Source organism: Gemmatimonas sp., assembly GCF_046594945.1.
Classification (GTDB): Bacteria; Gemmatimonadota; Gemmatimonadetes; order Gemmatimonadales; family Gemmatimonadaceae; genus Gemmatimonas.
In genome coordinates, this window is sequence record NZ_JBKJRB010000123.1 from 1 (window position 1) to 51,862 (window position 51,862).

At 65.5% G+C, this 51,862-nt stretch carries 38 protein-coding genes; 19 read left to right on the plus strand and 19 right to left on the minus strand.

Features of this window, described 5'->3' with window-relative positions:
- Nucleotides 1–156: 156 nt before the first annotated feature.
- The 7 genes from tssF to tssB all read right to left on the minus strand — a co-directional run bounded on the left by tssF (nucleotide 157) and on the right by tssB (nucleotide 7,772).
- Nucleotides 157–2,019 (minus strand): type VI secretion system baseplate subunit TssF, encoded by a 1,863-nt coding sequence (gene tssF, locus ACLL97_RS14715; protein WP_411281228.1) that lies wholly within the window; start codon nucleotides 2,017–2,019, stop codon nucleotides 157–159.
- On the minus strand, nucleotides 2,019–2,510 hold the full coding sequence (gene tssE / locus ACLL97_RS14720; protein ID WP_411281229.1) for a type VI secretion system baseplate subunit TssE: 492 nt from the start codon (nucleotides 2,508–2,510) through the stop codon (nucleotides 2,019–2,021). Before tssE ends, tssF begins: the two co-directional genes overlap by 1 nt.
- A 14-nt stretch (nucleotides 2,511–2,524) precedes the next feature.
- A complete protein-coding gene (tssA, locus tag ACLL97_RS14725; RefSeq protein ID WP_411281230.1) occupies nucleotides 2,525–4,420 on the minus strand; it encodes a type VI secretion system protein TssA in 1,896 nt (631 codons plus the stop codon).
- Nucleotides 4,421–4,496: 76 nt separating this feature from the next.
- Entirely contained in the window at nucleotides 4,497–5,198 is a 702-nt protein-coding gene (locus ACLL97_RS14730) for a type VI secretion system accessory protein TagJ (RefSeq protein WP_411281231.1), read from the minus strand.
- 15 nt (nucleotides 5,199–5,213) lie between these two features.
- The gene (locus ACLL97_RS14735; RefSeq protein ID WP_411281232.1) at nucleotides 5,214–5,705 is read right to left on the minus strand and encodes an Hcp family type VI secretion system effector; all 492 of its coding nucleotides are present in this window, start codon (nucleotides 5,703–5,705) and stop codon (nucleotides 5,214–5,216) included.
- Nucleotides 5,706–5,785: 80 nt separating this feature from the next.
- Nucleotides 5,786–7,264 carry a type VI secretion system contractile sheath large subunit gene (gene tssC, locus ACLL97_RS14740; RefSeq protein ID WP_411281233.1) on the minus strand — a complete coding sequence of 493 codons (1,479 nt, stop codon included), beginning with the start codon at nucleotides 7,262–7,264 and terminating at the stop codon, nucleotides 5,786–5,788.
- A gap of 1 nt (nucleotide 7,265) precedes the next feature.
- Complete coding sequence (gene tssB, locus ACLL97_RS14745; protein ID WP_411281234.1) at nucleotides 7,266–7,772, minus strand: type VI secretion system contractile sheath small subunit; 507 nt, start codon at nucleotides 7,770–7,772, stop codon at nucleotides 7,266–7,268.
- Between the two features lie 209 nt (nucleotides 7,773–7,981).
- Between tssB and tssK (ACLL97_RS14750) the strand changes: the two genes are divergently transcribed.
- Nucleotides 7,982–9,328 (plus strand): type VI secretion system baseplate subunit TssK, encoded by a 1,347-nt coding sequence (tssK, locus tag ACLL97_RS14750; RefSeq protein ID WP_411281235.1) that lies wholly within the window; start codon nucleotides 7,982–7,984, stop codon nucleotides 9,326–9,328.
- A 13-nt stretch (nucleotides 9,329–9,341) separates the two neighbouring features.
- Here the strand turns inward: tssK (ACLL97_RS14750) and ACLL97_RS14755 are convergent, their stop codons facing one another.
- Nucleotides 9,342–10,952 (minus strand): hypothetical protein, encoded by a 1,611-nt coding sequence (locus ACLL97_RS14755; protein ID WP_411281236.1) that lies wholly within the window; start codon nucleotides 10,950–10,952, stop codon nucleotides 9,342–9,344.
- Between the two features lie 259 nt (nucleotides 10,953–11,211).
- Here ACLL97_RS14755 and tssK (ACLL97_RS14760) point away from each other — a divergent pair, with 259 nt between their 5' ends.
- From tssK (ACLL97_RS14760) to ACLL97_RS14770, 3 genes are read left to right on the plus strand one after another with little or no spacing between them, the layout of a single operon-like run.
- Nucleotides 11,212–12,624, plus strand: coding sequence for a type VI secretion system baseplate subunit TssK (gene tssK / locus ACLL97_RS14760; RefSeq protein WP_411281237.1), 1,413 nt, complete (start codon nucleotides 11,212–11,214; stop codon nucleotides 12,622–12,624).
- Between the two features lie 23 nt (nucleotides 12,625–12,647).
- Nucleotides 12,648–13,364 (plus strand): DotU family type IV/VI secretion system protein, encoded by a 717-nt coding sequence (locus tag ACLL97_RS14765; RefSeq protein WP_411281238.1) that lies wholly within the window; start codon nucleotides 12,648–12,650, stop codon nucleotides 13,362–13,364.
- Between the two features lie 14 nt (nucleotides 13,365–13,378).
- On the plus strand, nucleotides 13,379–16,939 hold the full coding sequence (locus ACLL97_RS14770) for an ImcF-related family protein (RefSeq protein ID WP_411281239.1): 3,561 nt from the start codon (nucleotides 13,379–13,381) through the stop codon (nucleotides 16,937–16,939).
- Between the two features lie 52 nt (nucleotides 16,940–16,991).
- On the opposite strand, the gene ACLL97_RS14775 is transcribed toward ACLL97_RS14770, so the two are convergent.
- The gene (locus ACLL97_RS14775) at nucleotides 16,992–18,848 is read right to left on the minus strand and encodes a serine/threonine-protein kinase (protein ID WP_411281240.1); all 1,857 of its coding nucleotides are present in this window, start codon (nucleotides 18,846–18,848) and stop codon (nucleotides 16,992–16,994) included.
- A gap of 67 nt (nucleotides 18,849–18,915) precedes the next feature.
- Between ACLL97_RS14775 and ACLL97_RS14780 the strand changes: the two genes are divergently transcribed.
- On the plus strand, nucleotides 18,916–19,653 hold the full coding sequence (locus ACLL97_RS14780; protein WP_411281241.1) for a CsgG/HfaB family protein: 738 nt from the start codon (nucleotides 18,916–18,918) through the stop codon (nucleotides 19,651–19,653).
- 18 nt (nucleotides 19,654–19,671) lie between these two features.
- Here the strand turns inward: ACLL97_RS14780 and ACLL97_RS14785 are convergent, their stop codons facing one another.
- From ACLL97_RS14785 to ACLL97_RS14795, 3 genes are read right to left on the minus strand one after another with little or no spacing between them, the layout of a single operon-like run.
- The gene (locus ACLL97_RS14785; RefSeq protein ID WP_411281242.1) at nucleotides 19,672–22,119 is read right to left on the minus strand and encodes an InlB B-repeat-containing protein; all 2,448 of its coding nucleotides are present in this window, start codon (nucleotides 22,117–22,119) and stop codon (nucleotides 19,672–19,674) included.
- Between the two features lie 7 nt (nucleotides 22,120–22,126).
- The gene (locus ACLL97_RS14790) at nucleotides 22,127–23,380 is read right to left on the minus strand and encodes a hypothetical protein (RefSeq protein ID WP_411281243.1); all 1,254 of its coding nucleotides are present in this window, start codon (nucleotides 23,378–23,380) and stop codon (nucleotides 22,127–22,129) included.
- Complete coding sequence (locus ACLL97_RS14795; protein WP_411281244.1) at nucleotides 23,377–24,399, minus strand: CsgG/HfaB family protein; 1,023 nt, start codon at nucleotides 24,397–24,399, stop codon at nucleotides 23,377–23,379. The genes ACLL97_RS14790 and ACLL97_RS14795 overlap by 4 nt, the downstream gene beginning before the upstream one ends.
- 169 nt (nucleotides 24,400–24,568) lie before the next feature.
- On the opposite strand from ACLL97_RS14795, the gene ACLL97_RS14800 reads away from it, so the two are divergent.
- A complete protein-coding gene (locus ACLL97_RS14800) occupies nucleotides 24,569–26,005 on the plus strand; it encodes a M48 family metalloprotease (protein WP_411281245.1) in 1,437 nt (478 codons plus the stop codon).
- Nucleotides 26,006–26,211: 206 nt separating this feature from the next.
- Here ACLL97_RS14800 and ACLL97_RS14805 read toward each other — a convergent pair whose 3' ends face one another.
- Nucleotides 26,212–27,375 (minus strand): MFS transporter, encoded by a 1,164-nt coding sequence (locus ACLL97_RS14805; protein WP_411281246.1) that lies wholly within the window; start codon nucleotides 27,373–27,375, stop codon nucleotides 26,212–26,214.
- 48 nt (nucleotides 27,376–27,423) lie between these two features.
- Between ACLL97_RS14805 and ACLL97_RS14810 the strand changes: the two genes are divergently transcribed.
- Genes ACLL97_RS14810 through ACLL97_RS14830 form a run of 5 tightly spaced genes read left to right on the plus strand, consistent with a single transcriptional unit; the run spans nucleotide 27,424 to nucleotide 32,801 of the window.
- Complete coding sequence (locus tag ACLL97_RS14810) at nucleotides 27,424–27,894, plus strand: hypothetical protein (protein ID WP_411281247.1); 471 nt, start codon at nucleotides 27,424–27,426, stop codon at nucleotides 27,892–27,894.
- A 17-nt stretch (nucleotides 27,895–27,911) separates the two neighbouring features.
- Nucleotides 27,912–29,390 (plus strand): class I adenylate-forming enzyme family protein, encoded by a 1,479-nt coding sequence (locus ACLL97_RS14815; RefSeq protein WP_411281248.1) that lies wholly within the window; start codon nucleotides 27,912–27,914, stop codon nucleotides 29,388–29,390.
- Nucleotides 29,387–30,631 carry an SLC13 family permease gene (locus ACLL97_RS14820; protein ID WP_411281249.1) on the plus strand — a complete coding sequence of 415 codons (1,245 nt, stop codon included), beginning with the start codon at nucleotides 29,387–29,389 and terminating at the stop codon, nucleotides 30,629–30,631. The genes ACLL97_RS14815 and ACLL97_RS14820 overlap by 4 nt, the downstream gene beginning before the upstream one ends.
- Before the next feature lie 41 nt (nucleotides 30,632–30,672).
- Nucleotides 30,673–31,800 carry a helix-turn-helix transcriptional regulator gene (locus tag ACLL97_RS14825; RefSeq protein WP_411281250.1) on the plus strand — a complete coding sequence of 376 codons (1,128 nt, stop codon included), beginning with the start codon at nucleotides 30,673–30,675 and terminating at the stop codon, nucleotides 31,798–31,800.
- Entirely contained in the window at nucleotides 31,797–32,801 is a 1,005-nt protein-coding gene (locus ACLL97_RS14830) for a helix-turn-helix transcriptional regulator (RefSeq protein WP_411281251.1), read from the plus strand. The genes ACLL97_RS14825 and ACLL97_RS14830 overlap by 4 nt, the downstream gene beginning before the upstream one ends.
- A 391-nt stretch (nucleotides 32,802–33,192) precedes the next feature.
- On the opposite strand, the gene ACLL97_RS14835 is transcribed toward ACLL97_RS14830, so the two are convergent.
- The gene (locus ACLL97_RS14835; protein ID WP_411281252.1) at nucleotides 33,193–33,564 is read right to left on the minus strand and encodes a phage holin family protein; all 372 of its coding nucleotides are present in this window, start codon (nucleotides 33,562–33,564) and stop codon (nucleotides 33,193–33,195) included.
- Nucleotides 33,565–33,572: 8 nt separating this feature from the next.
- Between ACLL97_RS14835 and ACLL97_RS14840 the strand changes: the two genes are divergently transcribed.
- The 3 genes from ACLL97_RS14840 (at nucleotide 33,573) to ACLL97_RS14850 (ending at nucleotide 37,345) form a co-directional block, all read left to right on the plus strand.
- The gene (locus tag ACLL97_RS14840; protein ID WP_411281253.1) at nucleotides 33,573–34,958 is read left to right on the plus strand and encodes a phospholipase D-like domain-containing protein; all 1,386 of its coding nucleotides are present in this window, start codon (nucleotides 33,573–33,575) and stop codon (nucleotides 34,956–34,958) included.
- Nucleotides 34,959–35,048: 90 nt separating this feature from the next.
- Nucleotides 35,049–35,942: a universal stress protein gene (locus ACLL97_RS14845; RefSeq protein WP_411281254.1), complete on the plus strand. Its 894-nt coding sequence runs from the start codon at nucleotides 35,049–35,051 to the stop codon at nucleotides 35,940–35,942.
- Between the two features lie 974 nt (nucleotides 35,943–36,916).
- A complete protein-coding gene (locus ACLL97_RS14850; protein WP_411281255.1) occupies nucleotides 36,917–37,345 on the plus strand; it encodes a hypothetical protein in 429 nt (142 codons plus the stop codon).
- Between the two features lie 228 nt (nucleotides 37,346–37,573).
- Here the strand turns inward: ACLL97_RS14850 and ACLL97_RS14855 are convergent, their stop codons facing one another.
- Entirely contained in the window at nucleotides 37,574–38,029 is a 456-nt protein-coding gene (locus ACLL97_RS14855) for a hypothetical protein (protein WP_411281256.1), read from the minus strand.
- A gap of 397 nt (nucleotides 38,030–38,426) precedes the next feature.
- Here ACLL97_RS14855 and ACLL97_RS14860 point away from each other — a divergent pair, with 397 nt between their 5' ends.
- On the plus strand, nucleotides 38,427–38,738 hold the full coding sequence (locus ACLL97_RS14860; RefSeq protein ID WP_411281257.1) for a hypothetical protein: 312 nt from the start codon (nucleotides 38,427–38,429) through the stop codon (nucleotides 38,736–38,738).
- 163 nt (nucleotides 38,739–38,901) lie between these two features.
- Here the strand turns inward: ACLL97_RS14860 and ACLL97_RS14865 are convergent, their stop codons facing one another.
- Nucleotides 38,902–40,479 carry an FAD-dependent oxidoreductase gene (locus tag ACLL97_RS14865; protein WP_411281258.1) on the minus strand — a complete coding sequence of 526 codons (1,578 nt, stop codon included), beginning with the start codon at nucleotides 40,477–40,479 and terminating at the stop codon, nucleotides 38,902–38,904.
- Nucleotides 40,480–40,607: 128 nt separating this feature from the next.
- On the minus strand, nucleotides 40,608–42,851 hold the full coding sequence (locus ACLL97_RS14870) for an Ig-like domain-containing protein (RefSeq protein WP_411281259.1): 2,244 nt from the start codon (nucleotides 42,849–42,851) through the stop codon (nucleotides 40,608–40,610).
- 120 nt (nucleotides 42,852–42,971) lie between these two features.
- Here ACLL97_RS14870 and ACLL97_RS14875 point away from each other — a divergent pair, with 120 nt between their 5' ends.
- Entirely contained in the window at nucleotides 42,972–43,841 is an 870-nt protein-coding gene (locus ACLL97_RS14875) for a CPBP family intramembrane glutamic endopeptidase (protein ID WP_411281260.1), read from the plus strand.
- On the opposite strand, the gene ACLL97_RS14880 is transcribed toward ACLL97_RS14875, so the two are convergent.
- On the minus strand, nucleotides 43,779–45,098 hold the full coding sequence (locus ACLL97_RS14880; RefSeq protein ID WP_411281261.1) for a DUF4105 domain-containing protein: 1,320 nt from the start codon (nucleotides 45,096–45,098) through the stop codon (nucleotides 43,779–43,781). The two genes, ACLL97_RS14875 and ACLL97_RS14880, sit on opposite strands and share 63 nt — an antisense overlap.
- A gap of 22 nt (nucleotides 45,099–45,120) precedes the next feature.
- Between ACLL97_RS14880 and lgt the strand changes: the two genes are divergently transcribed.
- From lgt to ACLL97_RS14895, 3 genes are read left to right on the plus strand one after another with little or no spacing between them, the layout of a single operon-like run.
- Entirely contained in the window at nucleotides 45,121–46,077 is a 957-nt protein-coding gene (gene lgt / locus ACLL97_RS14885; RefSeq protein ID WP_411281262.1) for a prolipoprotein diacylglyceryl transferase, read from the plus strand.
- A complete protein-coding gene (locus ACLL97_RS14890) occupies nucleotides 46,074–47,783 on the plus strand; it encodes an activator of (R)-2-hydroxyglutaryl-CoA dehydratase (protein WP_411281263.1) in 1,710 nt (569 codons plus the stop codon). The genes lgt and ACLL97_RS14890 overlap by 4 nt, the downstream gene beginning before the upstream one ends.
- The gene (locus ACLL97_RS14895) at nucleotides 47,780–51,457 is read left to right on the plus strand and encodes a BadF/BadG/BcrA/BcrD ATPase family protein (protein ID WP_411281264.1); all 3,678 of its coding nucleotides are present in this window, start codon (nucleotides 47,780–47,782) and stop codon (nucleotides 51,455–51,457) included. Before ACLL97_RS14890 ends, ACLL97_RS14895 begins: the two co-directional genes overlap by 4 nt.
- A gap of 110 nt (nucleotides 51,458–51,567) precedes the next feature.
- Here ACLL97_RS14895 and ACLL97_RS14900 read toward each other — a convergent pair.
- Nucleotides 51,568–51,862 (minus strand): hypothetical protein (locus ACLL97_RS14900; RefSeq protein ID WP_411281265.1); only part of this gene is annotated, 295 nt, incomplete at its 5' end.

The window sequence follows — 51,862 nt, forward strand, 5'->3', positions numbered from 1 at the left end:
CGCGGTCGGTGGCTGGGACGACCCTGCCACCGACCGCGGCGCGGTCGGGATAGAGCCGCATGAGCAGCCGCATCGCCTGCACGAAATCGTAGCCGCTTCCCGACTCCTCGAGGCTGCGGGCCAACGTCCGCCGATTCCGCGCGTCCTCGGCCGACTTCATAGCAGCGTCCGCACACCGGCGCGGGCCGGCCATTCCGTAACCGATCGCCGACGTTGCCGCGACCGCACCGCCACCTGCGTAAAACTGTTCATCGACGCGTACAGCGCGAAGAACCGCTCCAGCACGGTGGCCATGAGGAACATGCCGCCGCCGGGAAACTGTTGTTCGTCGAACTCGAGCTCGATGCGACGACCACGCGCGAAGGCGATGCCATGCGGGGAGTCGACGCGCGCGAAGGATGGTTCACTCCTGACTTTGACCAGTCCGTCAATCTGTCGTTCGGCCCCGAGGTCGTCGCTCATGTTGTGCAGCCGCAGCAGCTCCTGCAGGGCATCGGGCGTGCCGTCGACGATCGACAGATAGTTCAGTGAGAGCGAGGAGATCATACGCCAGAGCATGGAACTGCCGAGCGCCGGCTGCACCGACTTGGTGGGATTGACTACGCAGTAGATGCGATGAATCGGACCGGCGCCAATCAGTTCGAAATCGCCACGGTTATCGGCGCCGAAGGGCAGCAGACTCGGTAAGTCGCCATTGAAGCAGCTCACGCGCAACGACGCCACGTCGACATCGGGCGCGCGAACGGTGCCGCTCATGTCGCTGAAGGCCAGATGGAGCTCAGTGCCACCATCGGTGCGCCACGGGGCCGGACGTCGTGTGACGTGCCAGAAGACATCGTCGCCAGCACCGCTGATGTTGTGTTTATGCGAATAGAGCGGCGAGATCTCGCGCGCTTCGCGGGCCTCGTGTTCCACCAGCTTCACTTCATCGACCGACCAGACCTCGACCTCGAGTCGCTGCCGCACTTCCGCGACGACCAAATGTTCGAAGCGACGCTCGGACAACAGGATCGGTTCGGCGGACTGCTGGAAGAGATTGACGGCCGGCGTGGCATTGGTGCGAAACGACTTCGCCGACAGCTCCAGTTCAAGCTGCTGCCGACGATCGGCACGTTCGAACGAACTCACCAGAAAGCTCACATCGACCCGATCGACGGCGCCCAGCGTGCGCACGGCGTCACCGAAGCCTTCGAGGTCGACGAAGTGAAATTTCTGCGGAAACGCGAACAGCTCCATGAGGAGACTGTGTCCACCGAACGTACGGTTTGGATACGGCAGCATGCTTTCGTGCTCGCCGAAACCAACCGCCTTGACCGCGCCGGACTTGATCACGATCGGCGGCTGGTGCGGTCGATCGGGATTGCGCACCACGATCTGCATCGTGTTGTTGAGCAGCAACTCGTACAACGTATCGACTACACCGGTGCCACCGGCGAGATGAAGCCGCAGGGCGTCGATGGCAAGGTCGGCGAGCCTGACGCCCTCGAACGCACGGATCTCGAGCCGAATGGCGCCCACGGCATCACGGGCACTGGTGCCGGCGCCCGCGCGGTCGGGTGTGGTCCACTCCGCATTCGCGATCGTCAGCGGCCACAGCATGGTGTCGTACACCGTGCGGAATGTGCAGCGCACGCGATTGACCGGCTGTGTCTGCAGCACACTGCCACGCGGCACGTGATGGCCGTCGGGCAAACGACCCTGCGTCGGATCGAGCGGCATGTCGACGATGCACATCGATGGCACAGGTCGGACGAACTGCGGATGCAGCATCTCCAGTAACGCTTCAGAGATCTCCGGAAAATCGTCGTCGAGGCGCCGGTGCACGCGGGCGGCCAAAAAGGCGAAGCCCTCGAGCAAACGCTCGACGTGTGGGTCTTCCGTCTTGCTGGTCTCGAGCTGCAGCCGCGACGCAATCTTCGGATACCGTTGTGCGAACTCGGCGCCGAGCTTGCGGAGATACGTGAGCTCGAACTCGTAGTAGTCCTTGAGTTCCCGTTGTTCGCGCGCATCCTTGGCCATCAGCCGTTCTCGTCCACGGCGTACGAGCCGCTGGCGATTTCCAGGACGGTGTCAAAAACGATCTGTTCGGGACTCGGGTCCATGCGCAGCGTGGCCTCGATCGCGAAGCGCACCTGTGGTGTCCGCACCTGATCACTGTCGGTGAGACGTACGGTCACGTTCATGAGGCGGGGCTCGAATCGCTGCAGGGCATCCTTGATATCGTCGGTGAGCATCTTGCGCCCGGCGTTGGTGCCGACCGCCAAGCCGGTGGTATCGGGGATGCCGTATTCATGCACCGACCGACGGAGTTCGACGTCGGCCGGGCCGATCTCCACGATGCAGCGCCTCGTGTTGAGCAACGCTTCGACGTCACGTTGCACCGCCTGACGAAACCGACGCACGGATTCCTCGCGGGAGACGGCAACGTCACCGCTGACCTGAGGATTCTCGTCGGTGAGACGATCGAGCAACGAGGGTTGAACCGCGCGATCGAGTTCGGTGCGTGCCATGCCGGGTGCGTTCCTCAGCCCTGCTGCAGGGCGAGTGCCTGCAGCGGATCCAGACGGCAAATACGCAGATACAGCTTGTAGCGTCGGGCCGCATCCTCGTCGGTTCGTGTGAGCACCGTGTGCATCAGGGCGAGCGGCTGCGCGACCAACGCCCCCGCTTCCCAGTCCTCGAGTTTCCGGTCGTCGATGATTTCGAGCAGCCGTTCGAGAATCGGCTCGGCCACCTGATTGAGCCCGGCCTCGACCATGATGTAGGCGATCTGCGTCTGACGGACGAAGCGTCCGCGTTCCGACTGGTCGCGCACGAGTTCCGCCATCAGCCGCTCGATGGCCTTGTTCGGTCGGCCGGCGCTCAGCTCGGCGCGAGCGAGGTCGAACGGATCACGTCCGGTGGCGACGGGTGCGCGGCGCTGACGTGTGGCGCGCAATCCGCCTTGGCTGGCGGTGGCCTCATCGTCGGCCAGCGCCTCGCCCAACAGTTCCGCGCCGTCGCCGATCGCGCTGTCAGCGGCGGAGTCGTCAGCGCTCGCGACTTCGCTGTCCGGCGCCTCTGGTGGAGCGTCGAGTCCCTCGGCGGACAGCCAGGCTTTGGTTTCGTCGTTGGCCGACGGCGTGTCATCCATGAGCGTCATTCCGGGGAGCTGTGGCAGGGCGCGTATCAGCGACTGAAGTTCGCTGCGAATGATGGCCGCCACTGGATCGAATGCGCTGCCCAGATTGGCGCAGGCAGTGAGCGAATAGCGCTGTAGGTCGAGCCAGCCGCGGCCTTGGGCTGTGCCCATGAGCATCTCGCACTGTTCGAGCAGATCGGCCCACCGATTGTCGAGAAGCAATGACTTGAGGCGCGCGCGAAGGGGCGTGGGTGGCGCTTCAAGCAATCGCGGATCGAGATCTGGTGCGTGCCCGCGCAACTCGCCCCAGCGAAAGGCCCGCAGCATGGCATACGGCGCCGGGCTGGTGGCATCCTGTTGCCGTAACCACTTGGCGACGACGATGACGCGTTGCGCGGCATCCTGCTTGTTGACAGGCTCGGGCGTTTGCGGTCCATCATTCGGGGCGTCGGCGGTGCCGGATGCCTCCGCTTCGAAGACTTCTTCGATCGGATCAGGATCGAGCTCGAGCTTCCGGGCGAGCGTGCTGGCCGTAAACCGTCGCAGTTCATCGAGACCGTTGCGCAGGCCGGTGTAGGCGGGCGCCTCGCGGCCGAAGCGTTCGTCGGACATGGCCTCAAGCGCGGCGAGGCCGGCCACGGCCGCATCGATGTCGGAGACGAGCGCTTTGTAAAAGACCTTCCCCGTGTTCTCAATGGCGGCGTCGGCAGCTTCGGGCATGGTCTTGCCCATCGCTTCTGCTTCGCTGCGGGCCGCACTAAGGGCTTTCTGCACGTCGTACGCGGCCGCGCCGATCACGCCTTCCGAAGGAATCGTGCGCGATGCGTTGAAATCGAGCAGCGAGAGGCCGCCGGATGCGATGGTGAGCTGCTGCAGCGGGAGCGTCAGCTTGTTACCGATCCACTCCAGCGGTCCACTGCGGAGTTCGAAGTCGCCGTCTTCGCCTTCGGGATAGCAGGTGTCCCAGAACTGTTCGAGGATGCCACGCAGCAGCTCAATGCCGGTGTGGAGCCCGGACACGCCCTGACGCTGCAGCAACGTCTCGGTCATCCAGGCCGCGAGCTGCAGGTCCTTGGTGGACTTGCTCAGGAGTTCGGTGCCGATCGCGTTGGCGCGATTCCAATCGGGCACCTTCCGGTCGGCCGACATGTTGCCGTCTTTGTCGGGGACCGCGAGCTCTTCTCGCCGCGCTTCCTTGAAGGCGTCGTACTGCGGATCGTAGCGCATATCGCTGCCGGCGGGATTGTCTCCCGGAATCGGCGCGAGCAGCGTCGTGAGAAGCTCGGAGTTTACTGGCATGTCAAGAAGGAGAAACGGAAACGTCGACCGCCGTCACCGCACGACGCGGTGACGGCCCGGTACCGACGGGCGTCGGTCAGGACGCGATGACGAGTTCTCGCACATCGACGAGCGGCACCAGCCGATCATCGACGCGCAGCAACTTCTGGCCAACGGGAGCGAAGTCACCGGACGGGAGATCCTCCCAATCGGTGGCTCGTCCGAGCCGGATTTCGTCTTCGGCGTGGCGCCACGCGCCGACCGAGAGGGCAGGCAGCAGAATTTCGCCGAGCTCCTTGTCGGCCACCGAAGGGCCGGTGCGCAGCTGCGCCGGCACCCAGTGCAGATCGCGCAGGCGCGCCGGGGCAGGCATGGACCACGACGCGAGATGCGCGAAGGGGATCCAGAGATAGCGTCCACCGGCGATCACTTCGAGACGGGCGCCGAGTCGCGGATCGGCGTCTTCGATCGAGGAAAACGGCTCGCCGTTGAGCGTCCCGCTGACCGGTGACGGGGCGGTCGTGGTCGGAAAGTCGCCGGTGTCGAACATGTGTTCACGAACGCGCTCGGCCTCGATGGCCGAGCGATAGAGCATGGTCCCGGCTTCGGCCATGTGGCCGTTCTTGGCGAGCACGTCGAGCTGCTTCAGCGCCCGCGACCAGTCGCCAGCGAAGGTGAGCAGCTCGAACAGAAACGTGCGCCGTTGGGCGTCGGCCGGAAAATTCCGGAGCTCGACGCCCAACGCTTCGATTGCCGCGCCGAGCTGGCCGGCCGCGTAAAGTGCTTGCGAGGAGGCCATGGCGCGGTCCTCGCCTTACGCCTTGACCTTGGTGAGATCCCACGAGGCCTGACCGGCCACTGCGAGCTTGCCCTTGTCATCCTGCGTCTTGTACTCGATCTCGACCTTCGCAAACGCGAGCGAAAGCGACTCGGTGGGCGTGTCGTCGCCGCCGGTCGAACCCGACCACTGAATCGACTCGACCATCACGTCGGTGAACGTGTAGGTGAGGAAGATATCCTGGCCGCCGGTGCCGGTGGCCTTGCGCATCGAGACCGTCGCTTTGTCGAAGTGCTGACCCGTGCAGCACGCCGCGAAGAGCGCGGCCGACGACTTCTCGGTCTTCTTCATGACGTTGAAGCTGGACACCGACACGCGGCCGGCGGAGAGGCCGTCACGGCCCGGTCCAACGGACGTCGGGTTGCTGGCTCCCCAGCTGAACGAGAAGATTTCAATTTTCTTTTCGAAGCCATCCGCGGTGCACTCACCGACGACGCCGGTGATATCGAGATACGTATCGAATGCCATGTGCGTGATACTCCAGAGTAAATGAGGAATGAACGATCGGAAACGTGCGACCTACGGCACTACGATTGTGCGCAACGAGACTACTTCGCGGCGGCGGGGAGCTCGGCCACCAGTCGCATCGACACGGCCAGCTCGTCGAGCTGATAGTGCGGACGCAGGAACGCGACGGCGCGATAGGCTCCCGGCTTGCCCGGAATTTCCACCACATCGACCCGCGCTTCCGACAACGGCTTCTTGGCTTTGATCGAGGCCGTGGCCCCTTCGACGGCGACGTAGTTCTGGATCCAGCGATTCAGGAACGAGTCGACTTCGGCGCGTGACGTGTAGCCGCCGATCTTGTCGCGCATCATCACCTTCAGGTAATGCGCGAAGCGGGACGTGGCGAAGATGTACGGCAGCTGTGCGGACAACCGCGCGGCGGCGGTTGCGCCCGGCGAGTCATACGTTTTGGGCTTCTGGGCCGACTGGACCGAGAAGAAGGCGGCGTTGGCCGTGCCCTTCTGGTGGACGAGCGGAGCGAAGCCGAGGTCAGCGAGTTCTTTTTCGCGACGATCGGTGATCTGCACTTCGGTCGGGCACTTCATGGCGAGCTCGCCCGACTCGGTACGGAAGTTGTGGATGGGGAGACCTTCCACCAGTCCACCGCTTTCGACGCCGCGGATCTGCGCACACCAGCCGTACATGGCGAACGCTTTGTTGACGTTCGCCGCCATGGCGTACGCGGCGTTGCCCCAGCAGTAGTGCTCGTGGTTCGAGCCGTCGACGCGTTCTTCGTAATTGAACGCTTCCACCGGCACGGTGGCGGCGCCGTAGGGCTCACGCATGAGCACGCGCGGCGCGGCGAGCGCGACATAGCGTGCATCTTCGCTCGAGCGGAACGTCTTCCACCGGGCGTACTCGGTGCTGTCAAAGATCTTCGCGAGATCGCGCGGCGTGTCGAGGTCGGTCCAGCTCTGCAGGTTGAGCATGTCGTGCGACGCCGCCGTCATGAACGGCGCGTGCGCGGCCGCGGCCACGTTGGAGATCTTCTCGAGCAACTCGATGTCCTGACCGCTCTTGTCGAACTGATAGTCGCCCACGAGCGCGCCGAAGGGCGTACCACCGAACACGCCGTACTCTTCCTCATACGCCTTCTTGAACAGCGCACTCTGGTCGAACTCCGGCGCCCGCTGCAGGTCGCGCAGCAGGTCCTTCTTGGAGACGTTGAGCACCTTGATCTTGAGCATGGCGCTCGTCTCGCTCTGCTTCATCAGGAACTGCAGGCCCCGCCACGATCCCTCGAGCTTCTGGAAGTCGGGGTGATGCATGATCTCGTTGACCTGGAGCGATAGTAGATGATCGATCTGCGCGATACGCGCATTGATCATCGTCTCGGTGTCGCGATTGATCGTGATCGCGCCTTCGAGAACTTCGCTGACGAACCGCTTCACCAGATCCTTGCCGCGACTCTTCGTTTCGGCGTCCTTGCCCATCTTGCCCTGCTCGACGATCTGGTCGAGCAGGGAGAGTTCGGCATCAGTCGTGACGGCTTGCGCGCCCGCCTTTTGTGCTTCGGCCATGTTAGCTCTCCAGCCCGAGTTCGGCCTTCAGCTTGGCCATTTTGTCGGCGTCGCCCAGCGTGTCCTGCAGCACTTCGTCGAGCTTCTCGTTCGTTTGCAGATTGGCGCGCAGGTTTGCGAGTTCCGTCCGCAGCTCGAGCAGCTCGCGGAGCGGCTTGACCTGCTTGGCCACGGCGTCAGGCGAGAAGTCGTCCATGCTGCGGAAGTTCAGTTCGACGCCAAGCTTCGGCGCATCGGCATCTTCGCTCAGCTTGTTCTCGACGGAGAACTGGAGGCGCGGCTTCATGCTGGCGAGCGTATCGTCAAAGTTGTCGGGCGTGATCTCGACGAACTTCCGATCCTTCAAGCGCGGGAGCGTCTCGGCGGGGTTACCGCTGAAGTCTCCGAGGACGCCCATCAGGAACGGGAGCTCCTTCATTTCAATGGCGCCTCCGGTTTCGACCTCGTACGAGATCTGAATGCGAGGCGGACGGACTCGTTCGAGCTTTTTTTGCGTACTTTCGGCCATACAACACTCCGGCGCGATTGGAACTGAGAGAGGGGGGAGTTCGTGCTTACTCAGCAGAGCAGGCAAGTGTCCCTCTCAATCATCCGCTTGTCAAGCGAACGCCACGTCGCAGTGACGCCACGGTTCCTCCGCGTTACGGTTCGGCGGGAAAGCGCGGGGGAGTCGCCGCCGACTCTGACGGGACACGGGCTGTCGGGATACGTTGGGGGATGCGCCACTCACCACCGGTACTCTGGACCAAAGGCGTCCTGCTCACGCCGCAGCATCTGCAGGCGCAGGATCGACATCATGAAGAGACGCTCGCCTTTCAGGTCGGCGCGCTCGCCTTCAGTCCGTGGGGACTGTCGCACCTGTCGCTGGATCTTGAAGCGCTCGCCGGAGGGACGCTCGTCACGACGACCATCGCCGGTCGCTTCGCTGACGGCTTGCTGTTCGATGCGCCGATCGCCGGTGCCACGCCACCGCCCAAATCGCTCAGTGACGCCTTCGGTCCCGATCAGGAATCGTTGCTCGCGTATGTCGCCGTGCCGGAGTATCGACCGGGCGCCCGTAACGTGGCGCGACGTGGTGAATATGCGTCGGCACGGTGGCTCGCCGATGAACAGTTGTTGCGCGATGAAACGACCGGCTTGACGGAGCGCCCCATTCAGGTCTCGCCGCCGTCGTTGCGGTTGGTGCTGGAAGGCGAAAGTTTGGAAGGCTACACGGCGATGCCGATCGCCCGCCTGCGTCGGGCGCCCTCCGGGGACGTCACGCTGGATCCGCAGTTCGTCCCGCCGTTGCTCGACCTCTCGGCGAGTGAGGTCATGATGGGGATGATGCGTCGGCTCACCGAGCGTCTGTCGGCGCGAAGTGCGTCGCTCTCGGGCAGCCGACGTCAGCGCAACCAGGGGCTGGCTGATTTCACGGTCGCCGACGTGGGCAGCTTCTGGCTGCTGTACACGGTCAACACCCATCTGCCGGCGATCCGCCATTTACATGATGTGCGACGGGGGCATCCGGCGGCTCTCTGGGAAGCGATGCTGGCGCTGGTCGGCTCCTTGTCGGCCTTTTCGACCAGCGGCGATGCGCGGTCCTTGCCGACCTATGATCATCGGCGCTTAGGTGAAGGCTTTTTCGAACTCGAGCGTCGGCTGTATGAGTTGCTCGATGGTGCCGTGGTCGATACGGCGATCGCGCTGCCGCTCAAGCCGGTGCGGGCCACGCTGCACGCGGTGGCGATCGAGCAGGTGAAGTGGCTCGAGGCGCCGCAGTGGTTTCTCGCGGTCAGTGCTCCACTGCGCCAGCAGGAGCTGATTCCGAAGGTGTTGCAGGGGTGCAAGGTGGGCGCCGCCGACGTAGTCGACACCTTGATCCGTCAGGCGCTTCCGGGCATCGAGCTCGCGCATATCTCGTCGCCCCCCTCGGCCGTTCCGGTGAAGCTGGACTTTCAGTACTTCGCGATCCGGAAGGCGGGGAGTGCGTGGGACGCGATCGAGCGCGCGCGCAACCTGGCGGTGTACGTCCCGGCCGAACTGGTCGACGCGCGGTTCGAACTGGTAATCGTTCTCCGCTGATACGGACGACGGATCATTTCAACGCCGGCGCGCTGACGGACGGCACCTTGGGCACCGCGGGCTTGGACGGCACCCGGGGCTGAGGCTTCCGTAGCACGAAGACGATGACAATGACGGCGAGCAGAAGGACCGCATTGATGACCACGATCAACCCCATCGGAATGGCGCGTTTGGTCGGTGCGGTGGTGGCGGCCGGCTTGGCGGCGGCCGGCGTCGGCGGGACCACTGGCGCGGCGGCTTGACTGATCAGGCGCGTGAAATCACTTGGCCCAGCGGTGGCCTTGGGCGCGGCCCCACCCATTGGCGAGAGCGGGGTCGCGCCTCCCTGACCGAACATCGGCGGTGGCAGCACGCCAAGTGGAAGTCCGGGAGCGCCTCCCATCGGCGACGAGCCCAAGGGTGACGCGTTCATGGGCGAAGCGCCAAGCCCGCTGCTGGCGGGAGCGGCGGAGGGTGAAATCGGAAGCGGCGCTACGGGTGCGTGGTATGCTGGCGTGCTGGACGCGGGCGCCGATGAGCCAAATAGCGGTGAGTGGCCGAACACCGGGGACACGTTGCCGGGCGACGGAAGGGTGGCGGCGAACGGCGGCGGGGCGGAGGGTGCCGGCGATGACGGCATCGGCGCGGCCATGAAGCTGGGCGGCGTGACGAGACCCGGCAGCGAGGCCGGCGGCTGCACATTTGGTGGCGGTGCGCTGCCGATTGGCGACCAGGCGGCTGGTGCAACGGGGGAGGGGGGTAGCGTGCCGGGGAGCGGCGCGGCGGTGGCTGGCGCCGCGAACATTAGCGTGAAGTCACCGGGCCCCGCTTTCGGCGGTGGCGGTGGCTGGGGGGCGTCGGCCGGCGTGGCGACGGATTCTGTCGCCGTCCTGTACGCGGGAATACGCCCTTGTGTCGCGTTTAGTGTCGGATACTGATCCAATGATGGCGTATCTTGCGCAAACATTGGTGGGGTTTTGCGAACCGATTCCGGCGTGGGAGTGGATGCCACGGGCATGCTGGGCGCGCCAAACATTTGGGTGAACGCACCGGGGGCGGACGCCGGGGCGGACGCAATTGGCGGTGGAGCGGCCGCGGTGACCGGGGCGGGCGACGCCGGTAGGCTGGGGGCGCCGAACATCTGCGTGAACGCACCCGGCGCGGGGGCCGCCGCGGGAGGCGGGCTCACCGGCGGCGTGTCCCTGGGCGGCAGCGGCAGCGCCTCCACCGGCGATGCGGTCTCAACCGGCACAACCTGAACGGGGGCCGCCTCGACGGGGGCCGCCTCGACCGGTGCGGGGAGCACCGGCGCGGCCACCATCGGTTCAGCCATCGGCGGACCCTCGCCCGGTTGCACGCGGGCGGCCAGCCAGCCCGGGAACGAGGTCAATCCAGCCAGAAACTCGGTGACGATCGCGAACCCCGACGGCAGCGTGGCCGTCTCGAGCACGCGGTTCTTGTCAGCGCCGGGCAGGCGGGTGAGCATTGCCCGCAAGCGATCCACGTCCTCCGGGCCGGCGGCGTCGGCGAGGTGCACCATGACGACACGGCCGGTCGCCAGCTCCTGCGCGTTGTGGCTGCGAATGCCGTCATCGACCGCCACGCACTTCAGGAGGCGGTAGCGGACATTGAAATCTTCGCTCATGGTCGGGAAGTGCCGGAAGAGTGCACGGGTGCGCCGGAACGACGCGACAACCGCACCGCTGATGTATTCTTCAATTGTTCACGCGCCCTCGGCTAGGCGCAATGCACAACGCGTAATGCAGCTGTTTCGCACACGCTTCCCGGTGCCTTGCGTTGTGGTCCGCGTCGGCGAGTGCTTGCCGATCCACGACGCACCCCCCCGCCTGTGCCTGCCCTGCCGATCGTTCGCCTGTCCGGCCTGACACGATGCGCCTGATGCCATGCGACTGACGTCACCGCCATCCCGCCGTGTCGTCTGGGAAGACGGCATGCACCTCGCGCCGCAGCATTTTCAAGCGCAGCGTCGCTATCAAGAAGACCAGTCGACCCGTACCCTCGACCTGCTCTTCCCGTTCGCGTACGGATTGTCGGCGGTCGCGTTGGATGCCGATGCCCTGCAGAACGGCACCCTCGCGCTGGTCCATGCCCGGGGAGTACTTCCCGACGGGACGGTGTTCCATACGCCCGACGCCGATCCGTCGCCGCCGCCCGGTGCGCTCGCCGACCGGTTCTCGCCCACGCGAGACGCCCACGTCGTGTTGCTCGCGCTGCCGCGCTGGCGCACCGACGCCGCGAATGTGGATCATCTCGACGGTGATGCCGAGGCGCGCGAGCCCTTTGATATGAACAGCACGCCGCTGCGCTTTCAGGCCGTCGAGGAGCTGGTGATCGACGAATCGACGGGAGCGGATCCGATGCGCGTGCGTTTCGCCGCCAGGAATCTTCGCCTGCTGCTCGATGATGAGCTCACCGACGACTTCGTGTCGATGCCGATCGGTCGGATCCGTCGTGATGGACGCGGACAGTTTCAGGTCGATGGCGACTTCATTCCGCCGGTGCTGCAACTTTCGGCCTGCGACGCGCTGCTCGAACTCACGCGTCGGACGGTGAGCCTGCTTGAGGCGAAGGGCAGCGCCTTGTCGGCGACCGTGTCAAGTGCGCCATCGGGTGCCGCCGGCGGCGCGGCGGCGTATGTCGGCAACGAACTCGCCACGCGTTGGTTGTTGCACGCGGTGCGATCGGCCGATGCCCCGCTGCGACATCTGCTGCTCACGCGACGCGCGCATCCGGAACGATTGTTTCTCGAACTGTCGCGTCTGGCCGGGGCGCTCTCGACGTTCGCGATGGGCGGACATCCCCGCGAGCTGCCGACCTACGATCACGATCGGCTCACCGACGTGTTCGCGGCGCTCGAACTCCAGCTGCGGGCGCATCTCGACGTGGTGATCTCAGCCCGTGCCATCGTGGTGCCGTTGGCGCCGGCCTCGGCGGTGCTGCATGTGGCCGCGCTGTCCGATCCGCGCTGTTTCGAGCCGGGCACGCGGTGGTTCCTCGGCGTGCGGGCCGATGTCGGGCGCGCCGAACTGGTGGACCGCGTGCAGCGGCTCACGAAGACCTGCGCCAGCAAGTTCGTGCTTGAGCTGGTTCGTCGCGCATTCAACGGACTTCCCACGGAGCATGTCCCGACTCCGCCGGCGGGACTCGCGCCGAAGCCTGATCTGACGTATTTCGAGCTCACACTGAGCGGCCCCTGTGCCGTGTCGCTGACCGACAGCCGCGAGATCGGCGTGTACGTGCCCGATGCGTTGCCGGGCGCGTATCTGGAAGTTGCGCTCCTGTTGCCGTTGTCGTAATCCAATCGCTTTGAGGAACAACCGTGTCTGCTTCGACCATGGTGGCGCCGGGTCGTCTGGCGAGCGTGCTGCAGGAATCGATCACCGCCGTGGTTCGACTACGGGCGGATCGTCAGCCGGTGACCGATGCGTCTGCGTTTCGCGCGCAAATCATTCAGTTGTTGACGCGCGCCGAGCAGGAGGCGTTGCAGTCGGGGTTCACCGCCGCCGACGCACGATTGGCGATCTTCGCCGTGGTGGCGTTCCTCGATGAATCGGTGCTGAATACGCGTACCGCAGCGTTGGCTGATTGGGCGCGCCGTCCACTGCAGGACGAACTGTTTGGCGGCCACATGGGCGGCGAATGGTTCTTTCAGCATCTCGATCAGCTGTTGGCGCGACCCGACGCCCCGGAGCTCGGCGACCTACTGGAAGTGCATCAGCTCTGTCTCCTGCTCGGTTTCCGCGGCAAGTATGGCGCGGGGGACAACGGACAGTTGCACGCGACGACGTCGCGGGTGGCGGAACGGCTGGGCCGACTGCGTGGTGCGCCGGGTGAGCTGGCTCCGCACTGGCACCCGCCGGCCGACCGCGTCGATACGAAGGATCCCTGGCTTCGCCGACTCTCGATCGCCGCGATCGCGAGCGTAGTGCTTCTCGCCGTGTTGTGGGGCACCTACGCACTGACGCTGCGCAACGCGGCAACCGATCTTCGTGCGCTCGCGCCGGTGGCGTCGACGTCGGCGACCACCGCTCGATAACCCCGGATCCAATCATGGCGTCTCGTCAGCCGTTCGTCCGGTGGGTTCTCGCCGCCGCAGTGCTGTTGTTGTTCCTTCTTGCGATCGTGCTCATCGAACGCTCCGCCACGCTCGACGAGTTGTCCACGTGGGGACTTCGCGTCGGGCTACTGCTGTTGGGGCTGATCCTTGCTGGCGCGATCCTCTGGTATCTGCGTCCGCAGGACGCGGAGCCGGTACTCGACACCGGTGACGATGTGCTGCTCGCCATCGGTGCGGCGCGGGCCCGGTTGCCGCGCGGGGCGTTCTTCAATCGTGCGATGGTGCTCGTGCTCGGCCCGGAAGGCGGCGCGAAGACCACGATGATTGCTCGCTCCGGCGGCGATCCCGAGTTGCTCGCGGGTGATGCGCCGGCCGCGTCGACCGAGGCCCCAACGTCGACCAAGACCGCCAATGTGTGGGCCCTTAGTCAGGCGGTGATCACCGAACTTGGTGGCACGCTGCTCAGCGATGCGCCGCGTTGGGCGAAAGTGGTGCGCGCGCTCCGCGCGCCCCGTGTAGCGGCGGCCGTAGGACAAGGCGAAGCGGCGGCGCGCGCGATCGTGTTGTGCGTGCCGTGTGATCTGTTCTACACTGGTGGCAACGGGCAGCAGCTTGAGCAGCTGGCGCAGTCGCTGCGGCAGCGCTTGGCCGAAGCGTCGCGCGAATTGGGGCTCGCCGTGCCGGTGTATGTGATGTTCACGAAGATGGATCGCGTGCCGCACTTCGAGCCGTGGATCAGTGTGTTCACGAGAGACGAACTGCGGGCGCCCCTCGGCGCTACGCTACCCTTTGATCCCGCGTCGAACAGCGGCAGTTACGCGGAGCGGCTCACGCCGCGACTCGAGGTCGCGTTCCGCGAGATAATCGATGTAATCGCCTCGCGACGCCCTGAACTGCTTGGACGTGAAGGCGCGATCGATCGCCGCTATGCGTCGTACGAGTTGCCGCGCGAGCTGCGCAAGCTGCAGCCGTCGGTGACGTCGTTCCTGCTCGAAGTGTGTCGTCCCACGCAGATCGGTGCGAGTCCGCAGCTGCGCGGCTTCTACTTTACGGGTGCGCGTCCGGTCGTGGTCACCGATGTCGCGCAGGCGACGCCGCGCATGGCCGCCGCGGCCGTGCCGGTGGCCACTGATGCGACCGGCATCTTCCGTCAGCCGGCGGTGGCTGCGGCCTCTCCGCTGTCCACCGCGACACCGACCACGCGCAAGGTGCCCGAGTGGGTGTTCCTCGACCGGTTCCTGCGTGACGTGGTGCTGGCCGACACGAGCGCCGCGTCGGTGGCACGTGGTGGCGTGGGTGTGCAGCGCACGCGACGGGTGATGCTCGGTGCGGCCACCGCCGCCACGCTGCTGTTACTCACGGGTGTAACGGCGTCGTGGCTCGGCAATCGAGCCATCGGCAATCGCGTGGCGGATGCTGCCCGGGCGGTTTCGGCGCTGCCAGTGGTTCAGTCCGCGCCCGGCACCATCACGCTGCCCTCGCCGGAGGCGCTGCGTCGGCTCGATGCGCTGCGCGCGCAACTCGACACGCTGCGTGGACAGATCCAGGATGGTCCGCCGTTGCGTTTGCGTTTCGGCTTGTGGAGCGGTCCCACGGTGTACGAAGCGGCTCGTCCGGTGTGGTACGATGGATTTCGCAAGCAACTCTTTGCCGACGGACAGGGCGCGCTGATCGATTCGCTGAAGGCACTGCCGGATGCACCATCGCCGTCGGACGACTACGGCACGACGTACGCGCGATTGAAGGGCTATCTCATTACGACGACGTCGCCCGACAAGAGCACGTCGGCGTTTCTCGCGCCAGTGCTGATTACCAGCTGGCAGCGCGGTGTGACGACGGACGCCGATGTCACGGGGCTCGCCCGTCGTCAGTTTGAGTTTTATGCGAGCGAGCTACCCACGTACAATCCGTGGCCGAAAGCCGCCGACGCGTCACTCGTGACGCAGGCACGCGAGTTCCTGTCGCGCTTCACGGGTGGCGAACAGATTTATGCCAACATGCTGTCGGAAGCGAACAAGGCGGTACCACCGGTGAAGGTGCCACAGTCGCCCGGTACCGTGACGGCACCGCCGGAAGTCGCTGGTGCGTTCAGCGCGAAAGGCGCGAAGTTCATGGTGGACGCCTTCCGCAATTCCGACCGCTACTTCCAAGGTGAAACGTGGGTGGTCGGCGATGCGACCGCGGCGAAGTCCGTCGATCGCGAGGCGATTATCGGTGCTATTCGCACGCGCTACCGTGATGACTACGTGCGCTCGTGGCGTCAGGTCGTGCAGGGCACGAGCGTGGCGCGCGCGTCGAACGTGAAAGACGCGGCCGCGAAGCTCGATGTGATTGCCGGGATGCAATCACCGCTGCTGCAAGTGCTGCGCACGGTCGCGGTGAACACCGATACCGATTCGAGCACGCGGGCCGCGTTTCAGCCGGTGCATGCGGTGACGCCGCCCGCGATCGTCGACAAGTATGTGTCGGAGAAGAACCAGCCGTACATGGATGGCCTGCTTGGGTTGCAGGGCACGCTGACGCAGGTCGGCAATTTACCCCCCGCCACCGATACCGCGTCTACGCTGGTGCTGGTGCAGGCGGCGCAGCTGGCCGGCGGTGACGTCACGAAAGCGCGCGTGGCGGCGAAGCGTGTGTCGCAGGGCTTCGACGTGAGTGCCGAGGCGTCATCGATGGCGAGCGCGGTGGAACAGCTGTTGCTGGCGCCGATCGTGGGTGCCGAAGCGGTGCTCAAAACCGTGGCATCGGCCCGCCCGCCGGCAAAGCGCGTGGTGGCAGCGGCGCCGCTTCCGGCGGCGCCACCGGCTGGTGGCGGCGGCGGTGGTGGTGGTGGTGGGGCGGCCGCCGCGGAGATCGCGGCGCTCAACGAGCGCGGCGTGGCGTTGTGCTCGAAAGTCGACGCATCGCTCACGTCGAAATTCCCGTTCAACGCCGACGCCACGTCCGATGCCACGATCGCCGACGTAAAGGCGATTCTCACGCCCGATACCGGCGAGTTGTGGACGTTCTACGCCGATCGACTGGCCAAGTACCTCACGAAGTCGGGCACCAAATACGCGGCGAAGCCGGTGGGTGGGGTCGAGCTCTCGGAAAGCTTCGTCGGCTTCTTCAACAAGGCAGCGGAAGTATCCGATGCGTTGTTCGCCGAGGATGCCGCGAATCCGCACGTCACGTGGAACGTGAGCGGCGTGATCACGGAGACGACGCCGCTGGTGATTCTCAAGAACAACGGCCTCGAAGCGCGGCTCGACAAACAGTCGTTCAAGAACGTGGTCGAGTGGCCGGCCACGTCGGGACGTCAGGCCGAATTGCTAGCGCGGTTCAAGAAGAACAAGGAGCTTCGCGTGAAGCTCACCGCTGGCGAGTGGGCGATCTTCCGGCTGGTCGCCAGCGGCGATGCCTTCCAAGGATCGCTGGTGACGTGGAATGCGGCCGGTCTCAAGGACGCGGAACCGGTACGGCTGCGCTTCGACGCGCAGCAGCGCGAAGCCGCGTCGGTACTGACGCGCGGATGGATGGGACGCATGAGCTGCGTCGCGCGGGTGACGAAGTAACGGGTGCCGCGATAGCGGGTGACGATGGAATCGTCGCCCGCGGGGGTGGCGACTACTCGCCGCAGCTCAGCTTCGTGGTGTAGTCGCTCACCACGCGCGCTTGCGACATGGATTGAGCAAGCCCACGGGCGGTGCGGAGTGCGGTGCACGCCGGCTTCACTTCGTCCATGAGCAGGTGTGCTTCGGCGATGCGGATGTAGGCCCACGCGCTGTCTTCGGCCGCGGTCATGCGGGTGAGCAGTCCGCGAAGGGCCGGAATGGCCACCCGGGCCACGGCTTCGTCGGCGGTGAGCGGGTCGAGCGCCTTCGTGATGCTGTCCATCGAACGACGCGCCGACGCGCCTGACGCTGACGCCACCGGAGCGGCCGGTCTGGGAGCCGCGGGCGCGCCAGATTGCGCTGTTGCGGGCGCTGTTGCGGGCGCTGTTGCGGGCGCTGTTGGAGTCACGGTCGTCGCCGGAGCGCGACCCCCGGGCACCGGAGAAGTCGTCGAGGTGGTTGCCAAGCTGATGGCCTTCTTCGCGTTGGCCGCTGCCGACTGTGCCCCGTCGATCAACGATCCGCCGGCATCCGTTGCGGCGTTCACAAGGTTCTTGACATCGCGAACCTGTGGCGCTCGCTGCTTGTTGTAGAACCAGATCCCGCCGCCGACGACCAGAATGAAGCCGAGGCTGGGCAGCCGTACACGCGGCCACGGGAAACGACGGCGGTGCGCTTCCGGCTCGTCCTCGTCCTCGTACTCGACTGTCGGACTCTGCTTGCCGGTCTTGGAGACAGGTTTTGCCGGCCTCGCCGGCGGAGTCACAACCCCCCCGCGCGCCTTGACCTCCTTCTTGATGTCGCCACGAGACACGGTCGCGATTTGACGCGCCGCGGCCGGTGTATCGGCCTCGACCTTCGCGGCGGGCCCCGCCGCCGCCGCTGCGACCGCGCCGGCTGGCGTCGCACTGGGGACCGGACCGGCCGAGACAAACTCCAGCGCCTTGGCGAAGGCGCCGGCCGACGACGTGCGCTTGGTGGGCTCGCGCTCAAGCGCCTGGTCGAGCACGGCCTGCAAACCGCCGGGCCAGTGCAGATCGTTTCGGACCAGGGCCAGCGGACGCGGCGCGCTCATGAGTCGCGCGGTCATGCCACGATCGGGAGTGTCCCGATCGAAGGGGAGATCGAGCGTGAGGCAGGTATAGGCGACCAGCGCGAGCGCGTACACGTCGCTGCGATGGTCTAGCTCTGTCCCCAGCAACTGCTCGGGGCTCATGAACTCGGGCGTGCCGACCACGAAGCCGGTGCGGGTGAGGCCTGCTTCCTTCTCGTTGCCGCCCACCGCTTTCGCGATGCCGAAGTCCACCACTTTGCACCGGTCCACGCCGTTCTCGTCGACGGTGACCAGAATGTTGTCGGGCTTGAGGTCGCGGTGCACGATGCCCATGCGATGCGCGGCATCGAGTCCGTCGGCCACCTGTCGAATCAGGACGGCTGTGCGCGTCAGGGTGAGCGGCCCTTCCTTCTCCAGCACTTCCTTGAGAGTGCGGCCGGAGACGTACTCCATGGCCAGATACACCGTACCGTCGCTCGTTTCGCCGAAGTCGAACACGCGGGCCACATTCGGATGCTCAATGCGGCTGGCGTTAGCCGCTTCGCGATTGAAGCGGGCCACCGACGCCGCATCTTTAAGCAGCTCCGGGCGTAGCACCTTGATCGCCGCCTGGAGTGGCAGGCGTACGTGCCGTGCGAGGTACACCTTGCCCATGCCGCCTTCGCCCAGCAGGTCGGTGACCAGATACCGGTCGGCGACCACACTGCCGATCAGGTCACCATCGGAGTCGGCCGCACGAAGCGTACTGCCGTCGGACGGGCAGAATACGTTCAGATCGGGATAGCTTGTGCCACAGACGGGACAGACTTTCGGCATACAGACCTGAACGAAATGGACATCCGACGGTATCTTCTGGTAATCTCACCCTTCGGAGAATACCCGCATGATCGCAGCCTCGCTCGTTCGCCGCACTCGTAGGGCTTTGGCCGTTACAACACTGGCTCTGCCTCTGGCGATCGTCTCGGCCGGTGCTCAGGGCACCCCGTCGACCCGTCCGACAGTCGCCGTCATGTACTTCACGAATGGCGCGATCAGCAACAATGCGGAATATGCGCCGCTCAGCAAGGGGCTCGCGGAGATGATGATTACGGAACTGTCGGCCAACACGAATATCCGCGTGGTGGAGCGAGACCGGCTGCAGGCGCTCATGGCCGAACAGGATCTGGGTGCCACGGGTCGTGTCGAAAAGGAGACGGCGGCCAAAATCGGAAAGACGCTGGGGGCGCTCCATATGCTGATGGGCAGCTTCGTGATCGATCCGAAGCAGCGGATTCGCATGGATGTCCGCGCGATCAACACCGAAACGTCGGAGCTTGAGTATGCCACGTCGGTCACGGGCAAGGCGGACAACATGCTCGAGTTGCTGGGCCAACTTGGCAGCAAGCTGAATGCAGGACTCAAGCTTCCCGCGGTGCAAGCCGGCTTTCAGCAGGGGGCGGCCGTGGGCGCGAAGGGCCCCAACCAGCTCCGTTCGATGATGCTGATCAGTCGCGCCATCGAAGCGCAGGACAAGCAGAATTCGACGCAGGCGGTGGCGCTGTACAAGGAAGCGGTGCAGGCGAATCCGAACAATGCGCGGGCGAAGACCTTGTTGGCCTCCGCCGAGCGCCGCGCGAAGTAGTGTACTGTCGGTGTGTGGTTACTGACCGCCGCCGCGCTTTTGGGCGGCGGACGGCGCCGCGATCGCGCTGCCAGAGTAGAAGTACATGACGGCCGATGTCGTGTTGGCCGTTGCGACGAAGGTGCACACGGGGCCGGACGATTCCTGGCAGCTGCTATACCAGCTCGAGAAGAGATCATTCGGACCGGCCACCGCTTCCATGCGGATCGTTTCTCCGATGACCAGCTTGTAGGAGCAGTTGACGACGGTCGCAAGGCAACTGGTGTTCTGCGTGGGTGAGGTCACGTTGACTCGCGATCCCGTTCCGCCGTAGAACACGGTCAGCGCGAAGTTCACCGCCGGGACGAATCGCGCCGTCACGCTGGCATTACTGGATGGCGTGAAGGTGCACACCGGGTCGAAAAGAAACGCGGCGCAGGCGCCGCCCCACGCCATCAGCGTGGAGTTGCTGTTGCCGACCGCATTGAGCGTGAGCGAGGCGCCGCCAGTTACGCTCTTGGTGCAACGACCGGTCGCGGTCTGTCCGGAGAGCGCGCAAACGAGCGACTGATCCGGCGTCGCGATCGTTCCCGTTCCTGTGGAGTTCGCACCGGCGCTGACCGTGACGATACTGGCGAGCGGTCCGAAGGCGAGACCAACCGCCGCGTTTCCCGTGAGCGTGAATGCGCACGGAAGTGACGATCCAGTGCAGAGCGATCCCGAGTATCCCACGAACCCGGTGTTCGACCCCGGCTGCGCGAGCAACGACACCGACGACCCGAGATCAAGCGACACCGTGCACGCCAGCGACGTCTGCACAGCGGTCTTGGTGCAGAGCGTCGCGCCGTTCACCGACACGCCACCCGTGCCCGTGCCGGTGAGGGTGAATGAGACGACGCCGATTTGCCGTGTGAAGGTGGCACCGACGCTGCGCGCCTGATCCATCGTGACCTGACAGATTGAAGCATTGCCGGTACAGGCGCCCGACCAGCCGGTGAAGGTCGAGAACGATCCGGTGCTTGCCGTGAGCGTCACGGCGGTGCCGAAATTCACCGTATTGCTACACGTGCCCGTGTTCACGTTGTTGTTGCGCGTGCACGAGATCACGCCCGACGCGATGATGGAGCCGTTGCCGGTGCCGTTCGGCGTGGCCGTCAGCAGCACCGGCGTGTCGAAGCGGGCACTTGGTGCGCGGTTGGTGTTCATCGTGAGCGTGCACGTGTTCCCCGTGCTGCCCGCGCAGTCTCCGCCCCAGGTGCGGAAGCTGTTGGGCGACGTGGCGCTCGCCGTCAGCGTGACGGACGTGCCGTCGGTGACATTCACTGAACAGTTGCCGCTCGTGATGCCCGCTGTGATCACGCAGTTCAGACCGACCGCACTCGCTACGGTACCGGTGCCGTTCCCGATGCCGGTGATGGTCAGCGTTCGGAAGGCACGCAATGCCACGCCGACGGTGCGTGCCTGCGACGTCGCAATCGTGCAGGTGGTGCCGATGGCGGCGCTGCAGTCGTTCGTCCACGACAACAGTTCGGAGAGCGCCAACGGCGTCGTGGTGAGCACCACCGATGCGTCTCCGGGGAAGGTGAAGGCGCAGGCGCCGGTGAGCACTGATCCGTTCACGGTGCAGTCGATGCCGGCCGGCGCCGAGCGCACGGTGGCCTGTCCGGATGTGCTGGTGGAGACGATCGTGAGCGCCGAAGGCAGCGGCACCGAGCGCACCGATACGCTATTGACGCGTCCGGCGGTGGCGGCGCTGATCGTCGCCGTGCCGGTGGTGACGGCCGTGACCAATCCGGTGGCAGTCACGGACATCACGCCCGGAGCGCTGCTGGTCCAGTTGACCGTCCGCCCAGTGACGACGCGCTGCGCGCCGTCGAGCACCGCCGCGGTGAGCTGCATCGTGCGGGTGATCTCCATGCGCAGCGGCTGTCCCGTAGCCACGACGTTGGCGCTGGGCGCGCTGATGCTGATCGAGCCGACTTCGTTCAAGGTGAGCGGCGTGGACACGCTTTTCTGCACCCCGGGGCTGAGCGACACCGGGCCGACCGTCTGACGGTCCACGGCGGCGCCATCGAGTACGAGGTCGACCAGCAGTCGCACAACGCATTCGTCGGCGCCCGGCGCCGCTACGACTCCATTGGCGCTGGTTAGCCCGGCGCGTGACGCGTCGGCGAGGCAAGCCGCGAGCTCGATGCTGATCGGCACCTGCTGGGTTGGTACGTCGGACAGTGTGAGCGTCTGCGTGCCGATGTCGACCGTGGCGCCGCCTTGTCGCAGATAGACCGACTGCACCTTGAGTTGTACCACGGAGGCCTGCGAGGCCAGGACGGAGGTCGTCAGGGCGATGCTGGCCGAGGCGGCGTGATGGGGGCTGGTGACATCGGCGGGATCACTGCACGCGGCAAGCGTCAGCGCGAGCAGGGTGGTGGCCCCGAGTCGACGAGGCACCGATCGAAACGGGCGGATGGAATGCTTCATGATGGTCATCGGCGGCTCAGAAGCGGGTCACTACGAGGAAACCCACCGAACCACCGACAAACGATGTGGAGGGGGCGGCGGAGTCGCGTACCGACAGGCTTCCGGCCTGGGCTCGCAGGTACGGCTGCAGCGAGAGGTTGCCGCGGCGGGCGATTAGACCGAGAGTGCCACCGCCGCTGATCACGCCGGACGTGGCGAGCCCCTGATTGATCGCAAGGCCGCTATGGTATCGGCCGTCGGCTGTGATCAGCAGGTCGAGCGACGGGCGTAGCGGCAGACTGGTCCGCAACCCGCCATCTATGTAGTTCGCAGACGAACCATTGACCTTAATCCCGTCGCGCTCGAACTGTGATCGGAAACGGTGGGCCGTCCAGAGTACGAGTTCGTTCACGCGGGGGGCGGCCAGTTGGAGCTGGATATCAGTGCTCACGATCGGTCCGAGTCGGACCGTGGCCAGCGGCTTGGCGCTGCTGGAGTTTGGATCGCGCAGTTCGTCGGTGTCGTAGAGATCGGCGGCCGTGGAGATGCTGAGCCGGTGCTTCCCCACCAGGCGATCGAGTCCGATGGAGCCGCGAATCACGTTGCCCGGCTGGTAGTTGCCGGACGGGGCCCCTGCGGTCAGCGCGGCGACCGGCTGATAGGTCCCACGCATTTCGTACGAGCTACCCACGGCCACGGCCCAAGGGCCGAGCTTTCGAGCGGCTACAAGTCCGACGGTACCGGCGGGTCCACCGCCGACGGGCGGTGCACTGAGGCCGAGTGCGGGAGCGGCGCTGGCCCGGAGGACGGTGAGGTCGTCGACGCCGAGTTCGGTCTGCCCGGTCGGGGCGTTGATACCGGCGGTGAACACGAGGCCGTCATTCAGTAAGCGACCGGTGGCGCGAATGCGAACGTCGCTGATGCCGGAAAGCGTGAGGTTCTGACGGGCACCGGTGCGCGGGTCGAAGCCGAGGCGCACGGTGGAGTAGACCGACTGCAGGTCGATCGTCCACCTGCTGCCCAGCGGAACGGCCAGCGAGATCGGCACGGAGAACTGGGCGATGCTGCGCAGACGGATGGAATCCCGTCCGGCCCCACCGGGTTGCGAATAGCCCCTCCCACCAAACTGCACCACGTCGGCGGTGACGCCGGCCCCGAGGGCGCTGGTGCCAACGAGGCGATCCTGCGCCTGCGCGACGACCGGTAGTAGCGCGGTGACCGCGGTGAGCGACGCGGTCATCGTGGCTGCCAGCGCGATCCGACGGCGCGTGGTCGAGAAGGCGGCGCTCATGGGCGCACCACCGTGATCACGATGATGCCTTTGGAGTTCGGGAACGAGGGGTCGATGGCACTGGACACCGCTCGCGACACGTTGGTGACGAGATCGAGCGGACGATTGAGTCGATCGACGGCCGTGGAGATGGCGCGATCGAGTGGCCGCACGCCGGGGATGGCGATGGGGTTACTCGTGCCGATCGCGCCAATCGCGCGTGCTTCAAGCTCACGGGTACGCGCACCCCGGAAGTTTCGGTCGCTGCGCTGCGCTTCCCGGAACGCGTCGGCAGCGCCTTTCGAATCGCCTTCATACGTGCGCTGTACGCCACGCCCGTAGGCGAGGAGCGCGGCCACGCTCTGGGTGGGCTGTTGCTCGATCTCGGCGCGTTCGGCTGGCGAGAGCACAATACCGAGAGACTGGAAGAGTCGGAACACGAGCTCCTTCTCGGCCGCGAAGATCTCGGCGAGCGGCGCGCGGGCATCAACGGCGCTGGTCACGGTGGACCGTTCGACGTCACCGATGCGGGCCCCGAGGCGAATGGTGCGACCGTCGGGCAGCGGTTCGACGGCACCGAAGATCAGCCGTTCGGCGCTGACGAGCCGTCCGACGCGCGGCGCGGTCGTGGAATCGACTCGCCCCGACGCGGCGAGATCGAGTTCGCGCAGCACCTCACCCAGTCGAGCCCGTTCGACCACGGTCACGCCTTTGCTGCGTGACAGGTCGGTCGCAACGAGGTCAGCCAGCGCATAGGCCAATGGGACCAGCGTGGTGTCGCGTCCGACGAACGCGAACGGCGGCACACCGATGACGCCGCGGCGTGTGCCGTCTGACCTCGCTCGTTCAGCGTCCAACGCCCGAGCGCGGGCGCTGTCAGCGGCGGTCACGGGGCGAGCCGCGGTGGCGGGCGCCGGGCGCGAACCGGCACAGCCGGCCGCGAGCAACAGAGACAGCGCCGGTGCCACGATCGACCACCTCGGGCGCGAGCCCGCAGCAGGATGTGACAGCGGAGATGGGCGCAGACGCGTGGGGAGCATGACTGGGGTCAGAAGAAGCACAAGCGCGAATCGCGGATGACACAGCGTGCGAATGTGCCGTCGGCACGAGTGAGGGTCAAGCGAAATGCCGGATGAGGCACGTAGCTTGCCCAGTACGTATGTGCTGTGTGACGAGGGACGTGTGACCAAACAAATACGGAGGATTACCATGGGGACAGAACTGCGCCGTGCCGCAGCTTTCGGGCTGCTGCTCACGGCAGGGGCCTGTGCGACGAATCCCGTGACGGGACGGCGCGAGCTGTCGCTCATCTCGGAATCGCAAGAGATCCAGATGGGCAAACAGGCATCGGCGGGCGATCTGCAGCGCGTCGGTGAATACCCGAGCTCCGAGGCGCAGGCCCTTGTGAAGCGCATCGGTACGCAGATCGCGGCGAAATCAGAGCGACCGAACTTGCCTTGGGAATTCCATCTGCTCGACGATGCGGCGGTGAATGCGTTCGCGTATCCCGGCGGCTTCATCTTTGTGACGCGCGGCTTGATGGCGCACCTGAATAGCGAAGCGGAACTCGCCGAGGTCATCGGTCACGAGATCGGTCACGTGACGGCGAAGCACACGGTCGCGGCGATGAGCAAACAGCAAGTCGCGCAGATCGGTCTGGTGGGTGCCAGCATATTCTCGCCGACGGTTGCCAAATACGGCGATGTGCTGGGTTCCGGGGCTGGCCTGCTGTTCCTGAAGTTCGGTCGTGACGACGAACTGCAGGCCGACGCACTCGGCTTCCAGTATTCGCTCGCGCAGGGCTACGATGTCCGCGAAGCCGCAAATGTGTTTACAACGCTGGGCCGACTGGGCGACGGTGGTGGTCGCGTGCCCGAGTGGCAGAGCACGCACCCGGACCCGGGCAATCGGGTGCAGCGGGCCGAGCAGCGTGTAGGGGAACTGCCTGCCGGCGCGCTCTCCAATACGAAGGTGAATCGCGATTCATATCTTCGACTGTTGAACGGCATGGTGTTCGGCGAGAATCCGCGTCAGGGCTATTTCCGCGGCATGCGCTTCCTGCATCCGGACCTTCGCTTCGAGCTGACGTTCCCGACGGGCTGGAAGACGGCCAACCTGCCGGACGCCGTTGTGGCCGGAAGCCCGGACAACGGCGCGCAGATTCAGCTGGTGCCAGGTCAGGGCACGCCGACGCAGGCGCTCCAGGGCTTCCTCGGCCAACAGGGCATCGTGGTCGGCCAGAGTGGCCAGACGACGATTAACGGACTGCCCGCGGTGATCGCGTCGTTCACCGCGCAGACGGAGCAGGGTACGATTGCTGGGCTCGCGGCCTCATTAGCGCATCAGAACACGACGTATTTGCTGCTCGGCATCATGGCGTCGCAGGTCGCGTCGCAGCGTGGTGCTGAAGTGGAAGCGTCGATTCGCTCATTCAAGCCGTTGAACGACCCGGCGTTGATCAACGTGCAGCCGGCGCGGGTGGAGATCGTGACGTTGCCGTCGGCGATGACCGGCGCGCAGTTCCTGCAGCGGTATCCGAGCACGGTGCCGGAAGCCAAGGTGCTGATCATCAACGGTATTCAGGCGGCATCGACGCTGCCGCGTGGGGCCCTCATGAAGCGCGTGGTGGGCGGGATCGGGTCGTAGCCTCGGCGTGGTCGGCTCAGCCGATCTCGTATTCGCAGGAACTGATCACACAGAGGCAAGGAGGATAGAAGAAAAAGAGAATCCCTTTCTCTTTTTCTCTCTTTCTCTGTGTGATCAGTTCCGCAACATGTCTTGAACAGCGCACACGGAGGACGCAGAAGCGCAGAGGACAAGCGCAGAACATACTACGCCTCCTCAGGCCAGACTTATTGAGGCGGCTTTGTTTTGGGTCGCGTGTGAATCAGTAGTGCGCCGCCCAGCGAAACGACGGCGCCGACGAGGAACGGGATCGACAACGAGCTCGCACTGGCCACGCCACTGGCGGCGAAGGGGCCGATCACTCGGCCCAGTGATGCGGCGCCTTGATACGCGCCAAGCACACTACCGCGTTCATGCGGCTCGGCGGCGGTGGCGACGAGGCCGCTCATGCTGGGGTTGAAGAGCGCCGATCCCACGCCGAAAATGCCGAGAGCGACGAGCAGCCAGCCAATCGAATGCGAGAATGGCACACCGGCCATACCGACACCAACGAGCACGGCGCCCATGCGCGTGAGCGACTGCGCACCGAAGCGCCTTGTGAGCGGACCGATGATACCGGCCTGCACCACGACCGACACGACGCCGACGAAGCCGTAGATCCAGCCGAGCGTGCGCGGGCCGACGCTCAATTTATCGGCCGTGAACAACGCCAGGGTGCTTTGCAGGAGCGCGACCGCTGCCACCACAATGCCGGTGGCGAAGAGCAGATCGCGCAGCACCGGGCGAGCCAGATACGTGCGCATGCCGGTGCGTTTCGTGGTCGATGAGCGGCGCTTCTCCGGCGGGAGCGACTCGGGCAGACGGACGAGCGTGAGCACGAAAGCGACGAGCGACAACACGGCGGCACCATAGGCTACGCGGGCAAAGGCCGAACCGTCGTCGGGGTTGGCGCCGGCCAGCACGCCACCGAGCGCGGGACCGAGAATGAAGCCCATCCCGAACGCCGACCCGAGAAGCCCGAGCGCTTTCGGACGGGTCGCGTCGGTCGTGATGTCGGTCGTGTAGGCGTAGGCCGCCGAAATATTGCCGGCCGCGAGTCCGGCCACGATGCGCGCGATCGCCAACATCGTCCCTGTGGTACTGAACGCCAGCATCGCCGCCGCTCCGACGTTCGCCAGCAATGTGATCAGCAGCACCGGGCGCCGACCGATGCGATCGGAGAGACTGCCCCAGATCGGCGCGCCCACCAGCTGCCCGAGGGAGTAGAGCCCCAGGAAGAAGATGACCGACGCCGGTGCGACACCGACCTGCTCCGCGTAGAACGGAAAGACCGGGATGATCATCCCGAATCCGACCAGGTCGAGAAAGACAACGAGAAAAAGTGTGAACACGGGGTGAATTGGGGTGGCTGCGCCGCGGACGGAAGAGAAGATTGGGGGATGGCCGATGATTCTGGCAATTCACCACCCGAAATGGCGCCCGATCGCGAGGCGCGCATTCTCGATGATCTGCAGGATGCTGTCCAACGCATGCACGTGCTCGCACGTTCGCCGCGTATCGTGCTGGCCACTGGCAGGCGTGCGCAAGGCGCCCGGCCGATGGCGTGGCAGGCCCTTTTCGAGCGGAGCTTCGGCGGCGAGCTGCCTGCGGTCAGCTATCGCGGAGCGCCGGCGTCGGCGCTGACGACCGTGCTGGCCAAGGGCTTCGATAGTGAGCCGACACTCGCCAGCGGATGGTCGCATCCGCGATTGCGCGACGCGATGATGATGGGACCGGTGATCCAGGTGTTTCGAACCGATCGACTGCCCGACGATGTCGGTCGCGCGTTGCTGGGGGTCATCGTCTTTGAAGAGGACGGACTGCAGTTGGCCGGCGTTCGCGCAATCGCGCGCGAGTTCGGTCTCTCGTAAGCGTTAGCTTCCGCCCCATGTCCCTCCTCGGATTATACGATCGCTCGCTGCTTGGGCGCGCGGCGACGCCGGCGCTCGACTACTTCGACGCGAGCGGCGAGTGCCTTGTGCTGACATTCGGCGCGCTCGAAGCGCGCAGCAACCGCATGGCGCACGCGCTGCGTGCACGCGGTGTGAAGGCCGGCGATCGCCTGGCGTTCTATCTTACCAACCGGGTCGAGATCATCGATCTCTGGCTGGCGTGCATCAAGACCGGCATCATCGTGGTGCCGGTGAACGTGCTGTATCGTGAACGCGAGATCACGCACATCGTGAGCGACGCGTCACCGATTGCCGTGATCACCACCACGGCGCAGCAGGCTGATTTGCCGTCGGGCGTGACGTCGTGGCGCCTCGAAGCACTGGTCGCCGACGCTGCGCGGCAGCCGTCGGCACGCATCGCGGTGCCGTGCGCGGCGAATACGCCAGCCGCGCTGGTGTACACCTCGGGCACTACCGGCGCATCGAAAGGAGCGGTCCTCACTCACGGCAACTTCGCGGCAAACGCGCTGGCGCTCACCAGTGGCTGGGAGTTCACGAGCCACGATCGCTATCTCGCCGTGCTACCGCTCTTTCACGTGCACGGTCTGGGCAACGGCCTGCATGTCTGGCTGTTGAGCGGCTGCCATATGCGGCTTGCCGAGCGCTTCGAGCATGAACGCGCGGCCGATTGGTTCGAGTCGTATCAGCCCACCGTATTTTTCGGTGTCCCGACGATGTTCGTGCGGCTCCTCGACGTCGCGCCCGCGCGCGCGGCCGCCATCGGTGCGCGGACGCGGCTGTTCGTGTCCGGCTCGGCGCCGTTGCCGGCACTGGTGATGGAGGCGTTCCGCGAGCGCTTCGGTCATGTGATTCTCGAGCGCTACGGCATGACCGAGACCCTCATGAACGTGAGCAATCCGTACTACGGTGAGCGGCGTGCTGGCACCGTGGGGTTTCCGATGCCGTTGACCGCCGTGCGCATTGTGGGCGACACCGGTGTAGATGTTGTCGATGGCACGAGCGGCGAGCTGTGGGTGCGCGGGCCGAATGTGTGCGACGGCTACTGGCGTCGCCCTGATGCCACGGCCACTGCGTTTGCGGATGGTTGGTTTCGCACTGGTGACGTCGGCGTGCGGGCGGCGGATGGCTACATCACGCTGGAGGGACGGCGCAGTGATCTGATCATCTCGGGTGGCTTCAATATCTATCCGCGCGAGATCGAGGAGCTCCTGGTCGAACAGGATGGGGTGCATGAGGCGGCCGTGGTCGGCGTCAAGGACGCGGTGCGCGGTGAAGTCCCGGTGGCATATCTGGTATGTGACGAGGCGGTCGATCTGGAGGCGCTCGCGAGCCACGTTCGTCGGCAGCTGGCATCGTTCAAAGCGCCGCGAGCCTATGTGCGCGTGGATGCGCTGCCACGCACGGCGTTAGGCAAAGTGCAGCGACATCTACTGCCGCCGTGGTGTGGCACGTGAGTCCCGCCCTGCTGTCGCTGCTGGCGCTGCTGCTGGTGGTGGCGGCGAGTCTCACGTCACGCGTGAATGTCGGTGTCCTGGCGGTCGCCCTGGCGTGGGGTATCGCTACCTTCGCCGCCGACTGGAAGGTCGAGCAGCTCATGGCCGTGTTTCCGTCGTCATTGTTTCTCACGCTCCTTGGCGTAACGTTGCTGTTCGGGATCGCGCAGGCCAACGGCACGATGCAGGCGGTCACGAATCACGGGGTCCGCCTGCTGCGCGGACGCGCGGTCCTGTTGCCACCCTTCGTGTTTCTGCTGGCCTGTCTTATTTCTACCAGCGGGCCGGGGGCCATCGCCACGACGGCGCTGCTCGCACCGCTGGCGATGGGCATCGCGCATCGTGCCAAGGCCCCGATGCTGTTGATGGCGTTGATGGTGGGCAACGGGGCGAACGCTGGCAACCTGTCGCCGATCAGCGCCATTGGTGCGATGGTGCACGCGCTGATGGAGCAGGCCGGGTTGGGCGGACACACCACCGCGGTGCTGCTAATGAACTTCGCGGCGCACGCGCTCGTGTCGATCGCGGCGTGGTTGATGTTCGGCGGGCCGGCCATGCGGCGCGATAAGCAGGTGGTGCTCGACGACGCGCGGTCAGCGTTCACGCGTGCGCACTGGACCACCTTGGCAGTGGGCCTGCTCTGGGTGAGTTCCGTGCTGTTCCTCAAGTTCAACCCTGGCCTCACGGCCTTCGCCGCCGCGGCGGTGCTGGTATTGATTGGTATCGGCGAGGACAGCGCCATGCTGAAGCAGGTGCCTTGGCCGGTGATCGTGATGGTGTGCGGCGTGAGCGTCCTGATCGGCGTGCTGGAAAAGACCGGTGGCATGGATTTGTTCACCACGATGCTGTCCAGACTGGCCACGCCCGGATCAGTGAACGGTGTCATCGCTGGCGTGACTGGGCTGATTTCGACATACAGTTCCACGTCGGGCGTGGTCTATCCGGCGTTCATTCCGGCGGTGCCGGGACTGGTGGCCAAGCTCGGCGGCGGTAACCCCCTGCAGATCGCGATCAGTATCAACGTGGGCGCCGCGTTGGTCGATGTGTCGCCGCTGTCCACCATCGGCGCGCTGTGCATTGCCGCGGTCCCGGCCGGCCACGACACGAAGCAGCTATTTCGTCAGTTGCTGCTGTGGGGCTTCGCGATGACGATCGTAGGCGCGCTCTTCTGTCAGTTCGTCGTGCCACTATTCATCCACTGATGATTTCCTGAATCCGTTCGACACCTCGTGGTATTCATTGCATGGCTGCTGCCGACAAACTGACCCGCTGGCTCGATCTCCTCGCTGCGCTCCTGCGTCGCCATCACGGAGCGGTCTTCGCCGACCTGCGTCGCGATGTGCCGGGTTACCTCGCCGCCGACGTCGATGAGCAGAGTGTCATGCGCACCTTCGAGCGCGACAAGGACGAGCTCCGCGAGTTCGGTGTGGCGATTGAGACGCTGCAGGACAACGACGGTGGTGATTCGCGCTATCGTCTCCGACCCGACGCGTTCTATCTTCCGTTTCTCGCACTCTGTGAATCGCGCATCGTGCCGGCGCTCGAAGTGCGCACGATTCCGCGTCCGCAGGGCATCGGCTATCAGACGTTGCCGGTGCTGGCGATCACCCCCGACGAGTGTCTCACCCTTCGTCGTGCGGCCGCGCGTGTCCGCGCGCTCGGCAATCCGACACTCGACGCTGATGCTGCTGCCGCCATCCGCAAGCTCGAACAGGATGTCGGGTTGTTGCTGATCGGAGCGCCACTTGTCGCTACGGTGAAGGTGCAGGGCAGCACCTTCGAGGTGCTCGGTGGCGCCCTGTCCGCCCGAAAGCGCGTGACCTTCAGCTACGCGAGCATGGGTCGCAACCGGCAGAGCATGCGAACGGTGGAGCCGTATGGCCTCGTATTCCTCACGGGCCATTGGTATCTCGTGGCGCACGACGCCGACCAGCAGTCGCTTCGGCAGTTCCGGGTGAGCCGCATCTCCAAGCCCAAATGCAACGCGGCCAGGAAGCAGCCCGACTATGTCATCCCGAACTCCTTCAACCTCGAGGCGCATGCCGCGTCGCGTCAGGCGTGGGAGCTCGGCGACGAGGAAGCTGCGTCCGTGGTAGTCGCCTTCCGAGGCGACTCGGGGCAGGTCGTGCAGGGTAAGCAGTTGGGTGACGAAGGGAGCCTGCCCGCGCAGCGACACTTTCGTGTGCGCCGCCGTGATCCATTTCTCCGGTGGCTCCTCACGTTCGGTGGTGACGCAGTGATCGTGTCGCCGTCCGAATGGCACGGCCAATGGCGCGCCCTGCTTCAGGACACCCTGGCGGCACACCGTGCGGTCAGCCACGCGGCCATCCGCCGAGCTCACACCAGCGACACCATCGTGGAGTCGGCATGACGCGCGCCGATGAGCGACTGCAGCGGCTCTTGATTGCATTTCCAACGATGGCCGACGAGATGAAACTCACGATGGAGCAGCTCGCCGAACGTGTGGGAACTGACGTCAAGACATTGCGCGAGGATTTTCTGTGTCTCGACCGCGACGATACCCCGCCAGGCTTTGTGGAAAGCGTACAGCTGTACGTGGGATCGGACAGCGTGTCGATGCGGTCATCGCATTTCAAACGACCGATGCGACTTACCAGGCCCGAGGTCGCGTCACTTGAGCTGGGGCTTGGTATTCTGGAACAGGAACTTGCCGTCGATGAGCGGCATCTCGTCACGAGGGTGCGCGGGCGACTGCGTGATCTCGCGGTGCAGCCCGTCGACACCGTGGTCGACAAACGCAAGGTGCGTTCGACCGCTGAGGCGGCGGGCGGCCTCGCAGTCGAGCCGGCGCGTGACCGTGAGTGGGAAGCGCTGGTCGTGCTGCAGCGTGCCATCGAGCATCAGCAGGTGGTGATGCTCACGTATCAGCGCTCCGACGAAACGGCGGCGACCGAGCGTCGGGTCCGTCCGTACGCGATGGTGCGCGCCGACGCGAACATTTACCTCGTGGCGTTCTGTGAGCGGCACGACGCGCTCCGCGTGTTCCGTCTCGATCGCGTGCGCACCGCGGTGGAGACGAGCGATCGCTTTGAACGCCCCGACGATTTTACGGTGGAATCGGTGGTGCAGCAGGGGCATGTGTTCGTGCAGGACGCGCCGGCGGTGGAGTCGCTGGTCGTGCGCTACAGCCCCACGGTGGCACGATGGATCGTCGAGCGTGAGGCCGGTGTCATGCAGCCCGACGGGTCGCTGGAGGTTCGCTATCCGCTGGCCGACGAATCGTGGGCGATGCGCCATGTGTTGCAGTATGGCCCCGACGCAGTCATTCTCGCGCCGGATCGGGTACGAGACGAGATGGAACGGGTGCTTCAGCGCGCGCTCGACGGGTGCGGACAAACTCTTTCCGGGTGATCCCGCAAAAAACGTACGGCCCGCATGAACCCTCACCTCAACACTCGGAAGGCGGCAATATGTTCATGTCGGTTCGATGGCATCGCCGCGCACGAACATGAAATACACGAAGGTGTTCTTTCCTGATTGAGCCTTGTTCTCCTTCGCTCTTTTTCTCCTTTCCTCTGCGCGATCAGTTCTGCGGTCATTCGGCAAGCGCTAAGGCACCGATCACACAGAGGAAAAGAGGCAAGGAGAAAAAGAGAAGTTCCACCACCTGTTTTGAGGGTGTGATCGCAAAAAACGTCAGGTCCGTATTTGCCCTCGACTCAACAATCGTAGGGCGGCCCATGGTTTCCCGTCGGCTATATTGCGTCGCCTGACGCCAGGCCTCGAGCGTTTCAGCACCCTGTTAGTCGTTTTCGGCGTCGCTCGGGATCACGACCCAGCTGAGGATGGTACTGAGGATGCTCACCAGCAACGCACCGATCAACGCAGCCCAGAATCCACTGATGTGGAACGGGAGGCCTACTCGCGTCGCGAGGGCGCTGGTGAGCAGCAGCATCGCGGCGTTCAGCACGAGGGTAAACAGGCCCAGCGTGATGATCTGGATCGGGAACGAGAAGAACGACAGCACCGGTCGCACCAACGTGTTCACGACACCGAAGACGAGGGCGAGACCGACTAGTCCCTGCCAGCTGCCGGTGTAGCTGATACCTTCGATGAAGCGTGCGGCGCACCAGAGCGCGACCGCATTGATGAGGAGTCGCAGAATGAGAGTCATGCTGAAACATGGTTGACGCCCCGTCGCCACGGGAAGTGCGCACCTATCGCGCGTGGGGCGCCGCCCGGCGCGTCACCGACGGCGTGCGTGACCCGGCGTTTCGCGAACTGCTGCAGCTGATCGATGGCGGACCAATGCACCAGTGTCCGCCGCCGGTGCTCCTCCCCGATGGCGCCCAGGCGTTTCGCACGATGATCGAGGCGATCGATGCCGCGCTGGAGGAGGTGTTGCTGGAGACGTACATCCTGCGGGACGACACGCTTGGCGAGTCGGTACAACAGGCATTGGTGCGGGCTGCCGCGCGTGGCGTGCGCACGTATGTGCTGGCTGATGCCGTGGGCTCGATGGGCACGCGCGATCGTTTCTGGGACGCACTCACCGAGCAGGGCGTGGTCGTGCGCCACTTTCATCGAGTCTGGCATCATCCCTTCGAAGCATTACGTCGTGATCATCGCAAACTGCTGGTGTGCGATCGGCGCGTGTCCTTTACTGGCGGCATGAATATCGGTGAAGAGTACGGCTCGTCGATCCTCGCCCGTCACGATGTGTGGCGCGATACCTTCGTGCAGATCGAAGGGTCGGTGGCGCGCGAATTGGCGGCCGTGTTCGCCGAAGGCTGGGATCGTGCCCGCGGTCCGACGCTGCCCGGCCTCGAATATGTGAGCTGGAGCGACGCCTCGGATACCTCGCCACAGCAGAACGTATCGGCGAGCGGCACGCGCGCGTTGCAACCTGGCTTGCAGGGCGCCGTGCAGCGCCAGGTGCAGCGACAGCTCGGACGGCAACGTGATCGTCGTCGCGGACGTCGCGTGCGTCGAGTCATCGATGTCGCCGCGCCCGATGATCGCGCGGTGCTCGTGCTCGACCCGCGACCGGGACGTGGACAACGCGAAATGCTCAGCGTGCTGTCAGCGTTGCTGGGCGGTGCGCGCGAGCGTTTGTGGATTACGACGCCGTATTTTGCACCACCCACCAGAGCGCTCTCGTTTCTGCTCACCGCGGCACGCCGCGGCGTCGACGTGCGGTTGTTGCTGCCCAGTGAGCGTACCGATATGGCGCTTATTCGGCACGCCGCGCATGGGACGTATCGCACGTTGCTCGAGAGCGGCGTGCGGATTTTCGAGTATGAACGCGCCACGCTGCATGCGAAAACGATGGTGATCGATGGACACGTGAGTCTGATTGGTTCGTCGAATTTGGACTTCCGATCGTTCTGGTTGAATGCCGAATGCAACGTGCTGGTATTCGACAGCGCGTGTGCGTCCGCGCTCGAGCGCTGCTTTCAGGCGGATATCGCCGACAGTCGGGAGATCACCATGGACGCGTGGCGGCAGCGGACGTGGTTACACCGCGTATTCGATCGCACGGCGCGTGCGCTCCGCTGGGCATTGTAGCGCCCGAGTGGGTTGAGCGTACGGGATTCCCTGACGCAGAGCACAGGACTCCCCGATACAGCGCGGATGTACAAAGTGCGACCATCTTCCATGCACTCGGAGAATCTGCCGCTCGGCGTCGATGGACCTGTGCTGGTCGCCTGCGACGGGGCACCGGTGTCGAGCGAGGCGCTGTTCAATGCCGGTCGGTTGGCCTCCAGGGCATTCGGTGGTGCGCTGCAGGTGTTTGGCGTCTGTGATCCGACGCCTAGCGTGGCCGCGGGGATGGACGTGCTGCCGGTTCCGGCGGAGCTCGATGAGGCGCGTCGTGCATCGATGCTCGAGGATGTGCGGCGCGCAATCTCGATCTCGGCTGCCGGTGACCCGTCGTGGCACGTAGACGTGCAAATGGGTTCTCCGTCGCGCACGGTGGCCACGGAGGCGCTGCGTCGCCATGCATCAGTGATCGTGATGGGAATCGGGCGCCACAATCCGCTCGATCGGTTGTTCGGCACGGAGACGACGCTGGCCACGCTCAGAGAATCGCGCGTGCCGGTGCTGGCCGTCGGCCCGAGCTTTCCCACCAATCCGAAGCATGCCGTGGTCGGCCTCGACTTCAGCGCCGCCAGCGTCCAGGCGGCTCGCCTCGCGGCCCGTCTAGTCGCCCCCAACGGGCGACTCACGCTGGTCCATGTACAACCTCGCTTTGAGCATCCGTCGGCCGATTGGCAGGCGTGGGATGCCGACTACGGGCGCACGCTGCCGCCGCTGTTCGACCGAGTCCGCGCGCAGCTCGATCCGCCTGACGGGCTGATTGTCGAAACGGTGACCGTGCGCGGCGATCCGGCAGCGTCACTGCTGTCCTTTGCGCAGCAGGCGCAGTGCGATCTCATCGCAGTCGGCACGCAGCGCCACAGCTTTCTCGAGCGGCTGATCGTGGGATCGGTTGCCACGCGGGTGCTGCGTGCGGCGCGGTGCGGGGTGCTCGCGGTGCCATCGGCGTAACGCGCCGGCGCCAGCCACTACACGCCGCACATAAAAGTCCGCACGCCGTAGTCCGCATAGCGAGTTGGGTGCCGTCGTCGAGGGCGCGGCGCGACGTGACGCATCGTGCGTGTGACCCCGCGGGGCACGACGCGTCCGCGGTTGGAGCGGACGTGCTCCGCGCTGAGCTCGTGCAGGAGCGGCTGGTGCCAGCGCGCCACCTCCTGAGGAGGGGACGGCAGCCAGATGCGGCCGCTGGCGACGGGTGCATGCCAGCTCCGGGATCGGCGTGCGATCGGCGCTCCGGCCATGGCTGTTCCACTGACGTGCACTGCGAGAGGAGCCATCGGCGAGCGCGTCTCGACCGGCGAGCCCAAGCCGCGCCCCGACAGGACAGGCGTTCCCATCTTGACCTAGCCCACGAGGCGCAGTTGCAGAAAGGCTCGGGTGGCCTTCACGCCGCGGGCGCTGGCCGGCCGTTCAACGAGCCTCCCGATTGGCGGCGGTGTTGGCGACATCGCGCGTCGTGCCGTCGAGACACATATCGCGCCACGCGCGATACCACGCCCATGGCGTGTCCCGCGTCGCCATCTCCGATACAGGGCGAGCGCTGAGGAGACCATGACGTGCGCCGGCAGGTCGCGCTGGCGTTGACTCACGCGCTCCGGTTCGACCAGCACCTGTTGCAGGCCTCAAACGGGAATCGCGTCGTCAACAGCCCACGTTGTTGTGATCGGTCAGGCCCGTTCCGGCGGGAAGCCCTGCTGCCGTCGGCGCTATTTCCCGCTCCGAGGTGGGTGTCCGAACACTCTGTGCGTCGCGAGTCGTTGAGTGAAGCGTCTGGGCGTTCGGCGGCAGCGCGGACAGTTTACCAGAGGTTTTCGTGGCTTCGCGACCAGTGTGCCCAGTGGTATCATACGCCCTCTAGGTTCGTCGCCTAGACCATCCCGAAGGCCCGCTGTGGCCCCCAGGCTCTCAACCCCTCGTGGAGACCCATGACCCGTCATCGCGTCGCGGCACAAACTCGGCACTTTGCTTGGACTTCCCTGCTGGTGGTTATGGCCGCATGCGGCAGCGATCCACTCGGCCCCGGCGATCCACTCGGCGCCTTCCAGCCCGAGATCAGCAACGCCGCCGACAATTTTTCACTGCAAGCCACAGGTGTGACCAACGTCACCACCACCATCAATTATACCTGGGCAAACTCTGGCACCCGTGCAACCATCAACCACTCTACCACTACACGGGCTGGCTCGACTCTACTCGTTATCAAGGACGCCAACGGCGCCACTGTGTATTCGAAAGCCCTTTCGCCGAGCCTGAACGAGCCGACCAGCCCCGTCGGCGTCGCGGGAAGATGGTCCGTCCAGCTTACGCTCACCAACTACAGTGGCACGCTGAACTTCCGCGCCCAGAAGCTGTAGACCGTCGCTCATCGCTGCGGCCACCCGCTCGCGCACGCGGACGAGCCATTGGCGGCAGGCGTGGGTCTCGACAGCGAGTCGCCTCGTCGTGGTATTGCCCGAAGAACAAGACACTACACGCCGCTCACGCGGCGGCGCTATGCCTCCCCCTGGCTAACGCCATGGGGCATCTCGCGCGACATCCGGTGAACTGCCACGCCAACGGCCACGTGGCCATCGACCGGTATCTCACCGCGCTGGAACGGGCGCCGCAGAAGGCGACGCGCGCCCGAAGATCACGCCCTGGACCCTGATCACCGACGCGCTGCGGCGGCGAGACATGGCGCCCCGGAGCATGCTCGATGTCCGCGCGCGGGCGGCGAGGTCCGACTTCTTTCCGGGTCCATTCTCGCCGCTGATGGGCATGCAAGGGGCGGTCACGCGCACCGGCTGGGAGGGGAAAACCGGGGGCGCAAACCAGCGCATTGGCGTAGCGTGTTCTCCTGCCACTTCTGGATGCAGAGCATGACGCCGCTGCCCCGCCACAGCGGTGATCAGTATCTGCATCACGAGTCGTAGCGCGACCGCCACGCGATCAAGGCCAAGCTCCACGGCTATCACGTGTTCATCCAGGTCGGCGTCATCTGTCAGGGCCTGCTGCACTGCTTGGCCGTCGCCTATCCTCAAGCCAAGGCTGGAACTCATTTGGCTCATGGCCGGGCACCATTCGCCCCGGCATTCCGCCCTCGGAACTGGTGGTCGCCACGGCGCTCCGCCACACCCTGCCGGATTTTCACGTGAATACGCGCGAAACCCATTCCCTCGTGACATGCATCGTCGAACGACAGGACCCAGACACGTTCGAGATGTTCCGTTTGGCTTCATAGCGCAAAAATCAACGCAGAACTCGGCACGCTTGAGGTTGTTAGGGGACCCATTCATCTCGAGTTGTGCCTCGCGCGCTGTGATTGGTCAAGCGACCCACTCCTCTTTGCTCGCCGAGTTCACGTGACGTCCTTGTAGCCGGGGCAAGTCCAAATGCTGTTCGGTTACTGACGAGGCCGCAACGTCGTGCGTGGTGCCGTCAGGCGGCGTACGGCACGTGCGTCTCGTGGAACAGGTGCTGAATGAATTGCCGTGGCGTCTGGCGGCGGAAGAGCGGTCGGCGCACGGGGGCGCGCCGAACCACCACTGCTGCTGTGGCGGTTCTTCGCGGGCCTTCGCGGTCGTCGCGAGCGTCGCGCGCACGGCGGTGCTTTCGGTTGCCTCGGTGCGCTCGGACCGCCAGCTGGTTCGCGCGACGCTCGCGACGAACAGCGACGAGACGCGACGCACCGCGAAGCAAAATGATGGCGATGGGCTCGCGCCGGTACCAGACGCCACGCCCCCGTTCCCCAAGGGCATCCGCAACTGACGCCGTTTCCATGCCAACACCTTGGGATGCTACGGCATACAGTCCAGACTCATTTGCTGCACGGATCAGTCCGTGCATTTACCCGCACTTTGTCGAAGCAGGAAGCGCTCCGGCAGACCCGGGAAATGCACAATCCGAACAGTATTGGGTAAGGACTGCCTTGCTACGCCGTCAGCGCGGACACCACTTCACCGGCGGCACGGTTGCCGGATTCGACGGCACCTTCGAGATACCCCTGCGCATCCTGCGACGTCTGTTCACCGGCGAAGTGGCAGCTGCCCACGATCTCGCGCTCGGCGCCGGCAAAGCGCTGATACTGACCGACTCTGAAGTACGCGTACGAGCCAAGCGTCCACGGATTGCGTGACCAATCATCGAACGACACGACACCGGTGAATCTAGTCGAGAGGCCGGGGAGTACCGGTTCAACCTGTGCCAAAAACTGCTGCGCGAGTGCGCTCGGCAAGCGACCGCTCTGCGCGGCCGCGACCGCACCACCGGTGTAGTCCACGAGAATGCCGTTCACACCCGATTGGCCGCGCGTGACCTCCCACGTTGCTTGGTAACCGGTGTCGGCATAGCTGTCGCCACCGCAACCGAGCGTGTTCCAATGTCGCGTCGAGAACTGCAGCGCGAGTTTCGCGTTCTGCCCCATACCGAGTTCGGTGATCGCGCGCATCTTCTGCACGGGGAATCCGGCATTCCTGAGATTCACACGCTCGCGCATGACGGAAAACGGAAGTGCGAGAATAACACGATCGGCCGTCACACTGCTGCGATCCTCAAAGCCGAGCGTCCACCGATTGCCGCTGACGGTCACGGCGCTCAGGACCTTGCCGGTGATGATCTGTCCACTCAGCGCGGCGGCCAAGCGCGAGATGATCTGATCGTTGCCGCCGCGCACTTTGTACTTTTCGTTCGATGGACCGAAGAGTCGGATCTGCCCCTGCCCGACGGCGCCGAGGAGGTAGATCAGATTGAGCGCGCTTTGATCGGTCGTGTCGGCACCGTATTCGATGCAGTACGCCACATCGAGCAGATGCCCAAGGGGTGACGTGATCCCGCCGGGCACGTTCTGCATGATCCACGCGCGAATGCTCATCGCGTCGAGTGCACGGCCGCGCGCGGTCGATGACGTGTACAACGTTGGATAGCCAGCCTCGACGTAGTCGCGCTTGAGTGGCTGCCATACGGCCTTCATGTCGTCGATGGCTTGCGCGTACGAATAGGCGCTTCCGTCGAAGTGGTAGAACGGCTCGCTGCCATTCGGTTCGGCCGCCACGACGTTGTCGAGCGGGAGGCCGAGCTCCTGGGCGAGCTGACGAGTTGCCGTATGCGCCTGATCGATGAACTCACCGCCGTGTTCCGCGATCTGTCCGTTGGCAAAGCTGGTTCGGTTGGTCCAGCAGCGCCCGCCCAGTCGCGTGTTCGCTTCGTACACGGTGGCGATGATGCCCTTGTGTTTCAGGCGATACGCGGCCGTCAGTCCGGCGAGTCCGGCTCCCACAATGACGACGTGAGTGGGTGCGATGCTCTTTCCGGCGCGCGGCACGGCATCGTCGGCAATCGCCGTCAGCGATGTCGCGTCGCGGCATGCGGCGAGCGTTGCTCCGGCAGCGGCAACCGCTGCACCGGAAACGAACGACCGTCGCGAAAGCGACGACGTTTCGCTGTCAGTACGCGTATCGTGAGCGGCGAGGCGGGCGATGTTCGCGAGCTGGCGAAGCAATGGCGTACGCATAGTCGGGCGGGCAGGTGGTGGACACATCGGCGTCGAGCCGTGCACACATCGCGGTCAATGACGAGAGGTGCATTCGTCGAATGCAACGGGGCGGCGGTGCACTTCGTCAGCGCACCGCCGCCCGACGATCACGGCACGATGACGATCGGGATCGTCGTCGAGATGCTGCCGAGGGTCGCCTTGAGCGAGTAGTTGCCCGGTGTGACGCCGACGATCGTATAGAAGAATCCGGACGTGTTCGCCTCGCGCGCCAGCGTCGCCACCGGTACGCTCGGACTGCTGAAGTCGGGCGTCAGCGTGACTGTCGGCGCCGTGCCGGTGGTGACGACAAAGTTACTCTTGTCGCGAACGATCACCTGGAGCAGCAGGCCATTCGTCGTTCCCACCCTGACTGTCCGTGCATCGCCGGACGTCGAGTTCGTGAGCGACCCGATGTTCTCGGTCGAGTTCACGACGTTCGCGTTCGTGTTGTCGGCCGCGACGCTTATGTCGTTCTTCGAGTAGACGACTAGCACGTTCGTGGTGCCGGCGGCTCTGGGCGCGAACGCTGCCGTGGTGGGGGCGGGCACGCTCTGCGTGACGGTGCCGACCGCGTCATTCGAGTTGAAGAAGCGGATGATTCCGCCGTCGGCTGTGACGTCGGCCGCGGACATCGTGATGCCAGCGGCATCGACGAAGCGCGGGCGATACGAGAAGCCGACCGGGATGGCGACCGTGTTGTTTTGCGGCTCGAGGATCACGCGTGCCACCCGGCTGGCGGGCGCCGTGCTGCCGACGGTGAGCGGAATGGCTTGCGTCACTATGGTGGTGCCGGCCCTGTACGTCACGTCGAGGAACGTGGAGCCCTTGGCCTTGCCGAAAAGCGATCCGACGGCGCTGGATCCGGTATTGTCGGACGGGTAGTACGTAGCGAGCGAGGGGTTGCGCACCTCGATGCCCAGCGTCCCGCCGGCAACGGGGTTCGCGATGGTCACTCCGATTTTCGTGCTCGTCGCGACGTCGAGGGAGATTGGAGCTGTCGGGCCGGCGGGCACCGCCGGTTGGCTCTGCGTGACGGCGATCGTCGGATTGGCAGGGGGCGTCGGCACGGTGATGGCGACCTGCGCCGATAGCGTTCCGGTTGTGGCGACAATGTTCGCCACGCCCGGTGCCACGGCCGTCACGATGCCGGATGCCGTGACCGTCGCGACCGCAGTGGCCGACGACGTGAACGTGACCGGCGCGTTTGGCAGCGGCTCGCTGCGCTGGTCACGGACGACGGCGGCGAGTGTGTCGCGCTTGCCTTGATCAAGCGTCAGCGGCGTGGCGGCCTGGCCCACGCCACCGATCAGCCGCCGGAGCCCAATAGTGGTCGCGACGCGCGCGACGACGGAAATGTCGGTGAAGCCGGTCACGACGGTCGATCCGTTGGTGTACGTCGCGGTGATGCGCACCGGGGTCGTGGTGGGCGCAACGGCGGTGATCTGTCCGCTCGTCGCGGTGACCGAGACGAGCGCCGAGTTCGCCGACGCAAACGTGATGGCGCCCGTTCCGGCCGGCGCGTTGCTGACGTTCGTCTGCAGGGTCACCTGCTCACCGGGGACAAGCGGCAGGGTGGCACTCGTGGGCACGGTCACCATGATCGTGGTCGTCACGGGCGGCAGCACCGTCACCGTGACCGCGCTGCTGGTCACGCCTTCCGCGCCGGCGGTAATGGTCACCGAGGTGGTGGTCGCGGCGATTGCCGTGATCCGTCCCAGCGCGTCGACCGACGCCAGCGCTGGATTGGAGCTCGTGAACGTGTAGCTGACCGCAGGTGTGGTCGATGCACCGGCGGCGAACGCTGCAATCGGGCTCAGTGTCGCGACCGGATCGCCGACGCGCAGCGTGAGCGCGGTCGTCGGGGTGACGCTGTTGGCCGCGAGCGCCGAGAGCGTGATGCCGGTGAGACGCGAGCGAATCGTGACTGGCTTGTTCACCGCCGTCGGCGCCTTGTACTGCTCGATCAGATTCGCCGGGATGGTGGCCGTCGCGGTGACGGTGACGGTTCGTGTCGCCTGCGGCTGCACGGCACTGACGGTGAGCACACCCGTCGTGGGGTTGATTGAGACGGCCTGGTCCGGGGTCGCGAGCCCATACGTAATAGCGGCGCCGGAGATGTCAGCCAGATTCGGGTCCCGCAGTTTGGCGACGTACGTTCCCGACTGGCCGCCTACGAGGTCGTCGGGGCCGCTCTGAAAGATGAGCGTGGTCGCCACGGGCTCGGGCGCGTCAGCGCCGCCGCCGCCGGGGCCACAGGCGGGGATGATAATGGCGCACGCAGTCACCACACCGATCAGCGAGACGGCAAAACGATGCCGCCGTACAGCGGTGGCGAGCAGTTCCAACGGCATGACGGTACTCCAGAAGCCAAGTGGACGAGGCGGCGCGTCGGTCGCGACGCCTCGGGAAGCAAGCGAGATTACGTTTCCGCCTACCACCCGTCAAGCACGACCTACTTGCACAACTCCGCAGTGATCGACTCCCGCCGCCTGCGCGGCTATTTCACGGTCCCGTCCTCGTCGCGTTCGACCTCAGCGGTCTGGCCCACCGACGCGACGGTCTTCGCCGTGCTCGCCTGGACCTCGGTGGCGCTGGTCGTGGTGGAATTTCTTCTCATACCGTTCCGCACCGCGCGCCTCTGGCCGAATCTTCTCGCGCAACTCGCGCCGGGGGTACGTTACGGCACGATCGCTGCAGCGCCGGCCACGCTCGTGCGCGATGCGCCGTGGTGGGGCGCACTCGCGACATACGCCTGGTGGACCGTCGGCATGCTGCTGTTCTGGGTCGCGGTGCCGGCCGCTATCCTCAGTCATGGCCGCGCCCGCGAGGACGGCCGGGAGGGCGGCCGCAAGCTCCCATTCACGTTGCGTGTGCCGTTCACCCGATCGGCGTGGTTGCCGTACCTGCTCCTCATCCTCGTCATGCTCCCGCTGCTGGCGCTCGCGAGCACACAGGCCGGCTTCCTCACCACGTATCCAATGCTGCGCCCCTCGCAGACGGGCGCGTGGTCGTGGACGCTGCTGCTGCTCTATTGGACGATGTACGCGACCGTGCTGGCGTGTACCGAGTTCCTCTTTCGCGGCGTGCTGCTTTTTACGCTCGAGTCGCGGCTCGGCGTCAACGCCGTACTCGTGTCGGTCCTGCCGTACTGTCTCATCCACGTGCATAAGCCGCTGCTCGAAGCGCTCGGCTCCATCGTCGCCGGCATTGTCCTTGGGGTGCTGGCGTTGCGCACGCGGAGCATCGGCGGCGGCGTCGTGGTGCACGTCGCGGTCGCGCTAGGGATGGACGCCCTCGCGCTCGTGCGCACGGGCGGGTTCCCGCAGGCTTTCTGGCCTTAGCGCGGTCTCGGTCTGGCGCGCCTCCGGCCGCGCCACGCGCAGCGCGGCCGCGAGACCGATGATGACGGGCAGCACCAAGGCGATAATGCGCCAGTTTTGCTGCGTGAACGACGGCAGCGCCTTCGCGGCGAGCGCCAGCGCCGCACTGGCGGCGAGGACGGTCCACCCGTGCACTAGCGGGCGCCGGGCGCGCTGCGACCCGGTCGCATACGCCACCGCGAACGGCAGCGTGAACAGCGCCAGGGGATTGGCGAGCAGGATGTTCTCGTTCGCGTCGGCAAGGGTGAATGCGGTCATCGTCCACCCGTACACGATGCCGCAGCCCAACAGGCCGAGCAGCAGGGCGGCGAGGGCTGCGCTCGTGCCGAGCATCGTGCGCGACAGCTCCCTCGCCCGCGTGCTGTGATGCCGTGTGCCAACGCCGAACAGCAGGACCGCCGCCGCGAGCATAGCGCCGATCGCGGCCAGCAGCCAACCGTGCGACGGCACCTGTACTGGTACGACGTGCGTGTGGCTGAGCACGTGGAAACGTGTCACGGCAAACGGGGCCTCCCGTGCGAGGCGTGCGACCGTCGCCGCACGCGCGAGTTCGGCCGGCAGGAACAGCGCGTCCCAGCGCGTCATGCGCTGATCGATCGTGCGGCCGGTCAGCACGTCGCCGAGCAAGCCCATCGCCATGTTGCGGCTCGCGACCCGACGATACCCCTCGTCCCTAACGGTCCCCGCGACGTCGCCCGCGACGGCTCGTCGCAAGGCGCCGCCCGTGGCGCGGTCGAGCACATCCCGAATGCGCGTGGTACAATTGTCTCCGGTGTGGCGGTACGCGTACCCCGCTGTGCCGAAGGCGGAGACATCCGCCTCGAGCAGCGCGACCAGCGAATCGGCCTGGTCAGGCGCCAGCAACAGCTCTTGCAGCTCTACTTCTCGATCGTCCGTCTCGAGCGCGTGGAGCCGTGCCCGCGGGCTGGCGCTGCGCACGACGCGGGCCCGGATCGCGCCCCGCCGCTGATCGGCGCTCGCGCCCATCGTGCCTTCGATGATGCCATAGTCGTACCAGTAGTCCGCCTTACGACGCGCATCCGCGACGATCAGCGCCGTGTGCCCGAACCACGTGAAGAAATTTCCACCGGGGCCGGCGGTGATCAGGTACACGCGCACGCCGGAGTCGGGTCGCGTCCATTGCGACGCCAGACGCGCAGGCGCGAACAGCAGAAGGGCAGCGGCAATCCCCACCAGGAATCGTAGGAGCACGGTCACAACTTATCACCTTCTCATCACCTTGACGCGCCCTGCGACGGACAGCGACCTTGGCCTGCTGGCTTTCCTCGCCCCTCGCCTCTCCCCCCTCTGCCTGTACATGGCTCAGTCGTTCGTCTGGAACGTCGACCCAGTGCTCATCCGCCTTGGCGGCGTTGCCGTGCGCTATTACGGACTCTGTTTCGGACTCGCCATCCTCACGGGGTTCGCGGTCTGGCATCACCGGGTGCGCCGCTTCGGTGAGAGCGCAGAATTCGCCGAGCGATGGCTGTGGTACGGTGTCGCCGGCGTCGTCATCGGCGGACGCCTCGGACACTGCTTCTTCTATCAGCCGCGCACCTACCTCGCAAACCCGCTGCGCGTTCTCCACATCTGGGAAGGCGGCGTGTCCTCGCACGGCGTGGCACTCGGCCTCGCCCTCGCGCTCTGGCTGTTTGCACGGCGGCAGCGCGTCACCTGGACTACGCTCGGCGACTATTTTGCGCCGGCCGTCGCCCTTGCCGTGAACTGGATTCGCGTCGGCAACTTCTTCAACTCCGAAGTGCTGGGCAGCCCCGCCAGCGTCCCCTGGGCCGTCGTCTTCGCGCGCGTCGATGCCATCCCGCGTCATCCCGTGCAACTCTACGAGATCGGCAACGGACTCCTCACGTGGGTCGTCCTGCGCGAGGTCGAGCGGCGCAACATTCGGCCGATCGGCTCGGGGCTGATTGCCGGGACGTTTCTCGCGACCTACTTCACGCTGCGCATTCTGGCTGAGTACTTCAAGATGTTCTATATCGAACAGCTGCGCACGATGTCGCCCTTTCGCGATGTCGAAGAGCTCGTCGGCTTTCCGATTCACACTGGGCAGTGGCTCAGCGTGCTGCCGGTGCTCGCAGGCGTCCTGCTGATCAGGCGAGCGCTGCGCCGCCGCGCGTCCTCGTTTCCCGCCGGCGAAATCGCCGCTACTTCCGCGTACGCTACCCCGAGCGCCCGATGACGATTCGCATGCCTGCGCCACTGCCGCTGCTCGACGATGCGATCACCGCCACACTGCGCGATGAACGCGCACGCCTGCTTGCCGAAGCCGGACTCGATCTCCCAGTCGATCACTTTCGTCGGCCGGCCGAACACCAGTTCACGCGCGCGGAACGCGGGCAGGTCACCGTATGGTTCGGCGGGCTCACGCTTCGGCACGAGCAGCTGATTCTCGCTGGATTCGAGGGGCTGGGCTACAAGGCGGGTATCATCCCCACGCCGGCCAAGCCGGATTTCCAGGCGGGCAAGGAGTTCGGCAACAACGGCCAGTGCAACCCTACGTACTTCACCGTCGGCGCACTGGTGAACCATCTCCGCCGCCTGCGCGACGAGCAGGGCATTCCGCTCGAGACCATTCTGCGCGACCATGTGTTTCTGACGGCGGGCGCTTGCGGCCCGTGCCGGTTCGGGATGTACGAAGCGGAGTACCGGCTGGCGCTGCGCAACGCGGGCTTCGACGGCTTTCGTGTACTCCTGTTTCAGCAGGGGGGCGGCTTGGAACAGGCCGCCGTCGAGGCTGGGCTCGAACTCAATCTCAACTTCTTCATCACGCTGCTCAACGGCTTCCTCCTCGGCGATCTGCTGAACGAGGTGGCGTACGCGATCCGGCCCTACGAGACCCACGCCGGCGAGACCGACCGCGTGCTCGCGCGCTGCGTCGTGCGTTGCGCGAAAGCCGTGCGCGAGAAGGACTACGACACCATTCACGACGGCGCGCTGGCGGCGATGCTGGCGACCGTGACGCCGGTAAGCGGTGCCGTTGCCGCCGCCACGTTCCTTGACCAGCTGCGCGGAACGCACTACACCGAGGCCCTGCACGACTGCCGCGCCATGCTCGACGCGATCGAGGTGGACTATTTACGTCCCCGGCCGGTCTGCAAGGTGACCGGCGAGTTTTGGGCACAGACCACGGAAGGCGATGGCAACTTTCGCATGTTCGCGTTCCTCGAGGGCGAGGGCGCCGAGGTGCTCGTCGAGCCGGTCGCGACGTGGATCGCGTACATGCTGAATCAGGCGCGCACCAAGGCGAGCGACCGCCGCGCACTCGACACGAGCAGCCTCCGCGCGCGCGTGTCGGGCGAGGTGGCATACCGCAAGAAGTTGTACAGCCTCGGACTCGCCGAGCGTATTCTCACCCGCGAGTACGACCGATTCCGCGAGGCGCTCGGCGGCACGGTGCACGCGCTCGTGAACCAGCTCGAGCTTACACGCATCGGGCACCCGTACTACAACAGCCGCGCGGGTGGCGGCGAGGGGCACCTCGAGGTCGCCAAGAACATCTACTACTCGAACAAAGACCTGTGTCACATGGTCCTCAGCTTGAAGCCGTTCGGGTGCATGCCCAGCACGCAGAGTGACGGAGCGCAGGCGGCCGTGACGTCGCACTTCAAGGACATGATCTACATCCCGATCGAGACGTCGGGCGAAGGCGACGTGAACGCGCACAGCCGCGTGCAGATGGCGCTGGGCGAGGCGAAGGGGAAGTGCAAAGAGGAGTTCCGCGAGAGCGTCGCGCGCACGGGCCGGACCCTGGATGAGCTGCGGGCCTATGTCGTGGAGCGACCGGCGCTCCGACGCGCGTTGCAGCGCGTACCGCAAGCTCCGGGCGTCGTCGGCCGCGCCGCCAACTTCGCGCTGCACGTCGCGGGACAGATGGTTCGCACATGAGCTGCGGCAGCGGAGGCAGCTGCAGTACCACGAAGAGCGCGCCCGAGCTCGTCCAGCTCAGCGTCAAGTCCGCGCGGCCGACCGTGCGGGTCACGCCACGCCCGGCGGCGACGCCCGTATCGTTCGCCGGCACCGCCCGTTATCCGCAGGGGCTGGTGGTTGGACTCGATGTAGGCAGCACCACGGTCAAGTACGTGGTGATCGAGCCTGTGAGCGATACGATCCTCGCCAAGGAGTACCAGCGCCACGACACGCGGCAGCCGGAGAAGTGTCTCGAGATGCTGCGCACGATCGCCGCGGCGTTTCCCGACGTTCCAGCGAGCGCGTATCGGATGTTCGTGACCGGTTCGGGCGGCTCGTCGATTGGAGGGCGCATCGGCGCGAAGTTCGTGCAGGAGGTCAACGCGGTGAGCCTCGCCGTCGAGAAACTCTACCCCGACGTCGAGAGCGTCGTCGAGCTGGGCGGGCAAGACGCGAAGATCATCATCTTCAAGACGGACGAGACGACAGGCCGGAAGAAGAAGATCCCGTCGATGAACGACAAGTGCGCGGGTGGTACGGGTGCCGTCATCGACAAGATCACCGCGAAACTCGGCATTCCCGCCGCGGCGCTATGCCGCATGGGCTACCACGGCCTCAAACTGCATGCGGTGGCCGGCAAGTGTGGCGTGTTTGCCGAGACCGACATCAACGGTCTGCAGAAGCAGGGCGTGCCGGCCAACGAGCTCATGGCGTCGCTGTTCGAGAGCATCGTGCTACAGAACTTGGCGGTGCTCACACGGGGGCACACACTGCGTCCCCGCACGCTGTTGCTTGGTGGGCCGAACTGCTACATCGACGGGCTGCGCGAATGCTGGCAGCAGAACCTGCGCCAGTTGTGGGACGAACGCGGCGTACCGTACGATGCCGGCGCGCGCATCGACGACCTCGTGACGGTGCCGGAGGACGCTCAATACTTCGCGGCGATCGGTGCCGTGGAGTTCGCCAAGCTCGAGATCGCCGATGCGCCGGATACTGGTGTTTTCCGTGGTACCTCAGAGCTCGAGTGGTATCTCGAAACCGGCCGCGTCGAAGAAAAGCAGGCCGCCGGCGGACGTGGACTCTGGAACAGCCGCGAGGAGCTCGACGCGTTTCGGGCGCGCTACACGCCGAGCCGATGGAGTGCGCCCACCTTCGCGCCCGGCACCGTTGTGCAAGCGTTCGCTGGAGTCGACGGCGGCAGCACGAGCACCAAGGGCGTGCTCCTCGATCTCGACCGCAACGTCATCGCCACCTCGTATCGCCTCTCCAAGGGCAATCCGATCGAGGACACGATGGATGTGTTCGCGGACCTCGAGGCGGCCATCGCGTCGCAGGGCTGCACGCTGGAGGTGCTGGGCGTCGGAACAACCGGGTACGCGAAGGACACGCTCAAGGATGTACTGCAGGCGGACGTCGCACTCGTCGAGACCGTTGCGCACACGCAGGCGGGCTTGCATTTCTATCCCGACACCGACGTCATCGTCGACGTGGGCGGGCAGGACATCAAGCTGATCGTGCTCAAAAACGGTCAAGTCAAAGACTTCAAGCTCAACACGCAGTGTTCGGCCGGCAACGGCTACTTCCTGCAGAGCACCGCGGCCACGTTCGGCTACGACGTTCGCGAGTTCGCCGAGATTGCATTCAGTGCGCAGGCGATGCCGAGCTTCGGCTACGGTTGTGCGGTGTTTATGCAGTCGGATATCGTCGACTTTCAGCGTCAGGGCTGGGCCGCCAACGAGATCATGGCCGGGCTCTGTGACGTCTTGCCGAAGAACATCTGGCTGTACATCTCGCAGATCCCCAATCTCGCGAAGTTGGGCACGCGCTTCGTCCTGCAGGGCGGCACGCAGCACAACCTCGCCGCGGTGAAGGCGCAGGTCGACTTCATCACGAGCCGGTTCCTCGGCACGCCCGAGTCGCCACAGGTGACCGTCCACAAGTTCTGCGGTGAGGCAGGTGCGATCGGGTCGGCCGTCGAGGCCCACCGGCTGCACACCGAACGCGGGCACCGCACGTCGTTCATCGGACTCGAGCGGACCGCGCGCATCGCCTTTCGCACGACGCGCTCGGAAGCCACCCGCTGCTACTTCTGCAAGAACAAATGCCTGCGCACGTTCATCGACGTGCAGACCGGCCCGACGGCCGAGGAGTCCGCGAGTGCATCCGCGCCAGTAACGCCGCAGGCAAAATCGAAGGTGCCGCGCGCGGCGAACGAGCAACGCCTCATCATCGCGACGTGCGAGAAGGGCACCGTCGAGGATATCGACGCCATGAAGGAGATCAAGGCCGGCATCGATGCGTTGAGCGATGCGAACCCCAACTTCGCGGAGCTCTCCATGCGGGCCGCGTTCGCGCCGGCCGGCGTTGCCTCCGTGGCCGACGTGCCGCCAAAACCCGGCATCATGGGCCTGCTTCGGCGGAAGTCGCGCGATGCGCGGGCCGAGGGCATCGCGGCGCGGGCCACGTATCGCATCGGTATGCCGCGCGCGCTCAACATGTACTCGCTCGGCCCCTGGTTCATGGCCTACTTCGAGTCGCTCGGGGTGCTGCCGCGCAATCTCGTCTGGAGCGACCACACCAGCGATGAGCTGTACAAAGAGGGCGCGAAGCGCGGCGCCATCGACCCCTGCTTCCCGAGTAAGATCGGCATCCCGCACGTGCACAATCTGCTGGTGCACAAGCACGCGGCGCGTCCGCTCGACGTCATCTTTTTTCCGATGATCGACAGCCTGCCCACGTTTCTCGAGGGCGTGACCGACAGCCGATCGTGCCCGACCGTCGCGGCGACGCCAGAAGCGGTAAAGGCCGCGTTCACCAAGGAACGTGACCTGTTTGGCGAGGCTGGCCTCCGATACCTCGACACGTTTCTCAACTTCGCCGAGCCCGCGCTACTGGCGCGCCAGATGCACGCCGAGTTCGCATCGCTGCTCGAGGTGTCGGCCGGCGAGAACGCGCGCGCGTGTACCGCCGCATGGGCACACCTAAACGCCACAGAAGCCCGGCTGCGTGCACAGGCGCGCGACGCGCTCGCGTTGTTGGAAGCCACGGATGGTGTCGGGGTCGTGCTGCTCTCGCGCCCCTACCACCACGACCCGGGCGTCTGCCACGAGATCCCGCAGGAGTTCCAGAAACTCGGCATTCCCGTGTTCACGGCCGACACGTTGCCGCGCGACCCTGACCTCCTCGAGCAGCTTTTCGGCGACGAGACGCGCGCGGGACATATGCGCGGCCCGCTCGCGATCGACGACGCGTGGAAGAACTCGTACAGCGAGAACACCAACCGGAAGGTGTGGGCCGCGAAGTATGCGGCGCGGCATCCCAATCTGGTCGCGCTCGAGCTGAGCAGCTTCAAGTGCGGGCACGATGCACCCGTGTACTCCGTTGTCGAGGAGATCGTGGAGCGGTCCGGCACGCCGTACTTCTCGTTCAAGGATATCGACGAGAACAAACCGACCGGCGCCATTCGACTGCGCGTGGAAACGATCGCGTACTTTTTGCGCCGATACCGTGAGACGCTGATCGACCGGCGCAGGACACGCAGGTCGATCGATGCGCGGCTTGTGGCGCTGGAGCGCGAGCTACGCGGCGACGAGTCGAACGGGGATCGCGTGCGCACTGGAGAGCTCAGTACGGCGACTCTCGTCACGCTCTGACCTTCGCGGCAGACCGAACACGGTGCCTTCATCTGGCGCGTAGTCGCCTTTCCTGAGAGAACCAACCCGACCCGTCAGACTGCCTGTGGATGGTGATTCCCAACGCGTCCTCACTGACGGATTCCGCGCTCGCGAGGCGAAGTGGCGGCCGCGGAGCTACTGAAGTTCGACTGACCACTCCCCGAGATGGATCGTTTGGTGGAGCGCGCCACGCTGCCGCGATATGGTGTGTCAATGGTCCGGAGAGCCGTTTTCACCCGTCCTACATCAATACTGTTCGGATGGCGTATTTCCTGGGTCTGCCGGAGCGCTTCCTGCTTCGACACGGTGCGGGTAAATGCACGGACTGATCCGTGCAGCAAATAGGTCTGGAGTGTATGCCGTAGCATCCCAACGTGTTGGCAT

Bases quoted from the DNA above. Each gene is read 5' to 3' on its own strand.
- ACLL97_RS14825 (WP_411281250.1), top strand. From the start codon at position 30,673: ATGGCTGCTGCCGACAAACTGACCCGCTGGCTCGATCTCCTCGCTGCG.
- tssF (WP_411281228.1), bottom strand. From the start codon at position 2,019: ATGGCCAAGGATGCGCGCGAACAACGGGAACTCAAGGACTACTACGAG.
- ACLL97_RS14830 (WP_411281251.1), top strand. From the start codon at position 31,797: ATGACGCGCGCCGATGAGCGACTGCAGCGGCTCTTGATTGCATTTCCA.
- tssC (WP_411281233.1), bottom strand. From the start codon at position 7,264: ATGGCCGAAGCACAAAAGGCGGGCGCGCAAGCCGTCACGACTGATGCC.
- ACLL97_RS14845 (WP_411281254.1), top strand. From the start codon at position 35,049: ATGCACTCGGAGAATCTGCCGCTCGGCGTCGATGGACCTGTGCTGGTC.
- ACLL97_RS14840 (WP_411281253.1), top strand. From the start codon at position 33,573: ATGGTTGACGCCCCGTCGCCACGGGAAGTGCGCACCTATCGCGCGTGG.
- ACLL97_RS14775 (WP_411281240.1), bottom strand. From the start codon at position 18,848: ATGCCGAAAGTCTGTCCCGTCTGTGGCACAAGCTATCCCGATCTGAAC.
- tssA (WP_411281230.1), bottom strand. From the start codon at position 4,420: ATGCCAGTAAACTCCGAGCTTCTCACGACGCTGCTCGCGCCGATTCCG.
- ACLL97_RS14735 (WP_411281232.1), bottom strand. From the start codon at position 5,705: ATGGCATTCGATACGTATCTCGATATCACCGGCGTCGTCGGTGAGTGC.
- ACLL97_RS14780 (WP_411281241.1), top strand. From the start codon at position 18,916: ATGATCGCAGCCTCGCTCGTTCGCCGCACTCGTAGGGCTTTGGCCGTT.
- ACLL97_RS14850 (WP_411281255.1), top strand. From the start codon at position 36,917: ATGACCCGTCATCGCGTCGCGGCACAAACTCGGCACTTTGCTTGGACT.
- tssB (WP_411281234.1), bottom strand. From the start codon at position 7,772: ATGGCCGAAAGTACGCAAAAAAAGCTCGAACGAGTCCGTCCGCCTCGC.
- ACLL97_RS14770 (WP_411281239.1), top strand. From the start codon at position 13,379: ATGGCGTCTCGTCAGCCGTTCGTCCGGTGGGTTCTCGCCGCCGCAGTG.
- ACLL97_RS14870 (WP_411281259.1), bottom strand. From the start codon at position 42,851: ATGCCGTTGGAACTGCTCGCCACCGCTGTACGGCGGCATCGTTTTGCC.
- ACLL97_RS14800 (WP_411281245.1), top strand. From the start codon at position 24,569: ATGGGGACAGAACTGCGCCGTGCCGCAGCTTTCGGGCTGCTGCTCACG.
- ACLL97_RS14890 (WP_411281263.1), top strand. From the start codon at position 46,074: ATGACGATTCGCATGCCTGCGCCACTGCCGCTGCTCGACGATGCGATC.
- ACLL97_RS14815 (WP_411281248.1), top strand. From the start codon at position 27,912: ATGTCCCTCCTCGGATTATACGATCGCTCGCTGCTTGGGCGCGCGGCG.
- ACLL97_RS14755 (WP_411281236.1), bottom strand. From the start codon at position 10,952: ATGAGCGAAGATTTCAATGTCCGCTACCGCCTCCTGAAGTGCGTGGCG.
- tssE (WP_411281229.1), bottom strand. From the start codon at position 2,510: ATGGCACGCACCGAACTCGATCGCGCGGTTCAACCCTCGTTGCTCGAT.
- ACLL97_RS14855 (WP_411281256.1), bottom strand. From the start codon at position 38,029: ATGAGTTCCAGCCTTGGCTTGAGGATAGGCGACGGCCAAGCAGTGCAG.
- ACLL97_RS14895 (WP_411281264.1), top strand. From the start codon at position 47,780: ATGAGCTGCGGCAGCGGAGGCAGCTGCAGTACCACGAAGAGCGCGCCC.
- ACLL97_RS14790 (WP_411281243.1), bottom strand. From the start codon at position 23,380: ATGAGCGCCGCCTTCTCGACCACGCGCCGTCGGATCGCGCTGGCAGCC.
- ACLL97_RS14730 (WP_411281231.1), bottom strand. From the start codon at position 5,198: ATGGCCTCCTCGCAAGCACTTTACGCGGCCGGCCAGCTCGGCGCGGCA.
- ACLL97_RS14795 (WP_411281244.1), bottom strand. From the start codon at position 24,399: ATGCTCCCCACGCGTCTGCGCCCATCTCCGCTGTCACATCCTGCTGCG.
- ACLL97_RS14865 (WP_411281258.1), bottom strand. From the start codon at position 40,479: ATGCGTACGCCATTGCTTCGCCAGCTCGCGAACATCGCCCGCCTCGCC.
- tssK (WP_411281235.1), top strand. From the start codon at position 7,982: ATGCGCCACTCACCACCGGTACTCTGGACCAAAGGCGTCCTGCTCACG.
- tssK (WP_411281237.1), top strand. From the start codon at position 11,212: ATGCGACTGACGTCACCGCCATCCCGCCGTGTCGTCTGGGAAGACGGC.
- ACLL97_RS14785 (WP_411281242.1), bottom strand. From the start codon at position 22,119: ATGACCATCATGAAGCATTCCATCCGCCCGTTTCGATCGGTGCCTCGT.
- ACLL97_RS14810 (WP_411281247.1), top strand. From the start codon at position 27,424: ATGGCCGATGATTCTGGCAATTCACCACCCGAAATGGCGCCCGATCGC.
- ACLL97_RS14835 (WP_411281252.1), bottom strand. From the start codon at position 33,564: ATGACTCTCATTCTGCGACTCCTCATCAATGCGGTCGCGCTCTGGTGC.